The organism is Bradyrhizobium sp. 613_E4_N2_2 (genome assembly GCF_052075995.1).
Taxonomy (GTDB): domain Bacteria; phylum Pseudomonadota; class Alphaproteobacteria; order Rhizobiales; family Xanthobacteraceae; genus Bradyrhizobium; species Bradyrhizobium barranii.
The window spans coordinates 5,248,162-5,305,118 of record NZ_CP197234.1 but is presented as its reverse complement, the minus strand read 5'-3'; the positions used below and the strand labels follow the sequence as shown (position 1 = coordinate 5,305,118).

49 protein-coding genes (2 of these 49 only partly in view) are annotated in these 56,957 nt (G+C 64.3%); 26 read left to right on the top strand and 23 right to left on the bottom strand.

What is annotated here, in order from left to right:
- From AB7290_RS25720 to AB7290_RS25710, 3 genes are all read right to left on the bottom strand, one after another.
- On the bottom strand, positions 1 to 1,867 hold the 5' portion of the coding sequence (locus tag AB7290_RS25720) for a TRAP transporter permease (protein WP_063983840.1). It extends 332 nt beyond the left edge of the window; only the first 1,867 of its 2,199 coding nucleotides appear in the window; its start codon is at positions 1,865 to 1,867; its stop codon lies off the left edge, out of view.
- A 42-nt stretch (positions 1,868 to 1,909) separates the two neighbouring features.
- Complete coding sequence (locus AB7290_RS25715) at positions 1,910 to 3,073, bottom strand: TAXI family TRAP transporter solute-binding subunit (RefSeq protein ID WP_085401977.1); 1,164 nt, start codon at positions 3,071 to 3,073, stop codon at positions 1,910 to 1,912.
- Positions 3,074 to 3,240: 167 nt separating this feature from the next.
- Positions 3,241 to 3,462: a biotin/lipoyl-containing protein gene (locus tag AB7290_RS25710; RefSeq protein WP_014495968.1), complete on the bottom strand. Its 222-nt coding sequence runs from the start codon at positions 3,460 to 3,462 to the stop codon at positions 3,241 to 3,243.
- Between the two features lie 94 nt (positions 3,463 to 3,556).
- Here AB7290_RS25710 and AB7290_RS25705 point away from each other — a divergent pair, with 94 nt between their 5' ends.
- Together AB7290_RS25705 and AB7290_RS25700 are read left to right on the top strand one after the other, a co-directional pair.
- Positions 3,557 to 4,531, top strand: a complete 975-nt coding sequence (locus AB7290_RS25705; RefSeq protein WP_085401976.1) for an IclR family transcriptional regulator — start codon at positions 3,557 to 3,559, stop codon at positions 4,529 to 4,531.
- Entirely contained in the window at positions 4,461 to 6,020 is a 1,560-nt protein-coding gene (locus tag AB7290_RS25700; RefSeq protein WP_085401975.1) for an acyl-CoA carboxylase subunit beta, read from the top strand. The genes AB7290_RS25705 and AB7290_RS25700 overlap by 71 nt, the downstream gene beginning before the upstream one ends.
- Positions 6,021 to 6,511: 491 nt before the next feature.
- On the opposite strand, the gene AB7290_RS25695 is transcribed toward AB7290_RS25700, so the two are convergent.
- The gene (locus AB7290_RS25695) at positions 6,512 to 6,787 is read right to left on the bottom strand and encodes a DUF3303 domain-containing protein (protein WP_038941960.1); all 276 of its coding nucleotides are present in this window, start codon (positions 6,785 to 6,787) and stop codon (positions 6,512 to 6,514) included.
- Positions 6,788 to 7,056: 269 nt separating this feature from the next.
- On the opposite strand from AB7290_RS25695, the gene AB7290_RS25690 reads away from it, so the two are divergent.
- On the top strand, positions 7,057 to 9,093 hold the full coding sequence (locus tag AB7290_RS25690; protein ID WP_085401974.1) for a molybdopterin-containing oxidoreductase family protein: 2,037 nt from the start codon (positions 7,057 to 7,059) through the stop codon (positions 9,091 to 9,093).
- Positions 9,094 to 9,113: 20 nt separating this feature from the next.
- Here the strand turns inward: AB7290_RS25690 and AB7290_RS25685 are convergent, their stop codons facing one another.
- The 6 genes from AB7290_RS25685 to AB7290_RS25660 form a co-directional block, all read right to left on the bottom strand.
- Positions 9,114 to 10,589: an FAD-binding oxidoreductase gene (locus AB7290_RS25685; protein ID WP_085401973.1), complete on the bottom strand. Its 1,476-nt coding sequence runs from the start codon at positions 10,587 to 10,589 to the stop codon at positions 9,114 to 9,116.
- Positions 10,590 to 10,758: 169 nt separating this feature from the next.
- Positions 10,759 to 11,526 (bottom strand): amino acid ABC transporter ATP-binding protein, encoded by a 768-nt coding sequence (locus tag AB7290_RS25680; protein WP_085401972.1) that lies wholly within the window; start codon positions 11,524 to 11,526, stop codon positions 10,759 to 10,761.
- A gap of 40 nt (positions 11,527 to 11,566) precedes the next feature.
- The gene (locus tag AB7290_RS25675) at positions 11,567 to 12,259 is read right to left on the bottom strand and encodes an amino acid ABC transporter permease (RefSeq protein WP_085401971.1); all 693 of its coding nucleotides are present in this window, start codon (positions 12,257 to 12,259) and stop codon (positions 11,567 to 11,569) included.
- Positions 12,256 to 13,050 (bottom strand): amino acid ABC transporter permease, encoded by a 795-nt coding sequence (locus AB7290_RS25670; RefSeq protein WP_028146547.1) that lies wholly within the window; start codon positions 13,048 to 13,050, stop codon positions 12,256 to 12,258. The genes AB7290_RS25675 and AB7290_RS25670 overlap by 4 nt, the downstream gene beginning before the upstream one ends.
- A 62-nt stretch (positions 13,051 to 13,112) precedes the next feature.
- Positions 13,113 to 14,009, bottom strand: coding sequence for an amino acid ABC transporter substrate-binding protein (locus AB7290_RS25665; protein ID WP_085401969.1), 897 nt, complete (start codon positions 14,007 to 14,009; stop codon positions 13,113 to 13,115).
- Between the two features lie 29 nt (positions 14,010 to 14,038).
- Positions 14,039 to 15,199, bottom strand: a complete 1,161-nt coding sequence (locus tag AB7290_RS25660; protein ID WP_201266191.1) for an aminotransferase class V-fold PLP-dependent enzyme — start codon at positions 15,197 to 15,199, stop codon at positions 14,039 to 14,041.
- 237 nt (positions 15,200 to 15,436) lie between these two features.
- Here AB7290_RS25660 and AB7290_RS25655 point away from each other — a divergent pair, with 237 nt between their 5' ends.
- From AB7290_RS25655 to AB7290_RS25640, 4 genes are all read left to right on the top strand, one after another.
- The gene (locus tag AB7290_RS25655; protein WP_085402019.1) at positions 15,437 to 16,228 is read left to right on the top strand and encodes an IclR family transcriptional regulator; all 792 of its coding nucleotides are present in this window, start codon (positions 15,437 to 15,439) and stop codon (positions 16,226 to 16,228) included.
- 380 nt (positions 16,229 to 16,608) lie between these two features.
- Entirely contained in the window at positions 16,609 to 18,033 is a 1,425-nt protein-coding gene (locus AB7290_RS25650; protein WP_071917521.1) for a TadE/TadG family type IV pilus assembly protein, read from the top strand.
- Between the two features lie 10 nt (positions 18,034 to 18,043).
- Positions 18,044 to 18,601, top strand: coding sequence for a TadE/TadG family type IV pilus assembly protein (locus tag AB7290_RS25645; protein ID WP_063983829.1), 558 nt, complete (start codon positions 18,044 to 18,046; stop codon positions 18,599 to 18,601).
- Positions 18,601 to 19,254, top strand: coding sequence for a TadE/TadG family type IV pilus assembly protein (locus AB7290_RS25640; RefSeq protein ID WP_028157690.1), 654 nt, complete (start codon positions 18,601 to 18,603; stop codon positions 19,252 to 19,254). The genes AB7290_RS25645 and AB7290_RS25640 overlap by 1 nt, the downstream gene beginning before the upstream one ends.
- Positions 19,255 to 19,372: 118 nt before the next feature.
- Here AB7290_RS25640 and AB7290_RS25635 read toward each other — a convergent pair whose 3' ends face one another.
- From AB7290_RS25635 to AB7290_RS25625, 3 genes are all read right to left on the bottom strand, one after another.
- Positions 19,373 to 20,173 (bottom strand): type 1 glutamine amidotransferase domain-containing protein, encoded by an 801-nt coding sequence (locus tag AB7290_RS25635; protein WP_085401966.1) that lies wholly within the window; start codon positions 20,171 to 20,173, stop codon positions 19,373 to 19,375.
- A 112-nt stretch (positions 20,174 to 20,285) separates the two neighbouring features.
- Positions 20,286 to 21,659, bottom strand: a complete 1,374-nt coding sequence (locus AB7290_RS25630) for an aldehyde dehydrogenase family protein (protein ID WP_039157058.1) — start codon at positions 21,657 to 21,659, stop codon at positions 20,286 to 20,288.
- A gap of 432 nt (positions 21,660 to 22,091) precedes the next feature.
- Complete coding sequence (locus AB7290_RS25625) at positions 22,092 to 23,267, bottom strand: patatin-like phospholipase family protein (protein ID WP_085401965.1); 1,176 nt, start codon at positions 23,265 to 23,267, stop codon at positions 22,092 to 22,094.
- A 220-nt stretch (positions 23,268 to 23,487) separates the two neighbouring features.
- Here AB7290_RS25625 and AB7290_RS25620 point away from each other — a divergent pair, with 220 nt between their 5' ends.
- From AB7290_RS25620 to AB7290_RS25610, 3 genes are all read left to right on the top strand, one after another.
- A complete protein-coding gene (locus AB7290_RS25620; RefSeq protein WP_028153388.1) occupies positions 23,488 to 24,270 on the top strand; it encodes an acetoacetate decarboxylase in 783 nt (260 codons plus the stop codon).
- A 114-nt stretch (positions 24,271 to 24,384) separates the two neighbouring features.
- Entirely contained in the window at positions 24,385 to 25,401 is a 1,017-nt protein-coding gene (locus AB7290_RS25615) for a transporter (protein ID WP_085401964.1), read from the top strand.
- 21 nt (positions 25,402 to 25,422) lie between these two features.
- Positions 25,423 to 26,826 carry a carbohydrate porin gene (locus tag AB7290_RS25610; RefSeq protein ID WP_085401963.1) on the top strand — a complete coding sequence of 468 codons (1,404 nt, stop codon included), beginning with the start codon at positions 25,423 to 25,425 and terminating at the stop codon, positions 26,824 to 26,826.
- Here AB7290_RS25610 and AB7290_RS25605 read toward each other — a convergent pair.
- The 4 genes from AB7290_RS25605 to AB7290_RS25590 form a co-directional block, all read right to left on the bottom strand.
- Positions 26,823 to 28,118 (bottom strand): MFS transporter, encoded by a 1,296-nt coding sequence (locus AB7290_RS25605; RefSeq protein WP_085401962.1) that lies wholly within the window; start codon positions 28,116 to 28,118, stop codon positions 26,823 to 26,825. The two genes, AB7290_RS25610 and AB7290_RS25605, sit on opposite strands and share 4 nt — an antisense overlap.
- A 113-nt stretch (positions 28,119 to 28,231) precedes the next feature.
- Complete coding sequence (locus AB7290_RS25600; RefSeq protein ID WP_085402018.1) at positions 28,232 to 29,428, bottom strand: acetyl-CoA C-acyltransferase; 1,197 nt, start codon at positions 29,426 to 29,428, stop codon at positions 28,232 to 28,234.
- Positions 29,429 to 29,696: 268 nt separating this feature from the next.
- Positions 29,697 to 30,872 carry an IS481 family transposase gene (locus AB7290_RS25595; RefSeq protein ID WP_085398134.1) on the bottom strand — a complete coding sequence of 392 codons (1,176 nt, stop codon included), beginning with the start codon at positions 30,870 to 30,872 and terminating at the stop codon, positions 29,697 to 29,699.
- 118 nt (positions 30,873 to 30,990) lie between these two features.
- On the bottom strand, positions 30,991 to 31,761 hold the full coding sequence (locus AB7290_RS25590) for an enoyl-CoA hydratase (RefSeq protein WP_085402204.1): 771 nt from the start codon (positions 31,759 to 31,761) through the stop codon (positions 30,991 to 30,993).
- Positions 31,762 to 31,914: 153 nt separating this feature from the next.
- On the opposite strand from AB7290_RS25590, the gene AB7290_RS25585 reads away from it, so the two are divergent.
- Positions 31,915 to 32,445 carry a PaaI family thioesterase gene (locus AB7290_RS25585; RefSeq protein ID WP_085402205.1) on the top strand — a complete coding sequence of 177 codons (531 nt, stop codon included), beginning with the start codon at positions 31,915 to 31,917 and terminating at the stop codon, positions 32,443 to 32,445.
- Between the two features lie 69 nt (positions 32,446 to 32,514).
- Positions 32,515 to 33,135 (top strand): TetR/AcrR family transcriptional regulator, encoded by a 621-nt coding sequence (locus AB7290_RS25580; protein ID WP_085402206.1) that lies wholly within the window; start codon positions 32,515 to 32,517, stop codon positions 33,133 to 33,135.
- A gap of 109 nt (positions 33,136 to 33,244) precedes the next feature.
- On the opposite strand, the gene AB7290_RS25575 is transcribed toward AB7290_RS25580, so the two are convergent.
- Positions 33,245 to 34,153, bottom strand: a complete 909-nt coding sequence (locus AB7290_RS25575; RefSeq protein ID WP_028157678.1) for a LysR family transcriptional regulator — start codon at positions 34,151 to 34,153, stop codon at positions 33,245 to 33,247.
- Positions 34,154 to 34,254: 101 nt separating this feature from the next.
- Between AB7290_RS25575 and AB7290_RS25570 the strand changes: the two genes are divergently transcribed.
- The 8 genes from AB7290_RS25570 (at position 34,255) to AB7290_RS25535 (ending at position 43,518) form a co-directional block, all read left to right on the top strand.
- Complete coding sequence (locus AB7290_RS25570; RefSeq protein WP_063983817.1) at positions 34,255 to 35,751, top strand: CoA-acylating methylmalonate-semialdehyde dehydrogenase; 1,497 nt, start codon at positions 34,255 to 34,257, stop codon at positions 35,749 to 35,751.
- Positions 35,752 to 35,774: 23 nt separating this feature from the next.
- Positions 35,775 to 36,920 (top strand): isobutyryl-CoA dehydrogenase, encoded by a 1,146-nt coding sequence (locus AB7290_RS25565; protein ID WP_085402207.1) that lies wholly within the window; start codon positions 35,775 to 35,777, stop codon positions 36,918 to 36,920.
- Entirely contained in the window at positions 36,917 to 37,984 is a 1,068-nt protein-coding gene (locus AB7290_RS25560) for an enoyl-CoA hydratase/isomerase family protein (RefSeq protein ID WP_085402208.1), read from the top strand. The genes AB7290_RS25565 and AB7290_RS25560 overlap by 4 nt, the downstream gene beginning before the upstream one ends.
- 24 nt (positions 37,985 to 38,008) lie before the next feature.
- On the top strand, positions 38,009 to 38,905 hold the full coding sequence (mmsB, locus tag AB7290_RS25555) for a 3-hydroxyisobutyrate dehydrogenase (protein WP_283808576.1): 897 nt from the start codon (positions 38,009 to 38,011) through the stop codon (positions 38,903 to 38,905).
- Entirely contained in the window at positions 38,905 to 40,620 is a 1,716-nt protein-coding gene (locus AB7290_RS25550) for an AMP-binding protein (protein ID WP_085402210.1), read from the top strand. The genes mmsB and AB7290_RS25550 overlap by 1 nt, the downstream gene beginning before the upstream one ends.
- Entirely contained in the window at positions 40,621 to 41,100 is a 480-nt protein-coding gene (locus AB7290_RS25545) for a MaoC family dehydratase (RefSeq protein WP_085402211.1), read from the top strand. It abuts the gene before it with no gap.
- 283 nt (positions 41,101 to 41,383) lie between these two features.
- Entirely contained in the window at positions 41,384 to 42,301 is a 918-nt protein-coding gene (locus tag AB7290_RS25540) for an SDR family NAD(P)-dependent oxidoreductase (protein ID WP_085402212.1), read from the top strand.
- Positions 42,298 to 43,518 (top strand): NAD(P)/FAD-dependent oxidoreductase, encoded by a 1,221-nt coding sequence (locus tag AB7290_RS25535; RefSeq protein WP_085402213.1) that lies wholly within the window; start codon positions 42,298 to 42,300, stop codon positions 43,516 to 43,518. The genes AB7290_RS25540 and AB7290_RS25535 overlap by 4 nt, the downstream gene beginning before the upstream one ends.
- Here AB7290_RS25535 and AB7290_RS25530 read toward each other — a convergent pair whose 3' ends face one another.
- A complete protein-coding gene (locus tag AB7290_RS25530; protein ID WP_085402214.1) occupies positions 43,519 to 44,736 on the bottom strand; it encodes an MFS transporter in 1,218 nt (405 codons plus the stop codon).
- Positions 44,737 to 44,829: 93 nt separating this feature from the next.
- On the opposite strand from AB7290_RS25530, the gene AB7290_RS25525 reads away from it, so the two are divergent.
- Positions 44,830 to 45,732 (top strand): LysR family transcriptional regulator, encoded by a 903-nt coding sequence (locus tag AB7290_RS25525; protein WP_085402215.1) that lies wholly within the window; start codon positions 44,830 to 44,832, stop codon positions 45,730 to 45,732.
- Here AB7290_RS25525 and AB7290_RS25520 read toward each other — a convergent pair.
- From AB7290_RS25520 to AB7290_RS25510, 3 genes are all read right to left on the bottom strand, one after another.
- Complete coding sequence (locus tag AB7290_RS25520) at positions 45,729 to 46,808, bottom strand: D-TA family PLP-dependent enzyme (protein WP_354080443.1); 1,080 nt, start codon at positions 46,806 to 46,808, stop codon at positions 45,729 to 45,731. The genes AB7290_RS25525 and AB7290_RS25520 overlap by 4 nt on opposite strands.
- Positions 46,809 to 46,916: 108 nt before the next feature.
- Positions 46,917 to 48,728 (bottom strand): ABC-F family ATP-binding cassette domain-containing protein, encoded by a 1,812-nt coding sequence (locus tag AB7290_RS25515; RefSeq protein ID WP_085402217.1) that lies wholly within the window; start codon positions 48,726 to 48,728, stop codon positions 46,917 to 46,919.
- A gap of 2 nt (positions 48,729 to 48,730) precedes the next feature.
- Entirely contained in the window at positions 48,731 to 49,234 is a 504-nt protein-coding gene (locus AB7290_RS25510) for a YaiI/YqxD family protein (protein ID WP_063983805.1), read from the bottom strand.
- A gap of 107 nt (positions 49,235 to 49,341) precedes the next feature.
- Here AB7290_RS25510 and AB7290_RS25505 point away from each other — a divergent pair, with 107 nt between their 5' ends.
- Entirely contained in the window at positions 49,342 to 50,142 is an 801-nt protein-coding gene (locus tag AB7290_RS25505; RefSeq protein ID WP_085402218.1) for a hypothetical protein, read from the top strand.
- Positions 50,143 to 50,160: 18 nt separating this feature from the next.
- A complete protein-coding gene (locus tag AB7290_RS25500; protein ID WP_085402219.1) occupies positions 50,161 to 51,585 on the top strand; it encodes a DUF5107 domain-containing protein in 1,425 nt (474 codons plus the stop codon).
- A 55-nt stretch (positions 51,586 to 51,640) separates the two neighbouring features.
- Here AB7290_RS25500 and AB7290_RS25495 read toward each other — a convergent pair whose 3' ends face one another.
- Complete coding sequence (locus AB7290_RS25495; RefSeq protein WP_085402220.1) at positions 51,641 to 54,013, bottom strand: xanthine dehydrogenase family protein molybdopterin-binding subunit; 2,373 nt, start codon at positions 54,011 to 54,013, stop codon at positions 51,641 to 51,643.
- 212 nt (positions 54,014 to 54,225) lie between these two features.
- On the opposite strand from AB7290_RS25495, the gene AB7290_RS25490 reads away from it, so the two are divergent.
- The 3 genes from AB7290_RS25490 to AB7290_RS25480 form a co-directional block, all read left to right on the top strand.
- Complete coding sequence (locus AB7290_RS25490) at positions 54,226 to 55,299, top strand: Ppx/GppA phosphatase family protein (RefSeq protein ID WP_071914860.1); 1,074 nt, start codon at positions 54,226 to 54,228, stop codon at positions 55,297 to 55,299.
- A 1-nt stretch (position 55,300) separates the two neighbouring features.
- A complete protein-coding gene (locus tag AB7290_RS25485; RefSeq protein ID WP_063983800.1) occupies positions 55,301 to 55,993 on the top strand; it encodes an RlmE family RNA methyltransferase in 693 nt (230 codons plus the stop codon).
- A gap of 116 nt (positions 55,994 to 56,109) precedes the next feature.
- Positions 56,110 to 56,957, top strand: partial view of a hypothetical protein gene (locus AB7290_RS25480; RefSeq protein WP_354080438.1) — the 5' portion only. 1,009 nt of this gene lie beyond the right edge of the window; only the first 848 of its 1,857 coding nucleotides appear in the window; it begins with the start codon at positions 56,110 to 56,112; its stop codon lies beyond the right edge, outside the window.

Here is a 56,957-nt window from a genome sequence, read left to right as displayed (position 1 = left end):
GATTGAGCACGAAGAAGAACGGGATGAAATAGATGATGCTGCCCACCCACATGCTCTCCCAGCCCGTCTTCATCGCGGGAGCGCCGGCAATGCCGGCCGCCGCGAAGGAGGCGATCGCCACCGGCGGCGTGATCGAGGACAGCATGCCCCAGTAGAAGATGAACATGTGCACCGCCATCTTGTTGAGCCCGAGCTTCTCCAGCGCCGGCGCCACCAGAATGGCCAGGAAGATGTAGCAGGAGGTCGTGGTCAGCCCGAGCCCGAGGATCAGGCTGGTGATGGCGCACATGATCAGCAGCAGGAAGGCATCGCCCCCGGCGATACTGAGCAGGTCGTTGGCGAGGCTCGAGATCACGCCGGTGAGCGAGAAGGCGCCGATCAGCAGGCCACAGCCGGCGAGGATCGCGATCAGCTCGACGAAGGTCTTGCCGTTGAGTTCGAGGAAATGCAGCCAGCGCGCGCCGCCCCAGTTCTTGCCGGGGAAGAATTCGTTCAGTGCTGCCAGCAGGCACATGCCCCACAGCGCGGCGTTGAGCACGCCGAACCAGAACATCGCAGCCGTTGCCGCGATCGAACCGGCGAGCACCAGCGTATTGCCGAGCCTCCAGCGCGCCGGCCCGGACCATTGATGCAGGATCACGAGCAGCACGGAGGCGTAGAACGGCGCGTGGCTCTCGCGCTTGAAATACAGCAGCATGACCACGAGCACGACAATCACGAAGAGATAATACCAGCCCTCCTTGAAAGCGTCCCAGAAGCGCGGCAGCTCGGCGCGTGGCAGGCCCTTCAGCTTGTGGCGGGCGGCATAGGCGTCGACCTGCGCGAACAGGCCGACATAATAGAGGATCGAGGGGATGGTCGCGGCGAGCGCGACGTCGGCATAGCCCGTGTTCATGAACTGCGCCATGACGAAGGCGGTGGCGCCCAGCACGGGCGGGGCCAGCACGGCGCCGGTCGAGGCGCAGGCCTCGATCGCGCCGGAATAGGACGGCGTGAACCCCGTCTTCTTCATCGCAGGGATCGTCATCGTGCCCGCCGTCAGCACGTTGGAGACGATGCTGCCGCCGACGGTGCCGAGCAGGCCGGAGGCAAACACGCAAACCTTTGCCGCGCCGCCGCGGAAGGTGCCGCACATCGCGAAGGCGATGTTGATGAAGAATTTGCCCGCGCCCGTCATCATCAGCGCGGTGCCGAAGACGAGGAAGCCGATCACGGTGTCGGCAAAGGCCTGGATGGGAATGCCGAGCAGGCTCTCACCGGAGAGCATGTGATAGGACGTGGTCTGCTGCAGCGTCGACTGCGTGCCGCGGAACGGCCCGAGCCAGGAAGAGTCCGCAAACAGCGGATAGAGCGTGAAGGGCAGCACGCTGAGCAGCAGGCTCCAGCCGCCGGTGCGCCGCAGCGCCTCCATCAGCACGAACCACATCACGAGCCCGGCGGCGATGACGTTGCCAGGCGCGCCATCGAACTCCCAGCCGAATTGCGCGGCCTTGCGGATGTTGAGCATCAGCCAGATCGCCGAGCCGAAGGTCGCGGCGAACAGCAGCAGGTCATACCAGGGGATGCGGTCGAGCGGCGCCTTCTCCGATCCCGGAAAGATCAGGAAGGTGAACGGGAGCATCAACGCGATCAGCAGGTAGAAATATTCGGTGTTGAGCTGGGTGTAGTCGATGAAGAACCGCAGCGAGAATTGCTGGTTCACACACAACAGAATGGTGGCTGCGGTGGCCGCCATCAGCACCCAGCGCCACGCGCCCTTCAATGTGCGGACGCGCGTGACCTCGGCTTCCTGCAAGTCGGCGGCGGCGCCGAGATGCGGATCTGCGAACTCAACCTTCGTCGCCGGCGCTGCCGCAGTCTCTGACATCGGCGCTCTCCTAAAACAGTTCTGCGGCAGGCAGCTTGACGGTCAGTCAAACCCGTTCGGCATGTCGGCCTTGGCCAGCGCCGTGGCGCGCGCCTTCATCCAGCCCTCGAGGAAGGCCTTTTCGTCCGACGGCGGATTGGACTTGCCGTAGTCCGCCCAGGCGGCGCCGAGCACTTCCTGCCGCTTGAACAGCTTGTTGTTGTGGGCGTCCTGAGCGTCAGACCATTGCCCGGCCTCTTTCAAGGCCTTTACCGCGCCGGGATGCACTGGCACCACCCAGTTCTTGGTCTGCCGGTCGGCGGCCAGCCCGCCGGCGCCGGGCGCGGAGTCCTTGTACGCGTCGTAGCTGACGATCATCGCCTTGGTCATCGCATAGATCTGGTCGGCCGGTTGCGAGGCATAGGCGACGAAGATCGGGTAGGGGTAGTTGCCGAGCTCGATCGGCTTGTCCGGAGTGATGCCGGCACCGCAGGTTGCGGTCTGCGGGAAGAAGAACGAGCCGACCTTCTGCATCCGCGCCCAGCCTTCCTTGTCCTTGGCGGGCAGCGGCGGCCAGACCAGGCCGCGCGGCGAGGTTTCGGCTTCCTTGGCGGGGCCGGTGATGGTGGTGCCGAAGGCGGCGTCGGTGTCGTTGTTGATCAGGCCTTTCCACATCGCGCCGTAGCTCGCGAACTCGACGACCTTGACGTCCTTTTGCGTTAGGCCTGCGAAGGCGAGCACCGCGAGCGAGTTCTGGTTCAACGCGGGCGAGCCGACCACGAAGCCGACGCGCTTCCCTTTCAGGTCTTTCAGATCTTTCACGCCGCTATCGGCTGCGACCCCAAGCGAACCGCAATTGCAATCGACGCTCGATAGCATGATCTGGAGCGGCTGCGGGCCCCATTCCTTCGAGCCGAACTCGAACACGCCTTCCTGCGCGAAATAGGTGCCAGATCCCATCGCGGATGACGCCGCGCGCTTGGCGCGCAATGGTGCAAGCCGCGCGACGTCGTTGCCTGCGGGCAGCACGCGCACATCGGTGCCGTATTTGTCCTTCATCATCTTGCCGACGCCGACCGCGATGTTGAAGCCGGCGGTGCCGGTGTCATAGGCGGTGAACGTCAATGTTGCCGGCAGCTTGATGTCTTCGGCGATTGCATAGCGTGTAGACGCAAAAGAAATGCCCGCAACCAAGGCAGGCGCGAGCATGGTCAGCCCACGAAGCATGTTTCCCTCCAATGATCCTCGCGTTTGCCGCGAAGAGTTTCATTCTTTGTTTGAAACAGATTTTTGTTTGAAACAGATCATGTCATCGCGATCAGGCGATGGCAACGCCGTACCGCGAACGCGGCGATGAGGCAGACAGATTGTCGCGGAAGCCACGGGTAATGCAGTCAGTTCGCGACGATCGCGATCGCCTGTCCTTCGGCGACGACATCGTCGAGCTTGACGAGCAGCGATGTGATCGTGCCGCTCGCGGGCGAGGGCACAGGTATCTCCATCTTCATGGCCTCGACGACTACAACGTCATCGCCATCAGCAACGGTTCCTCCAACTTGCACGGGAGTTGCGCAGATGCGACCCGCGACCTCCGTGACGATCTTAATTTCTGGCATGCCATCGCCTTTTTGTTGTCGTCGCAAAATGCCTGAGGTAGCGTCGTCTGCAAGTGGAATTTAATTCCGCAGAGCGGAACGAACGGTAGGGAACATGGGACGACGATCGGAGCGGTTAAGCAGGCAAGGTGCGCTCGCTGGCGATGCCGGCGAGGGTGATGTCATCCAGGTGGTGTCGCGCGCGTTCGACGTGTTGCGATGCTTCGAGGGCCATGAGGCCCGGCTCGGCAATCTCGAGATTTCAAATCGCTGCGGCCTGCCGCGCTCGACGGTGTCGCGGCTCACGCACACGCTGACGCGGATGGGGCAACTCGTGTACCTGCCGCGCGACCAGAAATATCGCATCGGCCCGAGCGCGGTGGCGATGAGCGCCTCGATGATGAAGGGCGCGCAGCTGCGCAGCATGATCCGGCAGCGGCTCCAGGAAGTCGCCGAGCAATTGCCAGGCACTGTCGGCTTCGTCGTCCCCGATCGCTTCCATCTGGTCTATCTGCAGTTCGCGCGCTCGGCCTCGGCGCTCGGCCTACACGAGGGCACCGGCAGCCGCATCTCGATGGCCTCGACGGCCGCGGGCGCGGCTTACACGGCGGCGCTAGCGCCTGAAGTCGGCGATGCCTTCATTACGGACATGGAACGGGAAGCCCCCGAGGCTGCGAAAATCCTGCGGCCCCGCATCGAGGCCAACAGGCAGTCGTTGCTCGAGCGCGGTTACGTCACGGCCTGCGGCCTGTGGAGCCCGCACATCAACGGCCTCGCGGTGCCGATCTGGTCGCCGCAATACCAGACCTTCGTCGTCATCACGATCGGGCTGTTGTCGTCGATGTATGACGAGCAGCGTCTGCATGCCGAAGTCGCGCCGTTGATGGTCGCGCTCGGCCGCTCGCTCGGAAGCCTGATGGAGGGCGCGGAAGGCGACGTCTTCAACAACCGCATCTCGCGCAAACCGGTCGCAATGGCCGTGCATAACAATAACAAGCCGATCAATTCGGAGGGAGTGAATGAACTGGAAGCCGGAACTCGACGAGCTCGCCCGGCGCGAAGCCTTCGCGCGGGAGATGGGCGGCGTTGACAAGGTCAAGCGTCAGCATGACCAGGGCCGACTGACTGTTCGGGAGCGTATCGACAGACTGATCGATAGCGGTAGCTTTCACGAGATCGGTGCCGTCTCCGGCATCGGTGAGTACGATTCCAGCGGCGAGCTGCAGAAATTGACGCCGGCGAACTGCGTGTTCGGCCGCGCGCGCGTCGAAGGCCGCACGGTCGTGGTGGTCGGCGACGATTTCACCGTCCGCGGCGGCTCGGCCGATGCGTCGATCTCGGCCAAGCCGTTGATGGCGGAGGAGATGGCGCATGATTTCCGGCTGCCCATCGTCCGCATCATCGAGGGCTCCGGCGGCGGCGGCTCGGTCAAGACCATCGAGACCAAGGGCGCGGCCAATCTGCCGGGCGGCATCGGCGGCACGCGCTGGTATCGCTTCACGACGGAGAATTTGTCGCGCGTGCCGGTCGTCGCGCTCGGTCTGGGCTCAGTCGCTGGCCTTGGCGCGGCGCGCCTTGCCGCCAGCCACTATTCCATCATGACCCGGAAGTCCGCGATGTTCGTCGCGGGGCCGCCGGTGGTGAAGGCGCTCGGGCAGGACCTCTCGAAGGAGGAGCTCGGCGGCGCCGACATCCAGACTCGCGCCGGCGCGGTCGATCACGCCGTCGATACGGAAGAAGAGGCGTTCGCCTGCGCGCGACGTTTCCTCTCTTATCTGCCGTCATCGGTCTACGAACTGCCGCCGACCTTGCCCTGTATCGACAATCCGGAGCGCACCGAAGAAGCCCTGATGAACGCGGTGCCGCGCAACCGCAAGCAGGTCTACAAGATGCGGCCGATCGTCGAGCAGGTCGTCGACAAGGGCTCGTTCTTCGAGGTCGGCAAGAATTTCGGCAAGCCAATCATCGTCGGTCTCGCCCGGCTCGAGGGCAGGGCGGTGATGGTGCTTGCGAGCGACAGCTTCCACTATGGCGGCTCCTGGACCGCGGACGCGTGCCAGAAGGTGGTGCGCTGGGTCGACTTCGCCGAAACCTTCCACCTGCCGATCGTCTATCTCATGGACTGCCCGGGCTTCATGATCGGCCTCGATGCCGAGAAGGCGGCCACCATCCGCCACGGCGTCCGCGCCATGGCCGCGGTCAACCAGACCACCGTGCCCTGGTGCACCGTGATCCTCCGCAACGCCTTCGGTGTCGCCGGCGTGGTGCATCAGCCCGCCGACCGCTTCTCGATCCGCTACGCCTGGCCCTCGGCCTATTGGGGCTCGCTCCCGCTCGAAGGCGGCATCGAAGCCGCCTACCGCGCCGACATCGATGCGGCCGAGGACAAGGCGGGCAAGCTCAACGAGATCCAGGAACGGCTGAACAAGCTACGCTCGCCGTTCCGCTCGGCCGAAAAATTCTGGGTCGAGGAGATCATCGATCCCCGGAAGACGCGGTCGCTGCTGTGCGAGTTCGCGAGGCTGGCCGAGCCGTTGCGGAAGGCGGGGCCGCCGGAGAACATGACGATCAGACCGTAGGTTGCGGTCATTGCGAGCAACCGGGTGCGCGCGAAGCGAGGCCCCGATGACAGGCTCCGCGAAGCAATCCAGACTTTACCCGCGGAGGCCGTCTGGATTGCTTCGTCGCTTCGCTCCTCGTGGAGCGGCGCGGTGCAAGTCGTGATGCGTGGAACCATTTCCGGCGCTGTGCATTCAAACGCGCATGAGGAACCTGTATTTCGGCATCGGGGCTCTCGCCGCCGCGCTGGTTCTCTTTACGATTTGGCTGGGCCAGCATGAACGGGAGGCATCAATCGATCGCCTCGAGCAATGGGTGATTCCACGCCCGCCACCTGAGCGCTAAAGGAATCGCGGCCGTCACTGACGGCCCTATCGAAATACCCGCAAACACATTCGTTGTAAGCCGCCACGGAAACGGCCACGCCTTCGGCCGGACAGATCGACATTTTAGACCCGCCGGGGATGTCACTGCCGCCGGTCTTCAGCGGCAGCGACATGAGGATTGACGATTAGCGCTTGGGCAGCGAGGCCATCACTTCGCCCGCGTCGCCATCCTCCAGACAGGGTGTGACGGTCAATGGGAGCAGGTCAGCCCATTGCGCGAGCCAGCGATACATCGCCTTTGGATCGCTCGATTCAGAGATCGCAAATCCCTGTCCGTTCATGCCATGCCACCGGCCCAGCATCTTGACGCCTTCGGGTGGCGCTCCGCCGGTTTCCAGAAAACGGCTGACGGCTGCATTGAAGGTGCCTTGAGGTACACTCCAGGTTGTAATGAATTTCATGCGATTCTCCCATAATCTGAATTATTGGATGAATGCCGCGGCTGCGCCGCCCGCGCACAATAGCGCTGGCGTGTCGAATAACAACGGCGAATGAAGCCGTGGGTTAGTGCGATGGAGGCGCCGTAGCGGACTTGGTCGTGTGTCACCGGCGTCCGCCGGAGAACATGACGATACGGCCGTAGCGGCGCGAACGGGGAACTCATTGGGGCTGCCGACCTATCCCGTCTCTGATAAGATCATCTCGGGAATGAGACCGGGAGGGCTCGCTCATGTCGGCTGTCGATGCGAAGATCGTCCGCACCATGTGTCCGATGAACTGCCACCCGACGTTTTGCGGAATGCAGGTTGAGGTCGAGAGCGGTCGGCTCAAGACGCTGAGCGGAGACAAGGATAATCCGGACAGTGCCGGGTTTCTTTGCGTTCGCGGGCGCGCGACCAGCGAGATCTTCGGCAATCCGAAGCGACTGCTCTACCCCCAGATTCGCGACGATCGCCGCACCGACATCTGGCGCCGCGTAAGCTGGGACGAGGCGCTGGATTTCATGGCGAAGCGGATGCGGTCGGCTGGGCCCGAGGCGGTGGGTCTATGGGCGGGACATGGCGGCTTCACCGTGGGCAGTGCCGTGACGGTGCAGTTGATGCAGCGTTTCGCGCATATGTATGGATGCCAGAACTGGCATCCTGCAATGGTCTGTTGGGGGCTTGGCGGTTTTGGAGTGGGTCTGACGGGCGCGCTCAAGGTCAATACCAAGGAGGATATGGCTGAGAACTCGAACATGATCGTGCTTTGGGGCGCGAACATTTCGAGTCAGCCCAATACCGCCCGTCATATCGTCGCGGCTCGGCGTCGCGGGGCAAAAGTCATCACGATCGATGTAAGGAGAACGGAAGCGGCGGCTCAATCGGATGAAGTTTTCCTGATCCGCCCTGGATCGGACGCTGCGTTCGCTTTGGCCGTCATGCACGTCATCGTCACTGAAAAGCTCCATGACTCTGAGTTTATCGAAGCGCATACCGTCGGCTTCGCGGAATTGTCGTCTCACGTTCTATCCTTCACGCCGGCCTGGGCAGCAGCCGAGACCGGTCTTGAGGAAGGCCAGATTGCGTCGTTCGCCAGAGCGTACGCGTCCACGCGACCAGCCATGATCCTTCTCGGCGGCAGCTCCATGCACAAGAGTGCCAACGGCTGGCACGCGGCGCGTGCGATCAGCTGTCTGCCGGCGTTGACCGGCAATTTTGGGGTTGGAGGCGGCGGTCTCGGCCCACGTCATGGCGCCCACAGTGCGGCCATGTGCAATCTGAATACGGGTGTGACGCGCGCGCCGGGCAATTATGTTGCCAATCAAATGCCCGACATCGCAAAGGCCTTGTCCGACGGGCAGCTCAAGGTTTTGCTCCTGCTGGGGACCAACATGCTGTCGTCCTTCGCGGACGCCGGTGAAATCTCCCATGGTCTCGACAAGACGGGTCTGGTCGTTTGCGTCGATCTGTTCATGAATGAAACGGCGCGGCGTTTCGCCGATGTGTTGTTGCCTGGAACCGCCTGGCTCGAGGAATTGGGATTTAAGGTGACGAACACGCACCTCTATCTGATGGAGCGTGCACTGGAGCGGGAGGGAGAGACGCGCCCGATCTATGAAATCCTGAGTTCTTTGGCAGACTCCCTCGGGCTTGCTGACTTCTTTCCGTGGGCGTCGATCGAAGAGGTGATCGATGTCATCTTGAATGACACGACAACCGGCCATGCGACTGTTGCGTCGCTGCGCGCTGCCGGTGGCTTTTTGCCTCTTAACGTGCCCGCGGTCGCCTATGCGGATCGGAAATTCGATTCACCGTCCGGGAAGATCGAATTCTGCTCGCCGCAGGCGGCAAGGCTCGGGCTTCCGCCACTTCCGGTGCACGGCGGCGACCAGGCTTCGCCCTATCCGTTGTCGCTGAGCTTCGGAAGGACGCTGACACATTTTCATTCGTTCTATGACGAGGGCCAGGCTCTCCCGGCATTGGCAAAGCACAATGTCGCCCCGCAACTCTGGATATCGCCGGTGGATGCAGAGGCGCGTCAGCTCAGCAACGGGGATGCGATCAGGATTTACAATCAGCGGGGCGAGTTCGCGGCAAAGGCCTGCGTCACCGACGACGTCAAGCGCGGGGTGGTCTGGATGCGCGATGGCTGGGTTGGCCTCAATCATCTCACGTCCGGCGACGCGGTCCTGACCGGAGACGCTCTCAGTCTTTTTCACTTCTCCGTTGGCCAGTCCGACTACGGCGCCCGCGTGGAGGTCGCGCGAAGGCAGGCATCGTTGTAGACGAGGCTGTCCGGCGTCGATCACAGCCGCAGCACCTTGCCCGGATTCATGATGTTTTGCGGATCGAGCGCGCGCTTGATGGTGCGCATGATGTCGAGCTCGGTCTTCGAGCGGTAGTGACTGAGCTCGTCGAGCTTGTCGATGCCGATGCCGTGCTCCGCCGAGATCGAGCCGCCCATCGAGGTGATGAGATCGTTCACGGCCCGCGTGATGGCGGACGAATATTGGGTCAGCGTCTGCTGATCCATGCCTTTGGGGCCCATGAACGAGAAATGCAGATTGCCGTCGCCGATGTGCCCCAAGGGATAGGGGCGAATGGTCGGGAGAATGTCGAGCACGGCCTTGAGCCCCTGGTCGATGAAGCCGGGAATCCTGGAGATGGCCACCGACACGTCGTAGCTCAGTCCCGGCCCCTCGGCACGGGAGGCCTCGGCGACGCTTTCCCGAATGCGCCACATGTTGCGCGATTGATTTCCGGTGTGCGCGATCACCGCGTCGAGCACGCGGCCGGCCTCGAGCTGATCGGCGAGAAACTGCTCCAGCTTCTCGGTCATGCCCTCGGTCCCGTCCTGCCGGGCCCGCGAGGACGACCATTCAAGCAAGAGGTACCATGGCGTGTCCGCCTTGAGAGGATCCTGGGTGCCGGGGATATGGCGCAGCACCATGTCGATGGCGCTGCGGCTCATCAGCTCGCAGGAGCCGACATTGTCCCCTGACGCAGCATGGGCTTCGGACAGGATCTCCAGCGCTGCGCGCGGATCGCGGATCGCCAGCCACGCCGTGCAGACGTCCTTCGGCGCCGGCCATAGCTTGAGGACGGCCTTCGTGATGATGCCCAGCGTTCCCTCGGCGCCCATGAAAATGTGCTTGAGGTCGTAGCCCGTGTTGTCCTTCTTGAGCGCACGCAGTCCGTCCCAGACGTCCCCGTTGGCCAGCACGACTTCGAGCCCCAAGACGAGATTGCGGGCATTGCCATAGCGCAGCACCTGCACGCCGCCGGCGTTCGTCGACAGGTTGCCGCCGATCATGCATGAGCCCTGGGCGCCAAGGCTGAGGGGCAGGAACCTGTCGTGACGGCTTGCGGTCTCCTGAAGCGTCTGGAGAACGCAGCCGGCCTCGACCGTCATCGCGTAACCGACGGCATCGACGTCCAGCACGCGGTTCATGCGGCCGAGCGACAGCACGATGCCGGTGTGCGCCGGCCAGGGCGTGGCCCCGCCCATCAGGCCGGTGTTGCCACCCTGCGGCACGATCGCGACGCCGTGCTCATGGCAAAGCCGGACGACTTTCGAAACCTCCTCGGTACTGCCAGGACGAACGACGGCGCCCGCGCCGCCAACCAGCAATCCGCGCCAATCCGTCACGAACGGCTGCTTGCCGTGCTCGTCCTCGATCAGGCCCTTCTCACCGACGATCGCGCGCAACGCATCGCGCATCCGGGCAGTCAAAGGAGCGGTCGGGATGGTGGGTAGGGAGGACGGGAAGGCAGCCGGCATTTTGTTTCCCCTGGCGCATCTTGGTGTGCACTGCGCACGTAACGTGCGGGGGTATTCTCCACGTTTGCGGCGGGGAGTCTAATGGCAATATGTCTCGAAGCGGGGGACCGTGGACGAACGCGTCGCAGCTGCCGTCACCGACGGCGCCTGGTCTCGGCCGGGCGGAATCCTAGTGGATGATCTGGTTCAGGAAGCCCTTCGCCCGTTCCGTGCGCGGAGCCCGGAAGAATGTCTCCGGATCCGCTTCCTCCACGATGCTTCCGCGATCCATGAAGACGACCCGATCGGCGACCTCGCGGGCGAATCCCATCTCGTGCGTCACGCAGACCATCGTCATTCCATCTCGCGCCAGCTCGACCATGGTGTCCAGCACTTCCTTGACCATCTCGGGGTCGAGAGCAGACGTCGGTTCGTCGAACAGCATGATCTTGGGCTGCATGCACAGCGCCCTCGCGATGGCGACGCGTTGCTGCTGGCCACCCGACAATTGTGCGGGATACTTGTCCGCCTGATCCTGAATGCGGACCTTCCGCAGCAAGCCGAGTGCGCGATCGCGCGCTTCCGCTTGCGATATGCCGCGAACCTTGATCGGAGCCAGCATGCAGTTCTCGGCGACCGTGAGGTGCGGAAAGAGGTTGAAGCTCTGAAAGACCATCCCGACCTCGCAGCGCACGCTGTTGATGTCGGCCATGCGGTTGCTCAATTCGACACCGTCGACGACGATTCTGCCGCCGTCGTGTTTCTCGATATGGTTGATGCACCGGATGAGCGTCGACTTGCCGGAGCCCGAAGGTCCGCACAGCACGATCTTCTCGCCCTTGCCGACCCTAAGATTGACGTCGTTCAGCGCATTGAATGCGCCGAATCGCTTCATCACGTTCTCGACGAGCACGATTGCACTGGGCAGCGTGGCATTGCTGACAGTCGCTTGAGGCATGTTCGTCTCCCAAATACGAGGCCGTTTGGTATCCCGATGATCATCGTGCCGTGGCAAGGCCATATCGCTTGCGAAGGGTGGCGACGCACTGGGAGGCCGCCGAGCTGATGACGAGGTAGGCCACCGCGACGGCGAGGTACATCTCGACGAGACGTCCATTGAGCTGAGCGAGCTTGGAAGCCGCGCCCAGAAGATCCGTCAACGACAGCACGTAAACGAGAGACGTGTCCTGAAACAGGATGATCGTCTGGCTCAGGATGATCGGGCTCGCCACGCGAAGGACTTGCGGCAGAACGACATGGCGATAGGTGTCGTAGGTCGACAGCGCGAGCGCCTGGCAGGCCTCGAACTGCCCCTTGTTCACGGCCCGCAGTCCGACGCGGATGATCTCGGAGTAGTAGGCGGCTTCAAACAAGCCAAAGGTGATGAACGCCGTGTAGGTCGCCCCGATCGGGATCGGGCGGCCGTTGCCGCTCAGGTGCCCAAGCACGATCGGCACCAGGAAGAAGAACCAGAAGAGGACGAGGATCAACGGGATCGACCGGATGATCGCGACGTAGCCGCGGACGATCTGGGCGAACACCGGGACCTCGAAGTGCTGTACCAGCGCAAGACAGGTTCCGAGGACCATACCGATGGCGAATGCGGCCGCCGTGAGCGAAAGCGAGAACAGCAGGCCCGACCAGAGATAAGGCCACGACTGCGCGACGATCGAGAAATCGAGGGTATTCATTTCACGGTCTCCATGGCGCCAGGCAGAGCGCTGCCTTGCTGCATGTCGGCGGCGAGATCCTGTTCAGCAGTGAGCTTCACCGGGGCGCTACCCGGAATCCTGACGGCCTTGTCGATGAGCGTCATGATCTGATACGCAACCAGCGCCAGGCAAAGATAGATGATCGTCGCCGCGCCGAAGGCCGAGAATGTCTGGAACGTTGCCTCGCTGATCTGGCGCGCCTGTGCGGTCAGCTCCATCAAGCCGATCGTGAGTGCGACGGAGGTGTTCTTGTATATTCCCATCACCTCGCTGGTGAGGCTCGGCACGATCAGGCGCAGAGCCTGCGGCACGACGACGTAGCGATAGGTGAGGTAGCCGCTGAGGCCGAGAGCGTTGGCGGCCTCGATCTGCCCCTTCGGAAGCGCTTCGATGCCGGCCCGGACCTGCTCGGCTATCCGAGACGCCGTGTAGAGTCCGAGGCAAAGGAGCGCCGGGAAGAACGATGCCCAAGGCGGCGGCATCTGCTTGATGGCATTTCCGAGCGCGGTCGGCACCACCTCCGGGAAAACGAAGTACCAGAGGAACATCTGCACCAGGACAGGGATGTTTCGGAATATCTCGACGTAGAGCCGGGCCGGAATCGAGACGAAACGATTCTGGACCGTGCGGCCCACGCCGACGAACACGCCGATGCCGAAGGCGATCCACCAGCCGAAGAAGGCCAAAGCCAGGGTCCAACCGAGACCCGACAGAAGCCAGTCGATATAGCGCTGGCCGTCTGCCGCCTGTTCAAAAAGCACTCCGAACATCGCGAGCCTCCGGGTTGCAGGTGCGGACGAGGATGACTTTCCGAGACGATCAGCTCCGTCAATCAGTCGACGGCATCGCTGGGATGTGCGATCCGCTCCATCAACTCGTCGGTGAGCGGGAATGCGAGGTTCTCACCCTTGGGCGGGATCGGCCTGGTGAACCATTTCGCGTAGGTCTTCTCGAATTGGCCGGATGCCATCTGCTTGGAGAGAACGTCGTCGACGAGCCTCTTGAAGCCGGCATCACCCTTGGTGAACATCAGTCCATAGTAGATCTTCGCGTAACCCTCGGAAAGGAACAGGAGCGCGTCCGGATTCGGCGCCGCAGCCTTGAGCCCGGCGAGAAGGATATCGTCCTCCATGAAGGCGACGGCACGGCCGGTGTTCAGCATGAGGAAAGATTCCGCATGGTCCTTGGCCTGGACGATGTTGAGGCCGAGCTGCTCCTTGGTGTTGACGCTCTGCGCGAAACCCACCGCGTTGGAGCCTTGCGTGGCGACCACCGTCTTGCCTTTCAGGTCGCCGGCGGTCTTCACGCCACTGGCGGCCTTGACGAGCCAGCGCGGCTGGCTGACGAACGTTGCGACCGAGAACGAGACCTGTTCCTGCCGCTTCTTGTCGTTGGCGGTGCCGCCGCATTCGATGTCGACAGTCCCGCTCTGGATCAGGGGTATCCGGTTCGAGGAGTTCACCGGCGTGTAGTTGACCTTCAGACTGGGCAACTTCAGCTCCTCCTTGATGCGATCGACGATGGCCGCGCAGAGGTCGAGCGAGAAGCCGATCGGATTCTGGTCCGGCCCGAGGTACGAGAACGGTATCGAAGCCTCACGGTAGCCGATCGTGATCGAGCCGCTGGATTTGACCTTGTCGAGCGTCGGGCTGTCGGCTGCCGCGGCCGGGCTTGCGTTGACAGCCAGGAGCGCCGGGAGAAGTCCCAATAGCTGAACGAGCTTCTTCATGGTTCTTGCCTTCCCATCGTTTGTCAGATTCAAGCTGCGACGGACGGGCGTCCGAGCCCTCGCCGGCGGATGACGTCGATCAGGCGATCGATGTCGGTGGCGGTGTTGAACATGCCGAGCGAGACGCGAATGCCATCTCGTTCGGGCGACACGCGCACGCCGTTCTCCTCGAAATGGCCGAGCCAGTCTGCCGCGGGCAGGGCGATGACGTAGATGTGCGGAGCGCGATGCTTGCGTTGGCGCGGACCGACGAGGCGGACGCCCAGCTCGTCCAGGCGCGCAATCAGGTGATCGCCGAGATCGAAGCAGTGGTTCTGGATGTTCTGCACCCCGATCTGCTCGATCATGTCGAGCGAAGCACCGAGGGCGTGGACTGCGGGCAGATTGAAGTTGCCGAGCTCGAAGCGCCTGGCGGCCGGCGAGGGCGCCATCCCGTCGGCACGCGCGATGAGATCGCTCGGGATCTCGGCGAGGCTCGCAGCCGCCAGATAGGCCGGCTCGAGCTCCTTGAGCGTCTTGTCCCAATAGAGCAGCCCGAGCCCTTGCGGAACCAGTAATCCCTTGTGGCTGCCGGAGCCGATGAAGCTTGCGCCGATCGCCTTGGCGTCAACAGGCACGACTCCGATGGCCTGCATCACGTCCACCACGAAGTGGAGCTTGTTCCTGACGCACATCGCGCCGACGCTCTCGATGTCAAAGCGGTGACCGGCGTGAAAAGTCACATGCGACATCGAGATCGCACGCGTCCTTTCGTCAATGAAGGGAGCAAAGCTGTCGGCGTCGACGACTTCCGTCATCGGGATGAAGCGGACCTCGACGCCTTTCCGTTGCAGATTGAGGAACGCGTAGGCGTTGTTCGGATGATCGCCGTGGATCATCAGAACGTTGTCGCCGGCGCGCAGCGGCAGTGCATTTGCCGCAATGTTCATGCTTTCCGATGTGTTTTTCGTGAAGGCAATCTCGTCCGCCGTCACGCCGAGAAAGCGGGCGACCTTGGCACGGGTCTGCTCGACCCGATCGAGCCAGATGCTCTTCGGACCGGCTGTCTCGAAGCCCTCGCGCAGGAAAAGCTCGATCGCGGCCTTCACGGGACGCGCGAGCGGCGTTTGAAACCCGGAATCCAGATAGACCATCCGTTCGACGGCGGGGAATTCCTTCCTCACGGCGTCCACGTCGTAATGACGAGACATGCACATCTCCTGTTGAGCGCGCCGGCAGAACTTGGCTCCCGGCCAAGCGGCGGAGCGCGATTTTCGGAACGGCGAGACCGCACTGCACAATTTCTGGTCAATCGCCGGTGACGCCAAGAATATGAGCTTTCAGGATTTGGACAATTCATTTTGTCGAATTTCAATAGGTTTTATTCCGAAAAATGATAATGTATGGCGTTGATCTTGATTTCACTTCCAGTTTTGGCCGGGTGGGACATGACGAAGCGAATTGGGAAGGAAGGACCGTTGGATCGGGCTTTCGCGATCGTTCGGCATGTTGCCGACCAACGCAAAGCCGTCTCGGCCGCGGAGATCGCAAAGGCTCTTTCGCTGCCGCTTCCAACGGCACACAGGTTGATCGGAAACCTCGAAGACCGCGGACTGCTTCAGAAGGCGTTGGGTACCAAGCGGTACGTTGTGGGAAACCAGCTCGTCACCCTGTCCGCCACCGTCATAGGCGCTGCATTCCGCACCGCGCGGCGGCACGCGGTGCTTCGGGCGGTCGCGGGAGAAATCGGCGAACAGTGTGAGATTGGCGTCGTACGCGACAACGTCGTTGCCTATGTCGACAGCGTTCGCGTTTCGGAGCCGCAAGGTCTTCAGTTCAATCCGGGAGAAGCGGCGCCGTTACACTGCACGTCGACCGGAAAGATCTATATGAGCCGACTGCCCGAGCGGATCCGGGCGAAGCTGTGCCGCGCGCTACCCCTGACCAAATTCACCGAAACGACGATCGTCGATGTCCACGCGCTGATGAAAGTTCTCGAGGAGACGCGACAACGCGGCTGGGCCAAGACAAACGAAGAGTACGTCAAGGGGGTGGTGGGGTGCGCCGTCCCCATTCTGTCGCCGGATCGGGAATTGATCGCTTGCCTCGGCGTCTCTGTACCGGTGGCCCGCGTGAGCTTCGCCGAACTGGACCGGTTCATAGCGCCGCTTCAAAAGGCCGCCGCTCTGCTATCCGGGACCATTCTGCAAGTTGAAGACGATGGCGCAGATGCCCAATGATGGCATGATGCCTTGGCGTCTGTGCCATATCCGCGGTTAACCAGACCGACGTGCCTGCTGAGCGGTGATGCTGCGCAGCCCACCGGACGCGCCGACTAGCGCCGGCGTTAGGCCCTATCGACCTCACCGGAGGCCGCTTACCCCTCAATCTCTGCGATCGCGTTTAACCGACGTTAATGATGTCCTCTCGATATGGAACATCCCACTCCGTTGCACTCCCTGTTTGTGGATTGCCCGTAAGTGTTGATTAAGGGGGCCATATCCATATTCCAGCCTGCGATTGGCGGGCTGACCGGCAGCGGTAATCCCACCGGTTGCCCCGATCAAAAGACTTTAGGAATTTGCTCTCTGCCGCCACGACGGCAATCAGGATGAAGGTCATGCTCCGCCGGGTAGTGCTCCGTTTCGCAAGAGACCGGAAGGCCAACATCGCCGTTATCTTCGCCCTCACGATGGTGCCGATCGTCTTTCTCCTGGGCATGACGCTCGACTACACGCAGGCCGTCCGCAAGCGGGAGCAATTGAACGCAGCCGCCGACGCGGCCGCGATCGCAGCCGTGCGGCCGGCGATGCTGACCCAGACCGACAAGACGGTCGTCCAGGCGACCGCCGCAGCCGTCTTTGCAGCGAAGGCGAATCTTCCCGGTCTGACGGCGACGCCGACGCCGACCATCACCGTCACGGATTCCGGCCTCGCACGAAGCATCACGGTTTCGTACACCGCGCAGTCCGTCAATAATTTCCCCAGCGTTCTCGGCAAGCAGACCTGGGACGTCTCTGGCTCCTCAACGGCGAAGGCGTCGAGTGCGCCCAACATGAATTTCTACCTGCTGCTGGACGACTCGCCGTCGATGGCGCTTGCTGCGACGCAGGCCGACATCACCAACATGATCGCGGCCACGAAGAACCAGCCCAGCTACGCGAAGAATTGCTCGTTCGCCTGCCATGAGGCGCGTCCCAACAACGCAACTGCCAGCTCGACGAACAAGGACAATCTCACCGTCGCACGCGCAAACAACATCACGCTGCGCATCGATCTCGTGACCAACGCCGTTACGCAATTGCTGAAGGGACCCTGGACGTGCCCGCAGGCGGGTGTGACGGGCGGCGTCATGCAGTGCATGTCGGCGCTCAACAACACGACCTACAAGGCCGCCATCTACACCTTCGACTACGCCCTCAACACGATTCAGGTGCTGACCACGCCGGACACCGCCGCCACGAAGATCAACAACATTCAGCTCCTGACGGTCGACCACCAGAACTGCCCCATTGTCGATAGCAAGGGCAACTGCACCTACACCACCGACTACGGCACGGATATCTCGGGCGGGCTCACGGGCGTCAACACCGTGATGCCTGCGCCAGGCACCGGCACCAATCAGGCGGGCGATACGCCGCAGGAAGTGGTCTTCCTCGTCACCGACGGCGTCGAGGACAAGCTCATCCCGAAGACGGGGGGCTCCTGCGACCCCAATGCCACCTATGCGCTTCCGACAGCCAACTCGACGACCTTGCGGTGCCAGCAACCGCTCGACACGACGGTCTGCACGACGATCAAGAACCGCGGCATTCGCATCGCGGTCCTCTACACCGAGTATCTGCAGCTGAGCGACAGCTGGTACACGAGCCGCATCTCGCAGTTCAACAATCCATCCTCGTCAACCGGCACGATCGCGACACGGCTGCAATCGTGCGCATCGCCCGGTCTGTATGCGAGCGTGCAGACAGGTGGCGACATTTCCGCGGCGCTGACCAACCTGTTCATCAAGGTTGCATCCAGCACGGCCAGCCTCGTGCAGTAGGGAAGGCGCCATGACCCGACAGGTCACGACAACGAAAAGATGCCGCAACCGCTGGGCCGCCTTCGCCGGCGATAGCCGCGGAGCCACGGCCGTCGAATTCGCGCTCGTTGCCGCGCCGTTTCTCGCCCTCATCATCGCGCTCATCCAGACGTTTCTGGTTTTCTTTGCCCAGCAGATGCTTGAAACCGTGGTGCGCCAGTCGGCGCGTCTCGTCATGACGGGGCAGGTTCAGTCGGCGCAGATGAACCAGGCGGTTTTCAAGCAGAAGGTCTGCGATCAGATCGTGATCCTGTTCAATTGCAGCGGTCTGATGGTCGACATGCAGGTCGCGACGTCCTGGTCTTCCGCGAACACGGCGACGCCCACGCTGACCTTCGACGGCTCGGGCAATGTGACCAACAGCTGGCAATACAATCCGGGCGATTCCGGCGATATCGTCGTTCTCCGCGTCATGTATGTCTGGCCGGTCGTGCTCGGGCCGCTCGGCTTCAATCTCTCGAACCTTAGCAATGGCAACCGGCTGCTCATGTCGTCCGCCGCGTTCCAGAACGAGCCAGGAGCTACCTGATGATCTCCGCCCTGTCGTCTCGCGCTCGGCAGATGTTGACCGATGTACGCGCTGTTGCAGCGACGGAGTTCGCCATCGTGACGCCGTTCATGCTGGTGCTCTATGTCGGCGGCGTCGAGCTCGGGAACGGGCTCGCCATGAACGTCAAGGTCAGCGCGACTGCGCACAGCGTTGCCGACATGATCTCGCAGAACACGGCCGTCACGTCGACCCAGATGGACGGCATTCTCGCTGCGGCGAGCTCCATCATGGCTCCCTATCCCATCAAGAACGGCAGCACCTCGCTGATGACGATCACGGTCTCCGAGGTCTCGACCGACAGCAATGGCAACGCGACGGTGCAATGGAGCAAGTCGACCAGTACGTCGGGGGCGAGGGCCGCCGGTCAGCAGATGACCTTGTCGTCCTTTACCGCGCCGGGCGGCACCAGCAATGCCAACATCTCGCTCATTCTGAGCGAGGTGTCCTACGACTACGCGCCCAACCTCGGCTTCACGATCGCCGGCACGGTGAAGCTGTCCGACAGCTATTACCTGTTCCCCCGCTGCTCGACGAACACCCCCGCCACGTCGAGTTTTCCCTATTACGACGTGAAATATCCGGCGGCGAAGACCTGCACCTGCGTGCAGCACTTGCAGCAGAAGACCTGTTAGTTTCACGGAACGCGGTCCGAAAGAAGCCGGATGCCGCTGAGGCAACCTTCTGTCCCGATTTCCTCCCGGCCCCTGTGCGCAATTGCGCACAGGGCCGGATGACATTGGGGTGAACGGCTTACGCCGCCACAGTGGCGCGGTCGAGCGCTGCGATCAGCTTTGCGGCGATGGGGTGGTCGGACCGCGGGTTCTGGCCGGTGATGAGCTCGCGGTCCTCGACGACGAAGGGCTCGAAGTCGACGGCACTTCTGCTGACCTCGGCACCGGCAGCTCCCAATGCGTCCGGCATCGTGAAGTAGATCTTGCCGTGCAGGAACTGCTCCTCGATCGGGATCTCTTCCGAGGCGGTGAACACCGTCATCTTATAGCCCGCATATTGCCAGCCCTTGCCGAGCTCGGCGATCTTGGCCTTGTCGCCGGCGATCAGCGCGGCGCGATAGGCCTTGGCCTCAGGCAGGGTGGACAGTGTTGCGATCGGTCCGTGGCAGAGCAGCGCGGTGATCTTCTTCCGGTCATGGAAATATCGTAGGATCTTGCCGAGCTCGGCATCCTGCATGAGATCGACGACCGGACCCTGGCCGCCGGGGACAAAAACGGCGGCATATTGATCCAGTCCTCCGTCCACGATCGCGCGCAACGTATGGACGTTGGTCATCGCCGGGTCCTTGTCGAAGAAGTCGCGTCCCCGCCGGTAGGCCTTCTCGTCGCCGTCAAAATGGGCCGCATGATCGGAGGCCGGATCGATGTACGGTTGCTTGCCGTTCGGCGTCGCCAGCACCACCTCGTAGCCGGCATCGATCACGGCCATCGCCGGCACGACGGTTTCATTGAGGTATTGGCCGGTCGGTCCGGTGCCGCCGCCCTGGATTTCGATACGGGTGGCATTGGAGCCGACAACGAGCACTTTTCCCTTGGGCATGTGATCTCCTGACTGTTGGGTTCATGACCGGCCAGCGGCACCCTCGATCGCGGCAAGGGCTGTCCGGGCCACTTCTTCGTCCTGCTCCACCGAGCCTGCGCTTGTTCGGCGATTACCTGAACACGATCATCTTCTCCGCCGTCATCTCGTGCATCGTGTAGGGAATGCCGCCGACGCCATGGCCGGACACGCGGCGGCCCGCGAACGGCATCCAGTCGGTGCGGAAGGCGGTGTGGTCGTTGATCATCACCGCCGCCGCGTCGAGGCGCTCCGCCGCATCGAGCGCGACCGCGAGATCGCGCGTGAAGATGGCGGACTGGAATGAGACCGGAAGCGAGTTGGCTTCCGCGATCGCGTCGTCGATGCGATCGAACGGATAGACGCAGGTCACCGGCCCGAACACCTCCAGCGTGGAAACCTTGGCATCGCGCGGCGGCGAGATCAGGATCGATGGCTTGAGCGTGGTCTCGCTCAACCGGCCGCCCCCGATCTGTCGTGTCCCGGCCGAAACCGCCTCATTGATCCAGCCTTCGACACGCGCAACCTCCTGCGGCGTAATCAGCGGTCCCACCTCTGTCTCGGGGAGCGTCGGGTCTCCCACCTTCAGGGCCTCGACCCTGGCCGCGAAGCGGTCGACGAACTCCTTCTGAAGCGCGGAATGCACATAGATGCGCTGGACCGACACGCAGACTTGCCCCGCGTGGTAATAGCCGCCCTTGGCGATCGGCTCGATGATCTTTTCGAGGTCGGCGCTGCGGTCGACGATGAGGGGCGCGACACCGCCGTGCTCGAGGGCGCAGCGTGCACCGGGGGTGATGACCGATCGCAGATGCCAGCCGACGCGCGCCGAGCCGATGAAGCTCAGGAAGGCGACGCGCGGGTCGGTCGCGAATTTTTCAGGCAGGCTATGATCCTCCGGGAGGAACGTCTGCACCCAGCCTTCGGGCATGCCGGCTTCGTGGACGAGCTTCACGAGCTCGACGCAGCACAGGGGCGTTGTGCCAGCCGGCTTGACGATGACAGGGCAACCCGTCGCGATCGCCGGTGCGACCTGGTGAACGATCAGGTTGAGGGGATGATTGAAGGCCGAGATCGCTGCGACAATGCCGATGGGTTCCTTGATGGTCCATGCCCGCCGGCCATCGCTTGCGGGCGTCAGGCCCATCGGGACCTCGACCCCGCCGCGGGTCCGCAAAAAATCCGCTGCCGAGCGGATGCCGTCGATCGCCCGATCCGTCTCGATCAACGCATCCGTGAGCGGCTTGCCGCCTTCGCGCGCGATCAGGATACCAAAATCCTGCCGCTTCGCCGAGACCAGATCGGCGAGCCTGTTGAGGATGGCGATCCGCTGGTGCGGCTTCAGCCAGGCCTTTCGGTCCGCGAACAGTTTTCGCGCGGTCTCGAACTTTGCCTCCAGCGCGGCGGCGTCGTCACTGGCGAGCTCGGTGATCTCTTTTCGGTCGAAGGCCTGTACAATCTTGATCATCATTTTCTCCACGCCGTGTTGTGCTCTTCGCCTGGCGTCCACTATGGCATGGGGCGCGGTGTGGCCAATGTCGCGGATTGGCGCTGAGCGGATCCGTCGTGCGATTTGGCAATCGAAGCTCGCTCCCGCGCGAAAGCTGCACCGAGGCTGCGCACTGCGCGCACGCTAATTTCGCCGAGGACAGATGGTCAAGCCGAAGAGATCGACCGGTATCTTGCTTGTGATGACATCGAGACCGCGGGGCTGATGCTTTGCGTCACGTCGTCGAAGGTCAAAATGGATGGGAGGCAACGATAGCATCATGCCCCTGTTTTGCCCGACGAGTCAAGTTTCCTTCGGTTAAACGTAAGTCATTGATCCGCCACGCCCCGGCTACTGTGCATGGGGTTGTTTTCGCAGTTTTGTTTGGAGCGGTTCGTCTGAAGAGCGCCGTTACGCGCTCTCCGTCTCCCGGTGCACGTCGTGCACCACGAGGCCCATGCCTTCGTCCGGCATCTTGATCCAGTCGCGGCGCTTCAGCGTGCGCTTGGTGTCCTCGTAGCCGCTCGTCCAGTGCTCGCGCATCGAGGTGCCCGAGAACTCATGGTCCTTGGCGTCGCCCTCATAGGCCTTCTGCTGGTAGATCAGGTGCAGGATCGCGATCTCCGGCATGCGGCGCAGGCTCGACTTGAGCTGGCGATCCTCGTCGGAGAGTTGCTCGTCCGGGACTTTCGCCAGGGCCTTGTAGAGCAGAACCTTGAGGTTGTGCGTGCGGCGGTAGACGTCGGTGTTGTGGCGCGTGCGCGAGGAATACATGATGTCCTTGTGGCGGGCCATCACATCCTGGATCGAGCGCGGCAGCACGCCCCGTGCGCTGAACAGGTCGACCTGGAACACCAGCGAGTTGAGCGCGTCCTCCTGGTCGAGCAGATGCTGGAGCGGCGTGTTGGAGACGATGCCGCCGTCCCAGAAATGATCGGTGCCGATCCGCACCATCGGCAGCGCCGGGGGCAGGGCGCCGGAGGCCATGATGTGCTCCGGCTCGATCTCGTCATGGGAATTGTCGAAATAGATGAAGTTGCCCGAGAGCACGTTGACCGCGCCGACCGCGAAGCGGACCTTCTTCTCGTTGATGAGATCGAAGTCGACGAGCTCCAGCAGGCTCTCCTTCAGCGGCATCGTGTCGTAGTAGCTGGTGGCGGTGCGCGCGCCGACCGGGCTGAACCAGGGATTGACCTGGTGCGGGGTGAAGAAGCCGGGCTGGCCCATCGCCGACGTCATCCACGCACTGGTGAGATTGCGCCACTGGCGGAAGATGTCGCCGTCGGGCGTGTAATGCCAGATCTTGCGATTGGTGATGCGCTCCCAGAAGATGAGCAGCGCCTCCAGCCGCTTCTCCGGCTTATTGCCGGCGATGATGGCTGAGTTGATCGCACCGATTGAAACACCGCAGACCCAGTCGGGCTCGATGCCGGCTTCGTGCAGCGCCTGGTAGACGCCGGCCTGGTAGGCGCCGAGCGCGCCGCCACCTTGCAGCACCAGCGCGACGCGGTCGCAGCGTTCGGGGCGCCAGCCCCGTGCGGGAGGCTGATGCGTCTGATGAGCCGGTTGCGACGTGCGGGCGTCCATGGGTGCCTCCTAGCGTGGACCAAACGATTGCGTCCGGCAGTGACGGCGTGATGACAATTTCAGCGCCGATGCATCGTCCGCATGCAGGCCGACCGCAGCGGGAATGGCGGGAGGTCGTGCGCCTGACGGAAATCCTTCACATCGCGGTCAATGACGGCGGCTAGCAATTTGCGATCCAGGCCTGACGCCGCCGGGCGGGCATCGCACACAGGAGATCAGGATGCGCAGGGAAGACGTGCTGAGACTTCCGTCCATGCCGGCGGCGGGGCCGAGCTATCCGGCCGGGCCCTATCGCTTCGTCAACCGCGAATTCCTCGTCATCACCTACGAGACCGATCCGGAGCTGATCCGCGCCGGCCTGCCTGAGCCGCTGGAGCCGATCGACCAGCCGATCGTGCATTACGAATGGATCAAGATGCCGGACTCCTCCGGCTTCGGCAGCTACACCGAATCCGGCCTCGTCATTCCGGCGCGCCTCAACGGCGAGGAAGTCAATTTCGTCTCGCAGATGTATCTGGATGATGATCCGCCGATCGCGGCGGGCCGCGAGATCTGGGGCTTTCCCAAGAAATACGCCCATCCGAAACTCGAGATCGTCAAGGATACGCTGACGGGCACGCTGGAATATGCCGGCCAGCTCGTCGCCATGGGCACGATGGGCTACAAGCACGAGAGCATGGCCGGCAACGGCGATCGCACCCGTGCGACGCTGTCGAAGACGCAGATCAATCTGAAGATGATCCCGGGCGTCGACGGCCGTCTCGAAGTCTGTCAGCTCGTCGCGATCAACCTCATCGACATCGTGCCGAAGGGCTCCTGGATGGGGCCCGGCCGGCTGCATCTGGTGCCGCATGTCAACGCACCGGTCGCGGATTTCCCGGTTCGCCGCTGCCTGGGCGCGCACCACTACATCGCCGATCTCACGCTGCCATTCGGCCGCGTCGTGCACGACTACGTCAAGGAGGCCGAGGCGGTGGCCGCGACGGGGCTGGCCGCGGAGTAGGGCGGCACCATCATCAAACTGTAACAAAGCCGTAATTGAGTACCCGTGAGAGGTCCGGAAGATGCCGTCAGCCATCTTCCGGAGCGGGGCATTTGTTGACGGTTGGGGTTGGCCATGGCTGAGCCGGCGAAGCTTGTCAGCGCGATATCGGATTCCGTGCCGGCCATTCCCGGCCTGGTCTGGGCGTTCCGGCTGCACCGCGACGGCAGTGCCGAGGCGCTGCCGATCGACCAGCCGATCGAGTTCAGCCATGACGGCCGGCTCTGGCTGCATTTCAACCTGACCGATGCGCGCGCACGGCCCTGGATCGCAGCGTCACAGCTGCCGCCGCTCGCGCGCGACCTCCTGCTGTCCAACGACACTTTCCGGCAGCTTCACGTCATCGACCATAGCGTTTACGGCGTCTTCTCCGATCTCGTGCGCGACATCGACAGCGCGACGGAAGAGACCGCGTTCCTGCGTTTCGCCATGACCGAGCATCTTCTCGTCAGCGGCCGGCATCAGGCGCTATGCTCGGCCGATGCGACGCGCCGCGTGCTCGAAGGTGGCTACCGCGTCGACAACGTCGCCCATCTCCTGGAAAAGATCGTCGACGAGGTCGCCGACACGCTGGACCGGATGACGGACAAGCTCGGCCAGGAGATCGACGACATCGAGGAACGGATTTTGGCCGACGACGCCAAGCCGGAGATGCGCCGCAATCTCGGCCGGCTGCGTCGGACTTGCGTCAGGTTGCATCGCCAGCTCACTGGCCTGCGCGTGCTGTTCCACCGGCTCGATCAGAAGAACACCGATCATCTCGCGCCGGCCTTGCGCATCCACGCCGGCAAGCTGGCGCAGCGGCTGGACGGGCTCGATCACGACATCGTCGAGCTCCGCGAACGCAGCCGCCTGCTCGAGGAGGAGCTGCGCTTCAAGAACGAGGAGGAGAGCAACCACCACCTCCACACGCTCTCCATCGTGACCTCGCTGCTGCTGCCGCCGACCCTGATCACCGGCATCTTCGGCATGAACACCAAGGGCCTGCCGCTCACCGATGTCGAGAGCGGATTTCTCTGGGCGGCGCTTCTGATGGCCTCGTCGGTGGGGGCAGCCTATCTGTTCATGCGGCGCACGGGTATCTTCAGGTAGCGTACGCAGCCGGTATCAGCCGTGATCGGGACGTCCCACAGATTTCCGCTGCGAAATGCGGCCGCGATAGTGCTGGCCTCAACGGTGGCGAGCACCGGCGCGCTCGCCGGCGCCAAGGACGAAAGCGCGGCCGTATGGCTGGCGCCAAAATGGTTCAACGAATGGCATGACGGGCTCGCCAACAAGGGCCTGAATTTCGGCGCCACCTATATCGCCGACAACATCGCCAACGTCTCCGGCGGGGTGAAGCGTGGCGCCATCCATTTCGGGCGCCTCGATCTCTCGGTCGATGCCGATCTCGACAAGCTCGTCGGCTGGACCGGCGGCCGCTTCTACGCCAATGCGTTCGTGATCTACGGCCAGGGGCTCTCCCGCAACTACGTGATGAACCTCGCCACCATCAGTGAGATCGAGGCACTGCCGGACCAGCGGCTCTACAACGCCTATTTCGAGCAGAGCTTCTTTGGCGACCGCCTGAACATCAGGGCCGGCCAGCAGGCCGCCGACGTCGAGTTCTTCGACAGCCAGACCGACGACCTCTTCATCAACGGCACGTTCGGCTGGCCCGCGATCAAGGCGAGCAATCTTCCAGCCGGCGGCCCGGCACCGCCGATCGCGGTGCCCGGCATCCGCATCAAGGCGGCGCTGACCGAGAACATCACCGCGTTCGGTGCGGTGTTCAACGGCGATCCGTCAGGTCCGGGCGATCAGGATCCGCAGCTGCGCGACCATCATGGCCTGGCGTTCCGCGTCAACGATCCGCCGTGGGTGATCGGGCAGGTCCGCTTCAACTACGACATCGATATCGGCGGCCGGCCGCTCGCCGGCAATTTCACGCCGGGCGCCTGGAAGCATTACGGCTCGTTCGACAGCCAGCGTTTTACGGCCGAGGGGCTCTCGATCGCCGATCCCGGCGGAAGCGGTGTGCCTGCAAGACTGCGCGGCAATTACGGCGTCTTCGCCGTCATCGAGCAGGTGCTCTATCGCCCGCCGGAGGTGAAAGACAACACCACGTCAGCCTCGATTCCGGGCGTCACCGCGTTCGGCCGCATTGCCTACAGCCCGCCGGACCGCAATCTGATCGACCTTTATGTGGACGGCGGCATCGGCTTCGTCGGCTTCACGCCAGGCCGTCCGCTCGATCGCTTCGGCGTGGCAATGGCCTATATGCGGATTTCGAACACCGCGCGCAATCTTGACATTGATACGCAGGCTTTCACCGGCATCCAGAGTCCGGTGCGCAGCAACGAGACGCTGATCGAGATGATCTATGAGGCGCATATCAAGCCGGGCTGGCTGATCGCGCCTTACTTCCAATACGTGTTCCGCCCCTCCGGCGGCATCCCCAATCCGAACGATCCGACCGGTGTGGCGCGGATCGGTGACGCCGCAGTCTTCGGCGTCACCACCACGATCAGGTACTAGGCCATCGCCGGTTTCGGCTCGGCCTTCGGTTGCCGCGACAGCGCCAGAACGATCAGCGAGGCGAACACGCAGAGCGCGCCGGCGATGAAGAACGCGGGCAGGTAGCTCTCATAGACCGTCCGAGAGAAACCGGCGCCGAACGCCGCGGTGCCTGCGCCGAGCTGATGGCCGGCAAAGATCCAGCCGAACACCAGATTGGCGCGCTCGGGTCCGAACTTCTGCGCGGTGAGCCGCACCGTCGGCGGCACCGTGGCGATCCAGTCGAGCCCGTAGAACATCGCGAAGATCGACAGCCCGTAGAACGAGAAGTCGCTGAAGGGCAGGAAGATCAGCGAGAGTCCGCGCAGGCCGTAGTACCAGAACAGGAGGTAGCGGTTGTCGTAGCGGTCCGACAGCCAGCCCGACATGATGGTGCCGAAGAAGTCGAAGATGCCCATCGCGGCGAGCAGGCCAGCGGCCTGCACCTGCGGGATGCCGAAATCGAGGCACATCGGGATCAAATGCACCTGGACGAGGCCGTTGGTCGACGCGCCGCAGACGAAGAAGGTCGCAAACAGGATCCAGAACGCGCGCGATTTCGAGGCGTCGCGCAGCGTGCCGAGCGCCACGCCCGTGATCGAGCCATGGCTGACCGGCGGGGCCGGCAGGGGCTCGGTGCCTTCGTCGCCGAACGGGCGCAGGCCCACATCGCTCGGCCGGTCGCGCATCGCGAGGAGAACCGCCACGGCGGAGACGCCGAGCGCGATGCAGACGAAGCCGAGCGCGAGCCGCCAGCCGTAACGTTCGGTCAGGCTTGCGAGCAGCGGCAGGAATACGAGCTGGCCGGTGGCGACGCTCGCGGTCATGATGCCGACGACGAGGCCGCGCCGCGCGGCGAACCAGCGCGTCGCGATGGTGGCGCCCAGCACCAGCGCGGTCATACCGGTGCCGATGCCGATCACGACGCCCCACAGCAACACGAGCTGCCAGACTTCAGTCATGCCGAGCGAAAGGACCAGCGCCGAGACCACGATGAGCTGTGCGGTCAGCGTGACGTTGCGCAGGCCGTAGCGGTTGAGCAGGGCGGCCGCGAACGGCGCCATCAGCCCGAACAGGATGAAGCGGATCGACAGCGCGGAGGAAATCTGCGCCGTGCTCCAGCCGAACTCGTGCTGAAGCGGGACGATGAACACGCCGGGCGCGCCGACCGTGCCGGCGCTGATCAGCGCGGTGAGGAAGGTCACGCCGACCATCACCCAGCCGTAGTGGATATTGCGGCGGCCGAGTGTCGCCGCGAGCCAGTTCGAGATCATTGGGCCTCAATGTTTGATGGGCAGGCTTTGAGACACCTGCACGAGCTTGTAGAATGGCACGGGACGTGTCTGTCGAAAATGACAGAGTTCCCTCATTTTCGGACGTTTCTAGGTCAGTGCGTCAGACGCTCCACGGCGATGGCCGTGGCTTCACCGCCGCCAATGCAGAGTGCCGCAACGCCGCGCTTGAGGTTTTGCGCCTCGAGCGCGTGCAGCAGCGTCACGATCAGCCGCGCGCCGGTGGCACCGATGGGATGGCCAAGCGCGCAGGCGCCGCCGTTGATGTTCAGCTTCTCGCGCGGGATGCCGAGGTCGCGCTGCGCCGCCATCGCCACCACGGCGAAGGCCTCGTTGATCTCGAACAGATCGACGTCGCCGGCGCTCCAGCCGACCTTGTCGAGCAGCTTGCGGATCGCCGGGATCGGAGCCGTCGTGAACCATTGCGGCTCCTGGCTGTGGGTGGCGTGGCCCTTGATCTCGGCGATTGCCGGCAGGCCGTTGCGATCAGCCAGCGAGCGCTTCGTCAGCACCAGCGCGGCGGCGCCGTCGGCATTGGCGGAGGAGGCGGCCGGCGTGATGGTGCCGTTGGCGCGGAACGCCGGCTTCAATCCGGGGATTTTCGCAGGATCGACCTTCAGCGGATGCTCGTCATTGGCGACGATGCGCGGGCCGGCTTTCTCGGTGAGCGTGATCGGCGCGATCTCGGCCTTGAACGCGCCGCCCTCAACCGCCTTGCGCGCGCGGCTCAGCGTCTCCATCGCGTAGGCATCCTGGTCCTTGCGGGTGAACTGATAGGCTTCCGCGGTGGCCTCGCCGAAATCGCCCATGGAACGGCCGGTCTCGTAGGCATCCTCCAGCCCGTCCATCATCATGTGGTCGATGATGCGGTCGTGCCCGGCGCGGTAGCCACCGCGGGCCTTGGCGAGCAGATAGGGCGCGTTGCTCATGCTCTCCATGCCGCCGGAAACGACGATCTCGGCCGAGCCTGCGCGGATGATGTCGTGCGCCAGCATGGTCGCCTTCATGCCGGAGCCGCAGACCTTGTTGACGGTGGTGGCGCCGGTGGCGTCGGGCAGGCCGGCCGCGCGCGCCGCCTGGCGAGCCGGCGCCTGGCCTTGTCCGGCCGGCAGCACGCAGCCCATGAAGACCTCGTCGACCTTCTCGGGCGGAAGCTTGGCGCGCTCCAGCGCGGCGTTGATCACATGCGATCCGAGCTTGTGCGCGGCCAGCGGCGACAGCTCGCCCATGAAGCGGCCGAGCGGGGTGCGGGCGGCGGAGACGATGACGACGGGATCGGCGGCTTCGGCCATGATGAAACTCCCAGCGATGACGGAAAAGATTATGATCATCATATGATGCGGCGCAAAAAATGCAACCGCAGCCGGCATGAGAAATTGTCGTGGTTCGGATGAGATTTGGTCGTTCGATTGGAGGAGGGGTGCGGCTTGGGCTGCGGCTAGGGGGACGGTAGCCGCCACACCAAACACTGTCATCGCCCGCGAAGGCGGGCGATCCAGTACTCCGAGACAGCTGTGATGAATCGAGGGGCCGCGGCGTACTGGATGCCCCGCCTTCTGTTTAGCCCGGAGACATGGCTGACACCTGTTCGGACACATCACTGACAGGTTGGCCATTGGTCAAGTCGATCGATGCGACCTGCCAGCTGGCGAAGAAGATTCCGTAGTGGCCGTCACGATCCAGCGGCCGGATGGCAAGGCGTTCGCGGGCGAAGGCCTGGGGAACTTTCCAGAAGTGTCCCTTGAAGGAGATGTAGGGTCTTGTCGATGAGACCCTGCGCACGATCTCGCCGCTGTCGTATTCGACGTTCGGAACGCGGGCCGGCATGGGGCGAGCACTTGGCCGGAAGCGATCGGCAGGGACCTGCATATCGAGGCCTTGGTGAGGCCGCTCCAGATTGTAGACCGGCCGCCAGGCGTCGAAGGCGCGCTGGACTTCCGGGAGAGTTCGGAAGCGGCGCATTGCAAACACCTCGGCCTTCAGGGTGCGATGGAAGCGTTCGTTCTTGCCGCGGGCCTGTGGGTGGCATGGCCTTGCGTGCACCACCCTGACGCCAAGCTTGAGCAGCCACACCTTCAGTCCGGTCCAACGAATGCCGGACGTATCGCCCCAGGGTGAGCCATTGTCGGTGTAGAAGGCCTCCGGCAGGCCATAGCAGCGGAACGTCGTCGACAGGTGATTCTGCACGGTGAGGCGCTGCTCGTCGGCACATGCCTTCAGGCACAGCACGTAGCGCGAGTGATCGTCGACGATCGTTAGCGGATGGCACCGCGTCCCATTGGCGAGCGGCAGGTGACCCTTGAAGTCCATCTGCCACAGCAGGTTGGGAGCTTCCTTCTCGAACCGGTGGCCCGGATTGGGCGGCGCATTCTCACTCGGTTTGATCCGGTCGTTCCGACACAGGATCTGGTGCACCGTTGATGGCACAGGCACCGTCTGCCCGCCCCGCTTCAGGCAATGGGCAATCTTCCGTGCTCCCCAAGCCGGATGCTTGTCGCGTACAGCCAGGACTTCTGCCTCGACCGCAGCCTCACTCCGCTTGGGCATCGCATGCGGGCGCCGGGAACAGTCGGCCAGCTCCCGATCGCCGGCCTGCCAGCGCGCCAGCCACTTGTAGCCGACGTCAGGACTGATGTTGAACCGACGGCACAGTTCGCGCCGGTTGGCGCCCTCCTGCAAAGCCAGCCGCACAAACTCGTGGCGCTGATCCATCACTGACACCTCGCTCCAAGGCATGGACGGCCTCCCGAATCGGACCAATCCAGCCAATGTTGATGTGTCAGCTATGTCTCCGAACACCCGTCAGTGATCTGTCCGGGCTAAACACTTCGCGGGGCATGACACTGTCTTTGGATTACCGCTTCCTGTTCACGAACGCCTGCATCAGCCGCGTCGGCTCGTCTGTCAGGAACGACTCGCCGAACACCTTGACGCTGAGATTTACCGACTCCGTCAGCGGCAGTTCCTCCCACTGCCGCAGCAGGGCCTTCTGCGAGCGCAGTGCCTCGGGGCCGCATTCGAGCAGCGCGTTGACGAGATGCTCGACTTCAGTATCCAGCCCGCCCTCGGGGGCGACCTTGTCCACCAGGCCCCACGCCAGCGCCGTTGGCGCGTCGATGTTCTCCGCCGTCATCACCAGCCAGCGGGCGCGGGCCCAGCCGATCAGGCGCGGCAGCAGGGCAGCGTGGATCACCGAGGGGATGCCGACGCGGACCTCCGGCATGCCGAAATGCGCATCGTGTGCAGCGATCCTAAAATCGCAGGCGGCGGCGACTTCGAGGCCGCCGCCGAGGCACCAGCCCGGCATCCGCGCGATGACGGGGGCCGGGAATTGGCGCACGGCTTCGCAGAGATCGCGCAGGCGGCTGATGAAGGCTTCGGCTGACTTCTGGTCGAGCTTGGCCATCTCCTTGATGTCGGCGCCGCCGATCATGCTCTTCTCGCTCTGGCCGCGCAGCACCACGACGCGGATGCTGCGGTCAGTCGCGAGGGTCTGCAGGCCTTCGCGCACGGCATCGGTGACGGGCGAGCCCAGAATGTTGAGCGGGCCGGCGTTGCAGATCGCGACATGGACGACGCCGCGCGCATCGCGCGTCACGCCGCAGTGATTGTTGAGCATTTCCATCGGAGCATCTCGGAGTTTCGTGGACATGCGCGAGGCGCGCGGGTCGGGATCACTTCGGTGCCGAAACGCCCTGCTTGTCAAGCGGGTGGGGGACGGAGTTGCCATGGCGAAGTTCGTGACATAGTATGACATGTATCATACAAAGAGGCCGCCATGACCTGTAACGATCAACTCGACCTGTTTTCGCCCGCGCAGCGGCGTGAGCGCGTGGTGGACTGGCAGGTGCCTGCGCCGGTTGCAAAAGCAGCGATGGGGCTTTCAGGCATGGACGCGATGCTGGGAATCCGCGACGGCCGGTTGCCGCCGCCGCCCTTCGCAAAATTGATCGGTTTCACCATGGCGGTGGTCGAGCCGGGCCGGATCGTGATGGAACTGGAGCCGCGCGAGGATCTCGAAAATACCATCGGCCTCCTGCACGGCGCGACCGCCGCGGCGCTGATTGATACCGCCATGGGCTGCGCGATTTCGACGCGGCTGGAGCCCGGGCAATCGTCCGTGACCCTCGACCTGAAAATGACGTTCCTGCGCCCGCTGTCGGTCCGTTCCGGGCTGATCTCGGCCGAAGGCAAGATCATCAAGCTGGGGCGCCAGGCCAGCTACACGGAAGGCTTCGTGCGCGACGGCAAGGGTGCGCTCGCAGTCCATGCAACTGCAACCTTTTCCATGATCGGCGCGACAACTTAACATGAATTAATGCACCGCCTGGTCCATTTTTGTGTTATGAGATGATCTCCGACATTCAATGAGACCCGCATGCGCTATTCCCGGGAACACAAGCAGGAAACCCACGACCGAATCGTGAAGAAGGCCTCCGTGCGGCTGCGCGAAAAGGGCGCTCACGGCATCGGCGTCGCCGACCTCATGAAGGAGGCGGGCCTGACCCATGGCGGCTTCTACGCGCATTTCGACTCGCGCGAGGCGCTGGTGATCGAGGCCTTTGCCTACGCCATGGACCGCTCGATGGAGCACTGGCGCAAGCAGTCCGATCAGGTCGCGCCCGAAAAGCAACTGACCCAGATCGTCGAGACCTATCTTTCGGCGTTGCATCGGGACAATACCGGCCATGGCTGTTCGATTCCCGCGCTTGGCGCCGAGATCGCCCGCGAGAGCCCGAAGACGCGCAAGGCATTTGCCGGAAAGCTCGACGAGATGGTCGAGATGATGACCGATTTCATCCCCAACCTGCCGCGCAAGGCCGCGCGCAAGCAGGCGATCGCGACGCTGGCCACGATGGCCGGCACCATGCTGCTGGCGCGCATTGCCGGCTCCAGCGAATTGTCGGACGAGGTGCTGAAGGCGGGCAAGGACAGCGCGCTCGATGGCGCGAAACGCGAGCCGAAGGTGACGGCGGCGAAGAAGGCGAAGCAGAACTGAGGTTCGGTAGGGTGGGCAAAGGCGCTCCAGCGCCGTGCCCACCATCTCTCCACGCCTGCAAGAGACATGGTGGGCACGCTTTCGCTTTGCCCACCCTACGAGACCGTCGTTACCTTCCCGCAAACAACGCCCGCTCGCGCTCCACGATCTCGCCGATGTAATCGGCCACCGCGCGGATCCGCGCGAGGTCCTTGCTGTCCGCGTGCATCAGCATCCAGAACGTCCGCGTGATCGATATCTCCTCCGGCAGCACCGCCACCAGCTGCGGGTAGTCGCTCGCCATGAAGTGTGGCAGCACGGCGATGCCGAAGCCCGCGAGCGTGGAATTGAGCTGCGCGATCAGATTGGCACTGCGGAAGCGCGCCGAAATCCGTGGCGATACCTGCGGGAGGTAGTCGAGCTCGGGCGTGAACAGCAGCTCCTCGATATAGCCGACGAAGCGATGCTGCGGCAGATCCTGCCGCGAGGTGATCTTCGGGAAACGGTCGAGATAGGCCGGCGCCGCATAAAGCCCGAGGCGGTAGTCCAGGAGCTTGCGGCCGACGATGCGGCCTTCCTTCGGCATGGTCAGGCTGATCGCGATATCGGCCTCGCGCTTGGAGAGACTGAACAGCCGCGCGGTGGCCACAAGTTGCAGATCGAGGTCGGGATAACGATCCGCGAAGGGCGCCAGCCGCGGCGCCAGGAAGGCGGTGCCGAACCCGTCGGGCGCGCCGATCCGCACCGTTCCGGTCAGCCGCGCCACCGAGCCGCCGACCTGCTCCTGGTTGGCGACGATGGTCGATTCCATGGCTTCCGCGCTGTCGGCGACGCGCTGGCCGGCCTCGGTGAGGAGATAGCCGGTCTTGCGTCGGTCAAACAGCTTGGCCGAGAGGTGTCTCTCCAGCCGGTCGACGCGGCGGATCACGGTGGCGTGGTCGACCCCGAGCTGTTTAGCCGCAGCCGAAACCGAGCCGCCCCGCACGATGGCCAGCACGAAGCGGAAGTCGTCCCAGTCGATGCTACCTTGATCCAGCATTTTCGCACATCTATGGTGCATTATCTCAGACTTGAATCCTATAAAATGCAGGTCGATAGGATTTGTCAAAGCGTTCACGCTCGACCTCAGGAGATCATTCCATGCGTTCAATCGGACATTTCATCGGTGGCAAGGAGGTCAAGGGCACCTCAGGCCGGACGGCAGACGTTTTCGAGCCGATGACCGGTGACGTCCAGGCCAAGGTGGCGCTGGCGTCCAAGGCCGAGGTCCGCGCTGCCGTGGAGAACGCCCGTGCCGCCCAGCCGGAATGGGCCGCGACCAACCCGCAGCGCCGCGCCCGCGTCATGATGAAGTTCGTGGAGCTGGTGCAGCGCGACTACGACAAGCTCGCCGAGCTGCTCGCGCGCGAGCATGGCAAGACCGTGCCGGACGCCAAGGGCGACATTCAGCGCGGCCTCGAAGTCGCGGAGTTCGCCTGCGGCATCCCGCATCTGATGAAGGGCGAATACACCGAAGGCGCCGGCCCCGGCATCGACATCTATTCCATGCGCCAGCCGCTCGGCGTCGTTGCGGGCATTACGCCGTTCAACTTCCCGGCGATGATCCCGATGTGGAAGTTTGCCCCCGCCATCGCCTGCGGCAACGCCTTCATCCTGAAGCCGTCCGAGCGCGACCCCGGCGTGCCGATGATGCTCGCTGAGCTGATGATCGAGGCGGGCCTGCCGGCTGGCATCCTCAACGTCGTCAACGGCGACAAGGAAGCGGTCGACGCCATCCTGGACGATCCCGATATCAAGGCCATCGGCTTCGTCGGCTCCACGCCGATCGCGCAATACATCTACGAGCGCGCAGCCCAGACCGGCAAGCGCTGCCAGTGTTTTGGCGGCGCCAAGAACCACGCCATCATCATGCCCGACGCGGACATGGACCAGGCGGTCGACGCGCTGATCGGTGCGGGCTACGGCTCGGCCGGCGAGCGCTGCATGGCCGTCTCCGTCGCCGTTCCCGTCGGCAAGTCCACCGCCGACCGGCTGATGGAAAAGCTGATCCCGCGCGTCGAGTCGCTCAAGATCGGCACCTCAATCGATCCGTCCGCCGACTACGGTCCGCTGGTCACGCGCGAGGCGGTCGAGAAGGTCAAGAGCTACATCGACATTGGCATCAAGGAAGGCGCGACGCTCGCCGTCGACGGCCGCGGCTTCAAGATGCAGGGCTACGAGAAGGGGTTCTATCTCGGCGGTTCGCTGTTCGACAACGTCACCAAGGATATGCGGATCTACAAGGAAGAGATCTTTGGCCCGGTGCTCTCGGTCGTGCGCGCGCACGACTACAAGGAAGCGCTGGCGTTGCCGTCGGATCATGACTACGGCAACGGCGTCGCCATCTTCACCCGCGACGGCGACGCCGCGCGCGACTTCGCGGCCAAGGTCAATGTCGGCATGGTCGGCGTCAACGTGCCGATCCCGGTGCCGATCGCCTATTACACTTTCGGCGGCTGGAAGAAGTCGGGCTTCGGCGATCTCAACCAGCACGGCCCGGACTCGGTGCGCTTCTACACCAAGACCAAGACGGTGACCTCGCGCTGGCCGTCCGGCGTCAAGGAAGGTGCGGAGTTCTCGATCCCGCTGATGAAGTAACCCTCTCAAGAGCGAGGCCGGGGATGCAGTTCGCTCTGAACGAGGATCAGGTCGCGGTTCGCGACATGGCGTTGGCGTTTGCGGCCGAGAAGATCGCGCCGCACGCGCTGCGCTGGGACGAGGAAAAGCATTTCCCCGTCGACGTGATGCGCGAGGCTGCCGCGCTCGGCATGGGCGGCATCTACATCCGCGAGGATGTCGGTGGTTCCGCCATGACGCGGTTCGACGCGGCGCTGATCTTCGAGGCGCTGGCGACGGGCTGTCCGACCACATCGGCCTTCATCTCCATCCACAACATGGCGTCCTGGATGATCGATGCCTTCGGCAGCGACACCCAGCGCCACAAATGGTTGCCGAAACTCTGCTCGATGGAGCTGATCGCGAGCTACTGCCTGACCGAGCCGGGCGCCGGCTCCGATGCGGCAGCGCTGCGCACCCGTGCCGTGCGCGACGGCGACCATTACGTCCTCAACGGCCAGAAGCAGTTCATCTCCGGCGCCGGCGGCACGGATCTCCTGGTCGCCATGGTCCGAACTGGCGGTGACGGCGCCGGCGGCGTCTCGACCCTCGTGATCGACGGCAACACGCCCGGCGTCTCCTACGGCGCCAATGAGCGCAAGATGGGCTGGAATGCGCAGCCGACCCGCGCCGTGATGTTCGAGAACGCCCGCGTGCCGGTTGCCAACCGGCTGGGCGAGGAGGGCATCGGCTTCAAGATCGCGATGGCCGGCCTCGATGGCGGCCGCCTCAACATCACCGCATGCTCGCTCGGCGGCGCGCAGACCGCGCTCGACAAGGCGCGCACCTACATGAAGGAGCGCAAGGCTTTCGGAAAACGTCTCGACGAATTCCAGGCATTGCAATTCCGGCTCGCCGACATGGCGATCGAGCTCGAGGCCGCGCGCACCTTCCTGTGGCGCGCAGCGGCGGCGCTCGACCGCAAGGACCCCGATGCCACCATGCTGTGCGCCATGGCAAAGCGCTTCGGCACCGATGTTGGCTTCGAGGTCGCCAACCAGGCGCTCCAACTCCATGGCGGCTACGGCTATCTCAGCGAATACGGCATCGAGAAGATCGTGCGCGATCTGCGCGTGCACCAGATCCTCGAAGGCACCAATGAAATCATGCGGCTCATCGTGGCGCGCAAATTGATCGAGGGCGCGCGATGAGTTCAGTGGAGGAGGGTGATCTGGTCGCCCGGGTCGAGGGCGCAGCTGGCGTGATCCGGCTCAATCGCCCCAAGGCCATCAACGCCGTGACGCTGGAGATGTTTCGCGACATCGAAAAGGCGCTCGACCGCTTCGAGGCCGATTCCGCCGTCGCCGTGATCCTGCTGGAGGGGGCCGGCGAGCGCGGCCTGTGCGCCGGCGGCGACATCCGCACGCTCTGGGAAAGCTCGAAGGTCAACGGTGACCTCGGCAAGATCCTGTGGCGCGAGGAGTACATCCTCAACGCCCGGATCAAGAAGTTTCCGAAACCGTATGTCGCGTTCATGGACGGCATCGTGATGGGCGGCGGCGTCGGGCTCTCCGCCCATGCCAGCCACCGCGTCGTCACCGACCGCACCAGGCTCGCGATGCCCGAGGTCGGGCTCGGCTTCTTCCCCGATGTCGGCGGCACCTTTCTGTTGTCGCGCTCGCCGGGCGAGATCGGCACGTATTTCGGCCTGACCGGTCAGACCATGAACGGGCCCGATGCAATCCATGCGAAGTTCGCCGATGCTGTCGTGCCGGCGGTGAAATTGCCGGAACTGCGCGAGGCTCTGACAAGGACTCCTTCTGGGGCGACCGCAGCCGATGTCAGCAAGCTCATCAACGGCTTTGCGACCGGTGAGACCGCGGGGCCGGTCGCCGCGAAAGAGCCTGTTATCGACGCGTTGTTCGGCTTCGACCGCATGGAGGACATCGTCGCTGCGCTCAAGCGCGACGGCTCCGAGTTCGCGCAGTCGACGCTGAAGACGCTCAACGAGAAATCGCCGCGCGGCATGGTGGTGACGTTGAAGCTGCTGCGGCTCGCGCGCACCGCATCGAGCCTGGAAGAGTGCCTGGTGCGCGAGTATCGCGCCGCGCTGGAGGTCTTCCGCAGTGACGATTTCCGCGAAGGCGTGCGCGCGGCCGTGATCGACAAGGACCGCAATCCGACCTGGTCGCCGCCGTGCATCGAGGACGTGACGCCGGCGATGATTGCGCCGTATTTCGCCGAGATCGGCGCCGACGAACTGAAGTTCAACTAATCAACGAAACGTCTAGCGGAGGATATCGATATGGCCACGATCGCATTCATCGGTCTCGGCAACATGGGCGGCCCGATGGCGGCCAATCTGGTCAAGGCCGGCCACAAGGTGACGGCGTTCGATCTCGTCGAAGCCTCCCGCAACCAGGCCAAGGCCGATGGCGCCGGCATCGCCGATAGCGCTACTGGTGCGGTGAAGGGCGCCGATGTCGTCGTCACTATGCTGCCGGCCGGCAAGCACGTGCTCGGCGTCTGGAGCGAGGTTGTTCCGGCCATGGCCAAGGGCGCGCTGATCATCGACAGTTCCACCATCGACGTCGAGAGCGCGCGTCAGGCGCATGCGCTGGCGGCCAAGCACGGCGTGCTATCGGTCGACGCGCCGGTGTCCGGCGGCACGGGGGGGGCCAAGGGCGCGACGCTCACCTTCATGTGCGGCGGCGAGGAGAGCGCGTTCGCGACGGCAAAGCCCGTGCTGGAGAAGATGGGCAAGAAGATCGTGCATTGCGGCGGCGCCGGCGCCGGGCAGGCGGCAAAGATCTGCAACAACATGATCCTCGGCATTTCCATGATCGCGGTGAGCGAGGCCTTTGCACTCGGTGAGAAGCTCGGGCTCTCGCATCAGGCGCTGTTCGACGTCGCTTCGACCTCGTCGGGCCAGTGCTGGTCGCTGACGACCTATTGCCCGGTGCCGGGCCCGGTGCCGACCTCGCCCGCCAACAACGATTACAAGCCGGGCTTTGCCTCGGCGCTGATGGTGAAGGATCTGACGCTGGCGCAGGACGCTGCCAAGGCCGCGGGCGCGGCCACGCCGCTCGGCAAGCATGCGCAGGAGATCTATCAGTCCTTCGATGCCGCCGGGCAGGGCGGGGTGGATTTTTCCGGAATTATCAAGCACGTTAGGGGGCTAGCCGGGAAAGCCTAATGACGACATTTCAGGACGCGCGCGCGTTTCTGCTAAAGCACCGCACGGATTACGAGACAGCGGTCAAAGACTTCCGCTGGCCCGATCCGGTTCCCTTCAATTGGGCGCTCGACTGGTTCGACGAGCTCGCGAAGGATGCGGACACCAAGGACCGGCCCGCGCTCTGGATCGTCGATGCCGCACAGGACAAGCAAACCAAGCTGTCTTTCGCGGCGCTCTCGCAGCGCTCCAACCAGGTCGCCAACTTCCTGCGCGCGCAGGGTCTGAAGCGCGGCGACCACCTGCTGCTGCTGCTCGGCAATGTGGTGCCGTTGTGGGAGACGATGCTGGCGGCGATGAAGCTCGGCGTCGTCGTGATTCCCGCCACCACGCTGCTCACCGCGGACGAGCTGCGCGACCGGCTCGATCGCGGCAAGGCGAAGGCGGTGGTGGCAGCGCAAGACCAGGTCGCGAAATTCGCAAGCCTTGGTGCCGAGAATGTTGTCCGCATCGTTGTCGGTGCGGCCTCCGATGGCTGGCTTGCCTATGACGAGGCAGCGAAGGCTTCGGAGAGCTTTACGGCTGACGGTCCGACCAATGCCGACGACCCGATGCTGCTCTATTTCACCTCGGGCACCACGGCGAAACCAAAGCTGGTGCTGCACAGCCAGCGCAGTTATCCCGTCGGCCATCTCTCGACCATGTACTGGATCGGGCTGAAGCCGGGCGACGTCCACCTCAACATCTCATCGCCCGGCTGGGCCAAGCACGCCTGGAGCTGCTTCTTCGCGCCGTGGAATGCCGGCGCGACCGTGTTCGTGGTCAACCAGCCGCGCTTCGATGCCAAGGGTCTGCTTGCCACCATCGGCCGCTGCGGCGTCACCACGCTGTGCGCGCCGCCGACGGTGTGGCGGCTGTTCATCCAGGAGAACCTTGCGGCGTTCAAGGTGAGCTTGCGCGAGGTCTGCGGCGCCGGCGAGCCGCTCAATCCGGAAGTGATCGACCAGGTGCAGGCCGCCTGGGGCCTCACCATCCGCGACGGCTACGGCCAGACCGAGACCACCGCGCTGGCCGGCAACTCGCCGGGCCAAAAGATCAAGGTCGGCTCGATGGGCCGGCCGCTGCCGGGCTATCGCGTGCAGGTCAGCGACGCCGACGGCCATCCGGCGAAGGAAGGCGAGGTGGCCCTGGTGCTGGGTGCTGACCGTCCGGCCGGCCTGATGCAGGGCTATCAGGGCGACGACGGCAAGCTCTCGGGCGCGGAAGGCGCGCTCTACCGCAGCGGTGACGTCGTGTTCGCGGACGAGGATGGCTATCTCACCTTCGTTGGCCGTTCCGACGACGTGTTCAAATCCTCCGATTATCGCATCAGCCCGTTCGAGCTGGAGAGCGTGCTGCTCGAGCATGAGCTCGTCGCAGAAGCCGCGGTGGTGCCGAGCCCGGACCCGATCCGGCTCGCGATCCCCAAGGCCTTTGTGCTGCTGACATCAGGTGCGGAGCGCTCGCCCGAGACAGCGCTGTCCATCTTCAGGCATCTGCACACGCGCCTTGCACCGTTCAAGCGCATCCGCCGCCTTGAAATCGTCACCGAGCTGCCGAAGACGATCTCGGGCAAGATCCGCCGCGTGCAGCTCAGACGGCTGGAGCGCGATGACGACCGCAACGATCCCCTGCGCGGTCGCGAATTCCGGGAAGAGGATTTTCCGGAGCTGCCGAAAACACGGAGTGAGACCTAAGTGAACGAAGTCTGGAAGAAGCCGCCTATTTCCCTCGAAGCCTATCAGGCCATGGTCGGCAAGGAGATCGGCGTGTCGTCGTGGCATCTGGTCGATCAGCCCCGCATCGACACCTATGCCGACGTGATCGAGGATCACCAGTTCATCCATGTCGATCCGGAGCGTGCGAAGAAAGAGACCGCCTTCGGCACCACCATCGCCCACGGCTTCCTGACGATGTCGCTGCTATCGATCATGTCCTACGAGGTGATGCCGGTCATCGCCGGCACCACGATGGGCGTGAACTACGGCTTTGACAAGCTGCGCTTCATCTCGCCGGTGCGCTCGGGCAAGCGCGTCCGCGGCCGTTTCGTGTTGGCCGAAGCCAAGCTGCGCAAGCCCAACGAGTTGCATTCCCGCACCAACGTCACGGTGGAGATCGAGGGCGAGGACAAGCCGGCGCTGGTCGCCGACTGGCTGGGGTTGATCTATTTCGCCTGACCCGATGCGTCGTTGCCGGGCTTGACCCGGCAACCCATCGCTGCTCAAAAGCTGACCAAATCTCGTGCGGAGCGCTCTTGCCCTCTCCCCCTGTGGGAGAGGGTGGCTTCGCGGAACGCGAAGCCGGGTGAGGGGTATCTCTCCACGAGCGCATCCGTTGAGAGAGACCCCTCATCCGGCGCCGTAGCCGACGCTACGCGTCGGCGTCTTTTTAGGACGGCGGCCGTAGGCCGCCTATGCCACCTTCTCCCACAAGGGGAGAAGGAAGAAAGGAAGCACACACATGGCAATCAGGTTCGACGGACGTGTCGCCATCGTCACCGGCGCGGGTAATGGCCTCGGACGCGCGCATGCGCTGGGGCTGGCGAGCCGCGGCGCCAAGGTCGTCGTCAACGATTTCGGCGGCGCGCGTGACGGCAGCGGCGGCTCGCTGTCGCCGGCTGAAGCCGTCGTCGAGGAGATCCGTAAAGCCGGCGGCACCGCGATGGCCGACGGCGCCGACGTCTCCAATTTCGAGCAGGTCACCGCGATGGTCGAGCGCGCCACCAAGGAGTGGGGCAGCGTCGACCTGATGTGCGCCAACGCAGGCATCCTGCGCGACAAGTCGTTCGGCAAGATGGAGGCCGCCGATTTCCAGAAGGTGCTCGACGTGCATCTCGTCGGCACCTTCTATTGCTGCAAGGCGGCCTGGGCCGGCATGCGTGACCGCAATTACGGCCGCATCGTGCTGACGACGTCGTCCTCCGGCCTCTACGGCAATTTCGGCCAGGCCAATTACGGCGCGGCCAAGTCCGGCATGGTCGGCCTGATGAACGTGCTGGCCGAGGAAGGCCGCAAGACCGACATCCGCGTCAACATCATCTCGCCGACCGCGGCGACCCGCATGACGGAAGAGCTGCTGCCGCCACAGGCGCTGCAACTGATGAAGCCGAACGCGATCACGCCCGCTGTCGAATACATGCTGAGCGAGGACGCACCGACCCGCACCATCATGGGCGCCGGTGCCGGCTCCTTCGCCGTGATCGAGATTGTGGAGAGCGAAGGCATCAACCTGCCGGAATCCGACTGGACGCCGGATGCGGTCGCCGCGCATTTCGCCGAGATCAGCGACATGTCGAAGGCGAAGGCGCTGCAGGGCGCGTTCGAGCAGACGCAGAAATACGTGGCGCAGGCCGCGGCACGGGCGGGGATCAAGCTCTGACTGACGTCGCCGTCATCGGTGCCGGTCCCGCCGGGCTGATGGCGGCGGAGGTGCTGGCGCAGGGCGGCGCCCGCGTCAGTGTCTACGATGCCATGCCGTCCGCGGGCCGCAAATTCCTGATGGCTGGCCGCGGGGGGCTCAATCTCACCCACAGCGAGCCGCTGCCGGAGTTCATGGCACGCTACCGCGAGGCAGCGCCGATGCTGCAAGCGGCGATCGCGGCGTTCTCGCCCGATGGGCTCCGCGCCTGGAGCGCGGCGCTGGGCGAGCCGACTTTCGTCGGCAGCAGCGGGCGCGTGTTTCCAAAGGCGTTCAAGGCCTCGCCCTTGCTGCGCGCCTGGCTGCGACGCCTCGACGCCGCCGGTGTGCGTTTCGCGTTTCGTCATCGCTGGACCGGCTGGGACGACCAAGGACGGCTTCGGTTTCAAACAGCCGACGGCGTGCAGGCCATCGCGGCCAAGGCCACAGTCCTCGCGCTCGGCGGCGCAAGCTGGCCGCGGCTGGGCTCCGACGGCGGCTGGGCCGATATCCTTGCGTCCAAAGGCGTTGCGATCTCGAAGCTGCGGTCGGCTAATTCCGGCTTCACCGTCGCATGGTCCGACGTGTTCCGCGACCGCTTTGAGGGCCAGCCGCTCAAGGGCGTGGCGCTGACCATCGGGGCGCATACGGTCCGCGGCGAAGCCATGATCACGCGCAGCGGCATCGAAGGTGGCGCCATCTACGCGTTGTCGGCCGAGCTGCGCGAGGCGGTGCTGGGTCTTGGGCAGGCGACGCTGACGATCGCGTTGCGGCCCGACCTCGAGGCTGATGCGCTGACCACGCGCCTGTCGGGCACGCGCGGCAAGCAATCGCTGGCGAACTTCCTGCGCAAGGCGGCGCAGCTGTCGCCGGTGGGCATCGGCCTGATGCAGGAGGCCGCCATCGCATCCGGCCGGCCGCTGGCGTCGTTCTCGCCGGCGGAGCTTGCGAAGCTGATCAACGCCATTCCGGTTCAGCTCACCGGCGTTTCCCCGATCGAGCGCGCCATCTCGACGGCGGGCGGAGTGACGTTCGACGAGCTCGACGAACGCCTGATGCTGCGCAAGCTGCCCGGCGTCTTCGCCGCCGGCGAGATGCTCGACTGGGAGGCGCCGACCGGCGGCTATCTGTTGCAGGCGTCGTTTGCGACGGGGGCGGCGGCCGGAAGGGGCGTGTTGCGATGGCTCGCGTCGTCCTGATCACGACGTGCCGGTCCTGGTCAGAAGATCGGTGAGAAGGCCTAGCACACCAAAGCTCGCCGCGACCACGCAGACAGCGGTCCAGCCGCCAAAACTCCAGGCCAGCGAGGCCGCTGCGGAGCCGACGCCGCCGCCGATGAAGAACAGCGCAACGAACAGGCCGTTGATGCGGCCGCGCGCCTCGGGGTGCAGCAGATTGATGGCGCGGCGGCCGAGCGTCTGGTCGGCGGTGATGCCGACGTCGAGCAGGATCGTGCCGAGGCTCAATGCCAGCAGAGCCGCCATGCGGGACTCCATCGCACCGGCCACGGCGCAGAGCGCGAGCGAGCCGATGATGAGCAGATGCGCCACAAGAAACAGCGGGCGCGCCCAGCTCTTATCGCCCCAGCGGCCAGCGAGCGGTGTCGCCGCGGCGCCTGCGACGCCGATCAGCGCGAAGGCCGCGATGCCCTTGGAGTCGAGGCCGAATGGCGCCTCCGGCAGGCGCAGCGCGACCGCCGACCAGAAGGCGGTGAAGGAGGCCATGACCAGCGATGCGGTCCAGGCCCGCACGCGCAGCACAGGTTCTTCCCGCAGCAGCCTTGGGAACGAACGGAGCAATTCGCCGTAGCCGACGCGGGCTGCCGGTCGCAGCGTCGGCAGATAACGGCCGAGCGCACCCGCGAGGAACGTCATCAGGATGGCTGAGGCGAGATAATAGGCACGCCAGCTCCAGAGATCTGCGATCAGGCTCGCTGCCGGCCGCGACAGCAGGATGCCGATCATCAATCCGCTCATGACTTCACCGATGGCCTGGCCGCGACGCTCGGGCGCCACCATCGAAGCCACGAGCGGAACCATCATCTGGATCGCGGCGCAGGAGGCGCCGAGAATGAATGTGGCGAGCAATAGCAGCGACGGCGTCGGCGCCAGCGCCGTTGCCAGCGCCGCGAAGATCGCGCAGCCGAGCGTGCGCAGGATCAGGCGCCGGTTCTCGATGAGATCGACCAGCGGCACCAGCAACAACAGGCCGAGCGCATAGCCGAGCAGCGTTAGCGTGCTGACGAGGCCTGCCTGCCAGGCGGTCATGGCCAGCGACCGGCCGATCAGTCCAACCAGGATCTGCGGCGCGAACAAATTGGTGACGACGACGCCGGTGGTGATGGCGCCGAGCCAGATCAGGGATCGCTCGGCAAGTTGCTTCGGGGATGCGAGCTTGGTGGTTTCGGAGATGGTCATGGGACCTCGCGGGCTGGGTACGGGGTCCCCTTTAAGCGGGGTGACTAATATGCTACAATTCAATTAAGCCTATAAAGAATATGCGAGTTCGTTATGAATACCCATGACCTTGTCGCCTTCGTCGCTGTGGTCGAGACCGGATCAATCGTTGCCGCCTCGACGCGCCTCAATCTCACGCAGCCTGGCGTAACCCGGCGCATCCAGAATCTCGAGGAGATGCTGGGCGCGCAGTTGTTGGACCGCCTGTCGAAACCGTTGAGGCCTACGGCCGCAGGTCGTGAGGCCTATGAGCAGGGCCGGCGCCTTCTTCGGATGCTGGACGACCTCAAGTCAGGCGTCGCCAATGACGGCGTTGTGCGCGGCGAGTTCAGGCTCGGCCTCACGCCGTTTCTCTCCGAGGCCGGACTCAGCGCGCCGCTCGACGCGGTGCGTGCCGAATTTCCGGCACTGAGCGTGCGCGTTGTCTCGGGCTGGTCGCCTAACCAAGTCGAGCGGGTCAGCCGCAACGAGCTGGATGCCGCCGCGATCTGCCTGCCTGACGGGGCAACGCCGCCTGCCGATCTCGTCGCCGACGATCTCGGGTCGCAGCCGGTGGTGTTCGTCGTCGCGCGCGACATGAAGATTCCGCGCACCGTCGACCTGGAGCGCCTGTCGCAGCTCTCGTGGGTGATCAACCAGGACGGTTGCGGATTTCGCGACACACTCAAGCGTCGCTTCGATGCAGAGCATTTACCGTTCACCGTCGCTGTGGAGGCGCTGGACAGCGAGTTGCGGCTGTCGCTGGTGTCACGCGGTCTGGGCGTCGGCCTGGTCACGCCGATCGGGCTGAAGCGCAGCGCATTTCGCGACAAGCTCAAGCCGGTCGCTGCGCGGGAGTTCAATCCCGCCGTGCGCGCATGGCTGGTGCATCGCCCGCCGGCCGGGCGACTGACTCGCCCGATCAACCTGTTCCGCGACGGACTGGATCGGGAGCTGCAAGCTCTAATTCGCGCCTAGCGCAGCTTCCCGCGCGCCGCCACCGGCAGCGTGCCGATGATCTCCTCGCCGCGCACCATCACGACCTCGTCCATCATGTTGACGACGACGCAGACGTGGTTCGGCACGATCCGCACGACGTCGCCGATATTGGGGCGCGTGTTGCTGCGTGAGAGGTCAAGGAAGCCGTGTTCTTCCGCGAAGCGCGCGATTTTGGCCTCAGGATGCTCCAGGATCAGGCCGTGGCCGTCGAGGCCGCCGGTGTCCGTGGTCAGCGTCTTCGAGCCGGCGTCCAGAATGCCGCGCTCGGGCGCGGCGCGGCTGACGACGGTCGAATAGATGTGCAGCGCGCAATCGTCCCAGGTGGCGGAGCCGGCGGCGACCTGCATGCGGTCATTGTAGATGTAGGTGCCGAAGCGATGCTCGGTGCCGCCCTTGAGCTTGCCGAGATTCTTCAGGTTCGGCGTGCCGCCGGTCGAGACGATCTTGGCGTCCAATCCGTGCGCGCGCACGCCGGCCAGCGCCTCGTCGTAGAATTTCTGCGCGTCGGCCCAACCGGTCTCGGTCGGGTACAGCATGAAGCCGGCGAATTCGAGCCCCTTGGACCCGGCGATCTCGCGGGCCAGCGCAATCGCCTCAGCCGGGGTCTCGACGCCCGCGCGCTTGCGCCCCGTGTCGCATTCGACCACGACCGAGAGCGGACGCCCCGAGGCCGCTGCTGCCTTGGGCAGGCCGGCGACGACCGTCGAGTTGTCGGCAGCGACTGTCATGTTCGCCTTCGCCTGCAGCGCGCCGAGGCGCGCCATCTTCTCTTCGCCGAGCAGATTGTAGCTGATCAGGATGTCGTCGATGCCGGCATTGGCCATGATCTCGGCCTCGCCGAGCTTCTGGCAGGTGATGCCCTTCGCGCCGGCCGCAACCTGCAGCTTGGCGATCGTCGGGTTCTTGTGCGTCTTGATGTGCGGCCGGTTGGCGACACCCGCATCGTCGCAGGCCTTCTGGATCCGTGCGATGTTGCGCTCGACCCGGTCCATGTCGATGACGGCGCAGGGCGTGCCATATTCACGGGCGATTTTGGCGGCGAGGGGAGTGGTCATGTCATCTCTCTATTTCTGGACCCGTAGGATGGGTAGAGCGAAGCGAAACCCATCAATACCTAATCCCGTTGTGCGATGGGTTTCGCTGCGCTCTACCCATCCTACAAATTACGCTTGCTCGATCTCTTCGCGGAGCATTTCCAGTTCGAGCCAGCGCTCTTCGGCGGCGGACAATTCGTCATGCGTCTTGGCGATGGCGGCGGAGGTGTCGTCGAATTTCTTGCGGTCTTTGGTGTAGAGATTGGGATCATCGAGGAAGCGCTGCAGCTTGGCAATGTCGGCGTGCAGGGTCTCGATCTTCTTCGGCAGCGTTTCCAGCGCGTGCTTCTCGTTGAAGCTCAGCCGCCGCTTTGCCGTGGCAGACGGAGCAGCCGGCCGCTCCTCTTTCTTCTCCGCGGGGGCTTGCGCCTTCGTCGTCTCGCGCTTGAGATCGGCACCGCGCTGCGCCAGCATGTCGCTGTAGCCGCCGGCATATTCGGTCCACTTGCCGTTGCCTTCGGGGGCGATCACGGACGTGACGACGCGGTCGAGGAAGTCGCGGTCGTGGCTGATCAGGATCACCGTGCCCTCGTAGTCGCCGAGCATGTCCTCGAGCACGTCGAGCGTCTCGAGGTCGAGATCGTTGGTCGGCTCGTCCAGCACCAGCAGGTTCGAGGGTTTTGCCAGCGCGCGGGCCAGCATCAGCCGGCCGCGCTCGCCGCCCGAGAGCACCTCGACAGGCGTGCCGCGCTGCTCCTGGGCGAACAGGAAGTCCTTCATGTAGCCGACGACGTGCTTCGGTTTGCCGCCGACCATGATCTGGTCGCCACGGCCGCCGGTTAGCGCCTCGGCCAGCGTCGACTTGGGATCGAGGCTTTCGCGGTGCTGGTCGAGCGTGGCCGTCTCAAGATTGGCGCCGAGCCGCACGATGCCGGAATCAGGCTCCGCGCCGCCGGTGAGCAGGTTGACCAGCGTGGTCTTGCCGGCGCCGTTCGGTCCGACGATGCCGAGCCGGTCGCCGCGCTGGATACGGGTCGAGAAATTGTCGACGATCACGCGGTCGCCGAAGGCCTTGGTGATGCCCTTGGCCTCGATCACCAGCTTGCCGGATTGCTCCGCTTCGGACGCAGCGAGACTGGCGGTGCCGGCCGTGCCGCGATAGTTGCGGCGCTGGTCGCGCAGTGCATGCAGATTGCCGAGCCGCTTGACGTTGCGCTTGCGGCGGCCGGAGACGCCGTGGCGCAGCCAGTGCTCCTCGTCGACGATCTTGCGGTCGAGCTTGTGCTGGTCGCGCTCTTCCTCGGCGAGCACCTCGTCGCGCCAGCTCTCGAACGAGGCGAAGCCACGATCGATCTGCTTGATCTTGCCGCGGTCGAGCCATGCGGTCGAGCGCGAGAGATTGGTGAGGAAACGGCGGTCATGGCTGATGATCACCAGCGCGCCGCGGCGGCTGTCGAGCTCCTTTTCCAGCCATTCGATGGTGGAGAGGTCCAGATGGTTGGTCGGCTCGTCCAGCAGCAATATGTCGGGCGAGGGCGCCAGCACGCGAGCCAGCGCGGCACGGCGGGCCTCGCCGCCAGAGACGTTGGCCGGGTTCTCGTTGCCGGTAAGCCCGAGCTGCTCCACGAGGTAGCGTGCCTGGTACGGGTCGTCGCCGGGCGCGAGGCCCGCTTCGACATAGGCGAGCGTGGTCTTGTGGTCGCCGAAATCCGGCTCCTGCGGCAGATAGCGAACGGTCGCGCCCGGCTGCACGAAGCGCGTGCCGCCGTCGGGCTCGACGAGGCCGGCTGCGATCTTCAGCAGCGTCGACTTGCCCGAGCCGTTGCGGCCGATCAGGCAGACGCGCTCGCCCGGCGCGACGTTGAGCTCGACGCCGCTCAGCAGCGGCGTGCCGCCAAAGGTGAGCTTGATGTCTTTGAGTTGGATCAGGGGCGGCGCCATGACTAGCCTTGATTCAAATTCTGGCTCGTCGCGGCCTGGTCGGCACGGCGGCGCTGGATCCGGCGCAGCGTCTGGTCGAGCGCGGAGAGGAACGCGGAGCGGTCGCGCGGCGCGAACGAGCGCGGCCCGCCGGTGACTTCGCCGGCCGAGCGCAGATCCGTCATCAGATTGCGCACCGCCAGCGTCATCCCGATCGACTCTTCCGTGAACGGCTTGCCGTTCGGCGCGATCACGTCGGCGCCCGCTTTCACGCAACGGCTCGCCAGCGGAATGTCCGATGTCACGACGACGTCGCCCGGCTTGGCCCGCTCCGCGATCCAGTCGTCGGCGGCATCCATGCCGGCGCCGGCCGCGATCCGCTCGATCATCGGGTCCTGCGGAACGCGGATGAAGTTGCCGGCAACCACGCTCACGGGCACGCCGTGCCGGAGCGCGACGCGGTAGATCTCGTCCTTCACCGGGCAGGCGTCGGCGTCGACATAGATGCGGGTGGGGGTATCAGTCATTCGCCGCGTGGTACCCCATTCGGGCCGCAAAGGCGAGGGGATTGACCGGTGTTCCCGGGGGCCTACGATCAACCCTGAAACAACAAGAATTCAGGGAAAGGCCCGCCATGCCGAACCGGCTCGAAACCTACCGCGTCGAGGCCTACAACACCGCCAAACAGTCCGAAAACAAGATGCATGACGACACGGTGGCGCGCCGCTTCGGCTTTTCCGGCGGGCTGGTCCCCGGCGTCGATGTCTTCGCCTACATGATGCACGTGCCGGTGGCGCGCTGGGGCCGCGATTTCCTGTCGCGCGGGCTGGTCGAGGCCCGCTTCATCAAGCCGGTCTATGACGGCGAGACCGCCGATGTCGATGCGACCGAGCACAACGGCCTGCTCACGATCGAGGTCTTCAGCCGCACCGAGCTCTGCGCCACGGGGACAGCGTCGCTCCCGGCGGCCGCGCCTGTGGTGTCATTGAACGACTTTGTCGAGGTCGCGGCCATTGCCGAGCGCAAGCCTGTGAGCCCGGCAGCGTTCGAGGTGGGCAAATGGCTGGGCACGACGCCGCGCCGCTGGGCCCGGCAGGACGCGACCGATTATCTCGCCGACGTCAGGGAAACCGATCCGATTTTTGCGCGCGAGGGGCTCGGCCATCCCGGCCTGATCCAGCGCGTGATGAACCGCGTCCTCGTCGACAACACGATTTTGGGCCCGTGGATCCATGTCGGCAGCCGCATGCAGCTGCTGTCGGCCGCGCGCGCCGGCGACGAGATCACCGCGCGGGCAAAAGTCACCGCGAACTACGAGAAGAAGGGCCACCGCTTCGTCGAGCTCGACGCGCTGGTCGTCGCTAACGGCACGACGCCGCTGGCGCACTGCCAGCATACTGCGATCTACCAGCCGCGCGAGCAGGCGGCGGCCTGAAAGCCAGTTGAGGTCTCCTTGCGCGCCCTCGTTTGTTTTGGAATAGCACTCCTTTTGTCGCTCCAGGCGCTTTGCGTCGTGCATGCCGCCGCACCGGTGTCCGATAGTGTGTCGCTCAGCGAGCAGACGACGACGTGGAGCACCGTCAAATTCGCCGTCGATGCGGAGAATGGCTTTGTCAGCGGGTCGCTCGACAAAAGCGTGATCGTCGAACGCAGTTTCAAATCCTACGTGCTTGAGAATCGATATCTGAAGGTAACGCTCGTGCCCGAATTCGGAGGGCGTATTCTTTCCATGGTCTACAAGCCGACCGGCCACGAGCAGCTTTATCGAACGGAGGTCGGAGTACCTTACGGCATGAAGGCCGGAAATTTCTACTACGACTGGCTGATGGTGTACGGCGGAATCTTTCCCACGTTCCCGGATGCCGAGCACGGCAAGACGTGGCTGAAGCCGTGGGCTTTCCGGGTGGTGAAGGAGGGCGCCGACGAAGTCACGGTCGTGATGTCGTTCCGGGATGACTTCGATTATCCCGCACGGCCGAGCAAGTTCAGGCGCGCGACCGGCATCGAGGCGAACTACTACGTCACGCTGAAGGCCGATCGTGCCGCACTCGACGCGCGCGTGGTGCTGAAGAATCCGAACGACGAAGCTGTCCAGTACGAGTACTGGACGTGCACGACGCTCGCTCCGGGATCGGAGCCGAAAAATCCCAGGGCAACCGGCGGCGCCGAAATCATCGCGCCGATCCGAACTTACACGACGCCTGCCTGGTCGGCCAACCTGGCAGACGGCGACGAGAGTGCGGGTATGGGCAGGCGGCGCTTCGAAAACCTGCGCTACTTCAAGAATTGGCCAACGATGGGCATCGCCTATGCTGCACCAGATATGCAGGGCGGGAATTTCTGGGGCGCCATCAACCATGACAATGCAGAAGGAATTATTCGCATTGCGGACAATACCCTCACGCGGGGCTTGAAAATGTGGACGTGGGGGTTTCCGTCGCTCACCGGCGAAACCGATGCCCGGAAGGATCCGAACGAGTGGCGGCCGTATGTCGAATTATGGGCGGGCGTGTCAGACCAGTTTTTCCACAGCACAGACTTTCCCGCACGCAGTGAGGTGTCGATTCCGGAAACCTACAGTCCGACCGTCGGCATGAGCAACGTGACGCATGCGAACGAGAAAATCCTGATCAATTTCTCGGCCGAGGCGTCTCGCGCTGTTCTCGAGTTCTTCAGCGTCGAACCGGCCATCCCGTTGCTTGTCACGTTGAAACGGGGTGACACGGCTCTGTTCAGCGGGGTCGTGAGCGCCGATCCGAACAACGGAAATCGCATTTCGGCAGCGATTGCCGACGGCCGCAGCGGGGAAAAGATACGGCTAACGATCACGACCACGGAGGGAAAGGAGTTGATCGCCGCCGAAACGGCGATCAAGTGATCTCTTTCGGAATGCCGGTCGAACCCCCGGCGTTGTCACGATCGCGGAACTGCCCCTACGCCGCCTTGCCCTTCGCATCCTGGATCGCACGCCACACCCGCTCCGGGGTCAGCGGCATGTCGATGTGCTTGATGCCGTAGTCGGATAGGGCGTCGAGCACCGCATTCACCACCGTCGACAGGCTGCCGGCGCAGCCGGCTTCGCCGCAGCCCTTGCTGCCGAGCGGATTGGTCGTGGCCGGCACCGGATGATCGCCGACCGTCATGTTCGGAACGTCCTCCGCGCGCGGCAGCGCGTAGTCCATCAGCGAGCCCGTGATCGGCTGGCCGCTCTCGTCGTAGCGGACATGCTCCATCAGCGCCTGGCCGATGCCCTGGACGACGCCACCATGAAGCTGGCCCGCGACCAGCAGCGGGTTGATCACCGTGCCGAAATCGTTGACCGCGCTGTAGCGCACGATCTGCACCACGCCGGTCTCAGGATCGATCTCGACCTCGGCGACGTGGCAGCCGTTCGGGAACGCCGAGGGCACCGGCTCGCTGGTGTGGTCGACGTCGAGGCTGTCAGGCACGCCGTCCGGCACCTTGCCGTCATGCAGCTTCCTGGCGAGCTCCATGATGTCGATGCTGCGATCGGTGCCGGCGATGGTGAAGCTGCCGTCGGCGAACTCGATGTCGGCCTCGGAGGCCTCCAGCATGTGCGCGGCGGCGCGCTTGCCCTTCTCGATGACGAGCTTGGCGGCGCCCACGATGGCCATGCCGCTCGCCGTGATGGAGCGCGAGCCGCCGGTGCCGTTGCCGGTGTGGACGATGTCGCTGTCGCCTTGCTCCAGCTTCACGCTGTCGAACGGCACCCCTAACTGCGCGCACAGCACCTGCGCGAATGCTGATGCGTGGCCCTGGCCGTAATCGAGCGTGCCGGTGATGAGCTGTACCGAGCCATCGGGATCGAACACGATCTTGCCGAGCTCGGGGCTCGGCGGCGCGGTGACCTCGAGATAGGAGCCGACGGCGATGCCGCGCAGCTTGCCGATCTTCTTGCTCTCTTTCTTGCGCTTGGTGAAGTTCTCGTGGTCGGAGATTTCGAGCGCCTTGTTGAACACCGCCTGGAAGTCGCCGCTGTCATAGGTCACGCCGGAGGAGGCCGGGAACGGCATCTGGTTCGGCTTGATGAAGTTGCGCTTGCGCAAGGTCAGCCGGTTGATGCCCATCTCGTCGGCGGCGCGGTCGATCAGCCGCTCCATGTAGTAGTTCGCCTCGGGTCGGCCGGCGCCGCGATAGGCGCCCATCAGCGTGGTGTTGGTGAGCACCGTCTTGATGTCGACCGCCATCAGCGGCGTGCGGTAGACACTCGAAAAGTTCTTGCCGGTGTTGAGCGAGAGCGGTCCCGGCGCGACGCCGGTGATGTAGGCGCCGAGATTGCCGTAGCCTTCAAGCTTTGCCGCGAGGAAATGCCCTTCGGCGTCGAGCGCCAGTTCGGCATGGATTTTCTGCGCACGGCCGTGGCTGTCGGAGAGGAAGCTGGTGGAGCGTTCGTCCAGCCACTTCACCGGGCGACCGAGCTCCTTGGCCGCGTACAGGATGCACATGTATTCGGGGTAATTGACGTTCTTCATGCCGAAGGAGCCGCCAACATTGGCGGTGAGGACCCGCACCTTCTCGTTCGGCACCTTCAGGTTCTTGGCGAGGTTGGCGCGGTTGCCCGCAACGCCCTGCGTCGGCATCTGGATGGTGTAGCGCTCGGTCTTCTTGTCGTAGGAGGCGAGCCCCACGCGCGGCTCCATCGAGACGACGGCGACGCGGGTGTTCTCGATGTCGACCTTGGTGACGTGGGCGGCACTGGCGAAGGCCGCGTTCACCTTGTCCATGTCGCCATAGTGGTAGTCGAGTGCGACATTGTTCGGGATGTGGTCATAGAGCAGCGGCGCACCGGGCCTGGCGGCTTCCTCGGGATCGGTCACCGCCGGCAGCGGCTCGATATCGAGCTCGACGGCTTCGGCGGCGTCGCGCGCCTGCGCCAGCGTGTCGGCGACCACGAAGGCGACGGGATCGCCGACGAAACGGACCTTGTCGGTCGCCAGCGGTTGCCGGTTGGTCTGGAGCAGGGGGGAGCCGTCGCGGCTCTTCAGCGGCAGGCCGCAGGTGAAGGGGCCGTATCCGGCGGCATCGAGGTCCTTGCCGGTCCACACCCCCAGCACGCCGGGCATCGCCCTGGCGGCGTCGGTGCCGATGCCGCGAATGAGCCCATGGGCATGGGTGGAGCGGACGACCACGGCATGGGCCTGGCCGGGCAGGTTGAAATCGTCGGTGTAGCGGCCCTTGCCGCGCACCAGCGTATCGTCTTCCTTGCGGCGGACCGGCTGCCCGACGCCGTATTTTTGCAGTGCAATAGCGTTTTCGAGCGTGGACGATTTGGTGTGTTCTTGCATGGAATTGACCTGAAAAGCCGGCAATCGCGCGTTTTGGGGGGCGCCTAGAGGACCGGACCCTCCAAAAATAACCCACGGTCCCGTTCACGACAACGCACGAATGGGCATGGTCCCATGTGATGCGTTGTTGCGCAGGCTTGCCGCGCTGCTAATGTTTCAGGCGAAAAAGCAATTCCAGATCGGCCCCATCGGGCCGCGGAAAGACAATTTGTATGAATGACCACACGCGGCTCCGCGACGGCCATGCGCCGCACGGTGGGCTGGAGGGGTCGATGGCGGCGGTGGCGTTGGCCCCCGAACCGGCCGTCGCCGCGCAAGCGCCGGGAACCGGCGTCTATGCGGCGCTGGACCTCGGCACCAACAATTGCAGGCTCCTGATCGCTTGTCCGACCAGCGACGGCTTTCGCGTGGTCGATTCCTTCTCGCGCATCATCCGGCTCGGCGAGGGCGTCTCGGCGACCGGCTGCATCAGCGAGGCCGCGATCGAGCGCGCCGTCGCCGCGCTCAGCATCTGCCGCGACAAGATCAATTTGCGCAAGGCCAAGCGGCTGCGGCTGATCGCGACCGAAGCCTGCCGGGCCGCCTCGAATGCGGAAGGCTTCCGCAGCCGCGTCGCGGCCGAGACCGGCATCGAGCTCGAGGTGATCGACCGCGAGACCGAGGCCTCGCTCGCCGTGCTCGGCTGCGCGCCGCTGGTCGACCCGCGGGGCCGGGGCGCGATCCTGTTCGACATCGGCGGCGGCTCGACCGAGCTGGTGCGGATCGAGCGCGATCCGCAAAATCCGGAGCCGCGCATCAAAGCCTGGATGTCGATCCCGCTGGGCGTCGTGACCCTGGCCGAGCAGTTCGGCGGCCGCGACGTCACGCCGGAAATCTATGCCGCGATGGAGCAGGAGGTCGCCAACCACGTCGCGCCGTTCGCCGAAGCGCACGGCGGCGATCTCGCCGACATGCACCTGCTCGGCACCTCGGGCACGGTGACGACCCTCGCCGGCATCCATCTCAACCTCGCGCGCTACGACCGCCGCCGCATCGACAGCATCTGGATGAACGATTCCGACATCACCGCGACCATCAGCAAGCTGCTCGGCATGAGCTACGAGGAACGCGCCAACAACAGCTGCATCAGCGTCGAGCGCGCCGATCTCGTGCTGGCCGGCTGCGCCATCCTCGATGCTATCAGGCGCGCCTTTCCGCTGCCGCGCCTGCGCGTCGCCGACCGGGGCCTGCGCGAAGGCATGCTGGTCGAGATGATGCGCGAGGACGGCGCACTCAGGAGCTGGTGAGATGGCCAAGGACACCACCGGCCGCTTGCACGTCCAGGTCAAGACCGGCGGCAAGCGCAAATTGTCGTCGAAGCTGTGGCTGGAGCGGCAGCTCAACGATCCCTATGTCGTCAAGGCGAAGGCGCTCGGCTATCGTTCGCGTGCCGCGTTCAAGCTGCTCGAGATCGACGACAAATACCGCCTGCTGAAACACGGCATGGCCGTGGTTGATCTCGGCGCTGCGCCGGGCGGCTGGAGCCAGATCGCCGCCAAGCGCGTTGGCTCGGTCGACGGCAAGGGCAAGGTCGTCGCGATCGACCTGTTGGACATGCCCGAGATTGCCGGCGTCGACTTCGCGCAGCTCGACTTCATGGACAACGACGCACCCGCGAAGCTCACTGCGATGCTCGGGGGCGGCGCCGACATCGTGATGTCCGACATGGCCGCCAACACCACCGGCCACCGCAAGACCGACCAGCTCCGCATTGTCGGCCTGATCGAGACGGCGGCCGCGTTCGCCTGCGACGTGCTGAAACCGGGCGGGGCATTCCTGGCCAAGACGTTCCAGAGCGGCGCCGACGCCGATCTGCTGGCCCAGCTCAAGCGCGATTTTGCGACAGTGCGGCATGTGAAGCCCGCGGCCAGCAGGCAGGATTCCTCCGAGCGCTATGTGCTGGCGACGGGGTTTCGCGGCGGGCAGCCGGACCCGGGCTGACGTGTCACGCTCACATGAGCATGACATTCACATCGATAACATCTTGAGCTGATAGATCTATCATCTGCAATTTCAGCGGGTGAGATCGATCCATGCCGTGCCTTCATCGACAACGCTTGTGCGTTTGCAAGCATCGCCTGTCCCTTGCCTCGGTCTCCTTTCTGGCGTTGGCGTCGCTCGGCTTTGCTTCGGCGACGACGTCGCGTGCAGGGACGTCGATCACGGTCAGCACCCAGAGGCCTTACAATATCGGCCTCAGCGGCAACGACGATCTCGGTGATCTCAAGAAGATCTACCAGAGCGCGAACAGCCCGTCCGAGCAGGCTCTCGACCAGTTCAACCAGATCATCACCGATACCGGCATGAAGCGGACGCGCCTGCTGCTCAGCGATGTCTATTGCGATGTCGATCAGACCGGCGATGTGTTCGGGTACACGCAGGACGGCGTTTTCCATCCGGGCGACTGCCAGCCTCTGGCCTGGCATCTTGAGTGGGCCCTGGGTCGCGGGCTCTCGCCTCACGTGGCGGTCGCGGCCTTCATGCCGCCGCGCCTGGTGCAATACGGACCTGGCGAGAGTTGGAATCGGAACGGGCCGGCTCCGGCACTTTTCCAGAAATACGCCAACGCTCTCGTGCGATATATCGCGAAGAAATCGTTCGACGGCGGGGCGTCATCCGTCATCTTCGAGGTCAGCAACGAGGCCGATATCGCCGATTCAGCCCCGGAGAACTGGAGCGACACCAATCCATCCGCCTACAGGCTCAAGCCATTGGGGTCATGGGGCCGTTGGCTGTGGTGGATGGATCCGGCCAAGTATGTCCTCAACCAGTGGACCCCGCTGCAGACCCACGTGATGTCCAAGGCCGAAGATCCGACCTTGTCGTACCCCTACGGGCTCGATGCGCGCCGTCTGCCCAGGCAGCTCTTGCCGGTTCAGAAGGTCTTCTCGCAGGCGATCGTGAA

Excerpts from the sequence above, each read along its gene's own strand:
- AB7290_RS25715 (WP_085401977.1), bottom strand. The coding sequence starts at position 3,073 with ATGCTTCGTGGGCTGACCATGCTCGCGCCTGCCTTGGTTGCGGGCATT.
- AB7290_RS25710 (WP_014495968.1), bottom strand. The coding sequence starts at position 3,462 with ATGCCAGAAATTAAGATCGTCACGGAGGTCGCGGGTCGCATCTGCGCA.
- AB7290_RS25705 (WP_085401976.1), top strand. The coding sequence starts at position 3,557 with ATGGGACGACGATCGGAGCGGTTAAGCAGGCAAGGTGCGCTCGCTGGC.
- AB7290_RS25700 (WP_085401975.1), top strand. The coding sequence starts at position 4,461 with ATGAACTGGAAGCCGGAACTCGACGAGCTCGCCCGGCGCGAAGCCTTC.
- AB7290_RS25695 (WP_038941960.1), bottom strand. The coding sequence starts at position 6,787 with ATGAAATTCATTACAACCTGGAGTGTACCTCAAGGCACCTTCAATGCA.
- AB7290_RS25690 (WP_085401974.1), top strand. The coding sequence starts at position 7,057 with ATGTCGGCTGTCGATGCGAAGATCGTCCGCACCATGTGTCCGATGAAC.
- AB7290_RS25685 (WP_085401973.1), bottom strand. The coding sequence starts at position 10,589 with ATGCCGGCTGCCTTCCCGTCCTCCCTACCCACCATCCCGACCGCTCCT.
- AB7290_RS25680 (WP_085401972.1), bottom strand. The coding sequence starts at position 11,526 with ATGCCTCAAGCGACTGTCAGCAATGCCACGCTGCCCAGTGCAATCGTG.
- AB7290_RS25675 (WP_085401971.1), bottom strand. The coding sequence starts at position 12,259 with ATGAATACCCTCGATTTCTCGATCGTCGCGCAGTCGTGGCCTTATCTC.
- AB7290_RS25670 (WP_028146547.1), bottom strand. The coding sequence starts at position 13,050 with ATGTTCGGAGTGCTTTTTGAACAGGCGGCAGACGGCCAGCGCTATATC.
- AB7290_RS25665 (WP_085401969.1), bottom strand. The coding sequence starts at position 14,009 with ATGAAGAAGCTCGTTCAGCTATTGGGACTTCTCCCGGCGCTCCTGGCT.
- AB7290_RS25660 (WP_201266191.1), bottom strand. The coding sequence starts at position 15,199 with ATGTCTCGTCATTACGACGTGGACGCCGTGAGGAAGGAATTCCCCGCC.
- AB7290_RS25655 (WP_085402019.1), top strand. The coding sequence starts at position 15,437 with ATGACGAAGCGAATTGGGAAGGAAGGACCGTTGGATCGGGCTTTCGCG.
- AB7290_RS25650 (WP_071917521.1), top strand. The coding sequence starts at position 16,609 with ATGCTCCGCCGGGTAGTGCTCCGTTTCGCAAGAGACCGGAAGGCCAAC.
- AB7290_RS25645 (WP_063983829.1), top strand. The coding sequence starts at position 18,044 with ATGACCCGACAGGTCACGACAACGAAAAGATGCCGCAACCGCTGGGCC.
- AB7290_RS25640 (WP_028157690.1), top strand. The coding sequence starts at position 18,601 with ATGATCTCCGCCCTGTCGTCTCGCGCTCGGCAGATGTTGACCGATGTA.
- AB7290_RS25635 (WP_085401966.1), bottom strand. The coding sequence starts at position 20,173 with ATGCCCAAGGGAAAAGTGCTCGTTGTCGGCTCCAATGCCACCCGTATC.
- AB7290_RS25630 (WP_039157058.1), bottom strand. The coding sequence starts at position 21,659 with ATGATCAAGATTGTACAGGCCTTCGACCGAAAAGAGATCACCGAGCTC.
- AB7290_RS25625 (WP_085401965.1), bottom strand. The coding sequence starts at position 23,267 with ATGGACGCCCGCACGTCGCAACCGGCTCATCAGACGCATCAGCCTCCC.
- AB7290_RS25620 (WP_028153388.1), top strand. The coding sequence starts at position 23,488 with ATGCGCAGGGAAGACGTGCTGAGACTTCCGTCCATGCCGGCGGCGGGG.
- AB7290_RS25615 (WP_085401964.1), top strand. The coding sequence starts at position 24,385 with ATGGCTGAGCCGGCGAAGCTTGTCAGCGCGATATCGGATTCCGTGCCG.
- AB7290_RS25605 (WP_085401962.1), bottom strand. The coding sequence starts at position 28,118 with ATGATCTCGAACTGGCTCGCGGCGACACTCGGCCGCCGCAATATCCAC.
- AB7290_RS25600 (WP_085402018.1), bottom strand. The coding sequence starts at position 29,428 with ATGGCCGAAGCCGCCGATCCCGTCGTCATCGTCTCCGCCGCCCGCACC.
- AB7290_RS25595 (WP_085398134.1), bottom strand. The coding sequence starts at position 30,872 with ATGCCTTGGAGCGAGGTGTCAGTGATGGATCAGCGCCACGAGTTTGTG.
- AB7290_RS25590 (WP_085402204.1), bottom strand. The coding sequence starts at position 31,761 with ATGGAAATGCTCAACAATCACTGCGGCGTGACGCGCGATGCGCGCGGC.
- AB7290_RS25585 (WP_085402205.1), top strand. The coding sequence starts at position 31,915 with ATGACCTGTAACGATCAACTCGACCTGTTTTCGCCCGCGCAGCGGCGT.
- AB7290_RS25580 (WP_085402206.1), top strand. The coding sequence starts at position 32,515 with ATGCGCTATTCCCGGGAACACAAGCAGGAAACCCACGACCGAATCGTG.
- AB7290_RS25575 (WP_028157678.1), bottom strand. The coding sequence starts at position 34,153 with ATGCTGGATCAAGGTAGCATCGACTGGGACGACTTCCGCTTCGTGCTG.
- AB7290_RS25570 (WP_063983817.1), top strand. The coding sequence starts at position 34,255 with ATGCGTTCAATCGGACATTTCATCGGTGGCAAGGAGGTCAAGGGCACC.
- AB7290_RS25565 (WP_085402207.1), top strand. The coding sequence starts at position 35,775 with ATGCAGTTCGCTCTGAACGAGGATCAGGTCGCGGTTCGCGACATGGCG.
- AB7290_RS25560 (WP_085402208.1), top strand. The coding sequence starts at position 36,917 with ATGAGTTCAGTGGAGGAGGGTGATCTGGTCGCCCGGGTCGAGGGCGCA.
- AB7290_RS25550 (WP_085402210.1), top strand. The coding sequence starts at position 38,905 with ATGACGACATTTCAGGACGCGCGCGCGTTTCTGCTAAAGCACCGCACG.
- AB7290_RS25540 (WP_085402212.1), top strand. The coding sequence starts at position 41,384 with ATGGCAATCAGGTTCGACGGACGTGTCGCCATCGTCACCGGCGCGGGT.
- AB7290_RS25530 (WP_085402214.1), bottom strand. The coding sequence starts at position 44,736 with ATGACCATCTCCGAAACCACCAAGCTCGCATCCCCGAAGCAACTTGCC.
- AB7290_RS25525 (WP_085402215.1), top strand. The coding sequence starts at position 44,830 with ATGAATACCCATGACCTTGTCGCCTTCGTCGCTGTGGTCGAGACCGGA.
- AB7290_RS25520 (WP_354080443.1), bottom strand. The coding sequence starts at position 46,808 with ATGACCACTCCCCTCGCCGCCAAAATCGCCCGTGAATATGGCACGCCC.
- AB7290_RS25515 (WP_085402217.1), bottom strand. The coding sequence starts at position 48,728 with ATGGCGCCGCCCCTGATCCAACTCAAAGACATCAAGCTCACCTTTGGC.
- AB7290_RS25510 (WP_063983805.1), bottom strand. The coding sequence starts at position 49,234 with ATGACTGATACCCCCACCCGCATCTATGTCGACGCCGACGCCTGCCCG.
- AB7290_RS25505 (WP_085402218.1), top strand. The coding sequence starts at position 49,342 with ATGCCGAACCGGCTCGAAACCTACCGCGTCGAGGCCTACAACACCGCC.
- AB7290_RS25495 (WP_085402220.1), bottom strand. The coding sequence starts at position 54,013 with ATGCAAGAACACACCAAATCGTCCACGCTCGAAAACGCTATTGCACTG.
- AB7290_RS25490 (WP_071914860.1), top strand. The coding sequence starts at position 54,226 with ATGAATGACCACACGCGGCTCCGCGACGGCCATGCGCCGCACGGTGGG.
- AB7290_RS25485 (WP_063983800.1), top strand. The coding sequence starts at position 55,301 with ATGGCCAAGGACACCACCGGCCGCTTGCACGTCCAGGTCAAGACCGGC.